48 protein-coding genes and 2 pseudogenes are annotated in these 49,679 nt (G+C 54.0%); 15 read left to right on the top strand and 35 right to left on the bottom strand.

What is annotated here, in order from left to right; all coding sequences use genetic code 11:
* The first annotated feature begins 470 nt into the window (after positions 1–470).
* The 3 genes from AC2FJB_RS20760 (at position 471) to AC2FJB_RS20750 (ending at position 3,656) form a co-directional block, all read left to right on the top strand.
* Complete coding sequence (locus AC2FJB_RS20760) at positions 471–1,175, top strand: SDR family NAD(P)-dependent oxidoreductase (protein WP_282121521.1); 705 nt, start codon at positions 471–473, stop codon at positions 1,173–1,175.
* Between the two features lie 343 nt (positions 1,176–1,518).
* Complete coding sequence (locus AC2FJB_RS20755) at positions 1,519–2,532, top strand: GlxA family transcriptional regulator (RefSeq protein ID WP_496720894.1); 1,014 nt, start codon at positions 1,519–1,521, stop codon at positions 2,530–2,532.
* A gap of 197 nt (positions 2,533–2,729) precedes the next feature.
* Entirely contained in the window at positions 2,730–3,656 is a 927-nt protein-coding gene (locus AC2FJB_RS20750) for a DMT family transporter (protein ID WP_496720892.1), read from the top strand.
* 204 nt (positions 3,657–3,860) lie between these two features.
* Here the strand turns inward: AC2FJB_RS20750 and AC2FJB_RS20745 are convergent, their stop codons facing one another.
* Positions 3,861–4,451 (bottom strand): isochorismatase family protein, encoded by a 591-nt coding sequence (locus AC2FJB_RS20745; protein ID WP_481669237.1) that lies wholly within the window; start codon positions 4,449–4,451, stop codon positions 3,861–3,863.
* 18 nt (positions 4,452–4,469) lie between these two features.
* Complete coding sequence (locus tag AC2FJB_RS20740) at positions 4,470–5,198, bottom strand: pirin family protein (protein ID WP_481669236.1); 729 nt, start codon at positions 5,196–5,198, stop codon at positions 4,470–4,472.
* A gap of 90 nt (positions 5,199–5,288) precedes the next feature.
* Between AC2FJB_RS20740 and AC2FJB_RS20735 the strand changes: the two genes are divergently transcribed.
* A complete protein-coding gene (locus AC2FJB_RS20735) occupies positions 5,289–6,191 on the top strand; it encodes a LysR family transcriptional regulator (RefSeq protein WP_481669235.1) in 903 nt (300 codons plus the stop codon).
* Between the two features lie 225 nt (positions 6,192–6,416).
* Here the strand turns inward: AC2FJB_RS20735 and AC2FJB_RS20730 are convergent, their stop codons facing one another.
* Both AC2FJB_RS20730 and AC2FJB_RS20725 read right to left on the bottom strand, forming a co-directional pair.
* Positions 6,417–7,049, bottom strand: a complete 633-nt coding sequence (locus AC2FJB_RS20730; RefSeq protein WP_481669234.1) for an alpha/beta fold hydrolase — start codon at positions 7,047–7,049, stop codon at positions 6,417–6,419.
* Positions 7,028–7,453, bottom strand: coding sequence for an acyl-CoA thioesterase (locus tag AC2FJB_RS20725; protein WP_299902285.1), 426 nt, complete (start codon positions 7,451–7,453; stop codon positions 7,028–7,030). Before AC2FJB_RS20725 ends, AC2FJB_RS20730 begins: the two co-directional genes overlap by 22 nt.
* A gap of 121 nt (positions 7,454–7,574) precedes the next feature.
* On the opposite strand from AC2FJB_RS20725, the gene AC2FJB_RS20720 reads away from it, so the two are divergent.
* Positions 7,575–7,793 (top strand): tautomerase family protein, encoded by a 219-nt coding sequence (locus tag AC2FJB_RS20720; RefSeq protein ID WP_299902282.1) that lies wholly within the window; start codon positions 7,575–7,577, stop codon positions 7,791–7,793.
* Positions 7,794–7,946: 153 nt separating this feature from the next.
* Here AC2FJB_RS20720 and AC2FJB_RS20715 read toward each other — a convergent pair whose 3' ends face one another.
* Complete coding sequence (locus tag AC2FJB_RS20715; RefSeq protein ID WP_481667875.1) at positions 7,947–8,969, bottom strand: helix-turn-helix domain-containing protein; 1,023 nt, start codon at positions 8,967–8,969, stop codon at positions 7,947–7,949.
* A 96-nt stretch (positions 8,970–9,065) separates the two neighbouring features.
* Here AC2FJB_RS20715 and AC2FJB_RS20710 point away from each other — a divergent pair, with 96 nt between their 5' ends.
* From AC2FJB_RS20710 to mgrA, 5 genes are all read left to right on the top strand, one after another.
* Positions 9,066–10,577, top strand: coding sequence for a DUF1214 domain-containing protein (locus AC2FJB_RS20710; RefSeq protein ID WP_299902276.1), 1,512 nt, complete (start codon positions 9,066–9,068; stop codon positions 10,575–10,577).
* Between the two features lie 34 nt (positions 10,578–10,611).
* On the top strand, positions 10,612–12,105 hold the full coding sequence (locus AC2FJB_RS20705; RefSeq protein WP_299902273.1) for a DUF1254 domain-containing protein: 1,494 nt from the start codon (positions 10,612–10,614) through the stop codon (positions 12,103–12,105).
* Between the two features lie 296 nt (positions 12,106–12,401).
* The gene (locus tag AC2FJB_RS20700; RefSeq protein ID WP_481667877.1) at positions 12,402–12,671 is read left to right on the top strand and encodes an HlyU family transcriptional regulator; all 270 of its coding nucleotides are present in this window, start codon (positions 12,402–12,404) and stop codon (positions 12,669–12,671) included.
* A 225-nt stretch (positions 12,672–12,896) separates the two neighbouring features.
* Positions 12,897–13,421 carry a cysteine dioxygenase family protein gene (locus AC2FJB_RS20695; protein WP_496720888.1) on the top strand — a complete coding sequence of 175 codons (525 nt, stop codon included), beginning with the start codon at positions 12,897–12,899 and terminating at the stop codon, positions 13,419–13,421.
* A 125-nt stretch (positions 13,422–13,546) separates the two neighbouring features.
* Positions 13,547–14,614: an L-glyceraldehyde 3-phosphate reductase gene (gene mgrA, locus AC2FJB_RS20690; RefSeq protein ID WP_496720897.1), complete on the top strand. Its 1,068-nt coding sequence runs from the start codon at positions 13,547–13,549 to the stop codon at positions 14,612–14,614.
* Positions 14,615–14,836: 222 nt separating this feature from the next.
* Here mgrA and AC2FJB_RS20685 read toward each other — a convergent pair whose 3' ends face one another.
* The 10 genes and pseudogenes from AC2FJB_RS20685 to AC2FJB_RS20640 form a co-directional block, all read right to left on the bottom strand.
* Positions 14,837–15,280, bottom strand: coding sequence for a lipocalin-like domain-containing protein (locus AC2FJB_RS20685; RefSeq protein ID WP_481669231.1), 444 nt, complete (start codon positions 15,278–15,280; stop codon positions 14,837–14,839).
* Positions 15,281–15,951: 671 nt separating this feature from the next.
* Positions 15,952–16,254 (bottom strand): hypothetical protein, encoded by a 303-nt coding sequence (locus AC2FJB_RS20680; RefSeq protein ID WP_481669230.1) that lies wholly within the window; start codon positions 16,252–16,254, stop codon positions 15,952–15,954.
* 28 nt (positions 16,255–16,282) lie between these two features.
* Positions 16,283–16,912, bottom strand: coding sequence for a hypothetical protein (locus AC2FJB_RS20675; RefSeq protein ID WP_496686221.1), 630 nt, complete (start codon positions 16,910–16,912; stop codon positions 16,283–16,285).
* 15 nt (positions 16,913–16,927) lie between these two features.
* Complete coding sequence (locus AC2FJB_RS20670; RefSeq protein ID WP_496720887.1) at positions 16,928–17,182, bottom strand: hypothetical protein; 255 nt, start codon at positions 17,180–17,182, stop codon at positions 16,928–16,930.
* Between the two features lie 162 nt (positions 17,183–17,344).
* The gene (locus AC2FJB_RS20665) at positions 17,345–17,638 is read right to left on the bottom strand and encodes a hypothetical protein (RefSeq protein WP_481669227.1); all 294 of its coding nucleotides are present in this window, start codon (positions 17,636–17,638) and stop codon (positions 17,345–17,347) included.
* A 342-nt stretch (positions 17,639–17,980) separates the two neighbouring features.
* Positions 17,981–19,369 (bottom strand): annotated as a pseudogene (locus tag AC2FJB_RS20660) (IS1182 family transposase).
* 170 nt (positions 19,370–19,539) lie between these two features.
* Positions 19,540–21,267: an adenylate/guanylate cyclase domain-containing protein gene (locus tag AC2FJB_RS20655; RefSeq protein WP_282022466.1), complete on the bottom strand. Its 1,728-nt coding sequence runs from the start codon at positions 21,265–21,267 to the stop codon at positions 19,540–19,542.
* 149 nt (positions 21,268–21,416) lie between these two features.
* Positions 21,417–21,773, bottom strand: coding sequence for a cupin domain-containing protein (locus tag AC2FJB_RS20650; RefSeq protein ID WP_282022465.1), 357 nt, complete (start codon positions 21,771–21,773; stop codon positions 21,417–21,419).
* Positions 21,774–22,149: 376 nt separating this feature from the next.
* A complete protein-coding gene (locus tag AC2FJB_RS20645) occupies positions 22,150–24,066 on the bottom strand; it encodes an adenylate/guanylate cyclase domain-containing protein (RefSeq protein WP_496720883.1) in 1,917 nt (638 codons plus the stop codon).
* Between the two features lie 639 nt (positions 24,067–24,705).
* Positions 24,706–25,179 (bottom strand): acyl-CoA thioesterase, encoded by a 474-nt coding sequence (locus tag AC2FJB_RS20640; protein WP_282022463.1) that lies wholly within the window; start codon positions 25,177–25,179, stop codon positions 24,706–24,708.
* A gap of 74 nt (positions 25,180–25,253) precedes the next feature.
* Here AC2FJB_RS20640 and AC2FJB_RS20635 point away from each other — a divergent pair, with 74 nt between their 5' ends.
* Positions 25,254–25,472 (top strand): tautomerase family protein, encoded by a 219-nt coding sequence (locus tag AC2FJB_RS20635; RefSeq protein WP_282022462.1) that lies wholly within the window; start codon positions 25,254–25,256, stop codon positions 25,470–25,472.
* A gap of 204 nt (positions 25,473–25,676) precedes the next feature.
* Here AC2FJB_RS20635 and AC2FJB_RS20630 read toward each other — a convergent pair whose 3' ends face one another.
* A complete protein-coding gene (locus tag AC2FJB_RS20630) occupies positions 25,677–26,957 on the bottom strand; it encodes a tetratricopeptide repeat protein (protein ID WP_496818991.1) in 1,281 nt (426 codons plus the stop codon).
* A gap of 266 nt (positions 26,958–27,223) precedes the next feature.
* Between AC2FJB_RS20630 and AC2FJB_RS20625 the strand changes: the two genes are divergently transcribed.
* Entirely contained in the window at positions 27,224–28,144 is a 921-nt protein-coding gene (locus AC2FJB_RS20625; protein ID WP_496818990.1) for a sulfurtransferase, read from the top strand.
* Positions 28,145–28,266: 122 nt separating this feature from the next.
* Here the strand turns inward: AC2FJB_RS20625 and AC2FJB_RS20620 are convergent, their stop codons facing one another.
* The 8 genes from AC2FJB_RS20620 to AC2FJB_RS20585 all read right to left on the bottom strand — a co-directional run bounded on the left by AC2FJB_RS20620 (position 28,267) and on the right by AC2FJB_RS20585 (position 37,520).
* Positions 28,267–29,118, bottom strand: a complete 852-nt coding sequence (locus tag AC2FJB_RS20620; RefSeq protein WP_496818988.1) for a LysR family transcriptional regulator — start codon at positions 29,116–29,118, stop codon at positions 28,267–28,269.
* Positions 29,119–29,801: 683 nt separating this feature from the next.
* Positions 29,802–30,581 (bottom strand): methyltransferase domain-containing protein, encoded by a 780-nt coding sequence (locus tag AC2FJB_RS20615; protein WP_282121514.1) that lies wholly within the window; start codon positions 30,579–30,581, stop codon positions 29,802–29,804.
* 221 nt (positions 30,582–30,802) lie between these two features.
* On the bottom strand, positions 30,803–31,375 hold the full coding sequence (locus AC2FJB_RS20610) for a carboxymuconolactone decarboxylase family protein (RefSeq protein WP_481669221.1): 573 nt from the start codon (positions 31,373–31,375) through the stop codon (positions 30,803–30,805).
* Positions 31,376–31,812: 437 nt separating this feature from the next.
* Entirely contained in the window at positions 31,813–32,934 is a 1,122-nt protein-coding gene (locus tag AC2FJB_RS20605) for a HupE/UreJ family protein (protein WP_282121512.1), read from the bottom strand.
* 54 nt (positions 32,935–32,988) lie between these two features.
* Complete coding sequence (locus tag AC2FJB_RS20600) at positions 32,989–34,227, bottom strand: dipeptidase (RefSeq protein WP_282121526.1); 1,239 nt, start codon at positions 34,225–34,227, stop codon at positions 32,989–32,991.
* 59 nt (positions 34,228–34,286) lie between these two features.
* Positions 34,287–34,685, bottom strand: coding sequence for a GYD domain-containing protein (locus AC2FJB_RS20595; RefSeq protein ID WP_282121511.1), 399 nt, complete (start codon positions 34,683–34,685; stop codon positions 34,287–34,289).
* Between the two features lie 58 nt (positions 34,686–34,743).
* Complete coding sequence (locus tag AC2FJB_RS20590; protein ID WP_282121510.1) at positions 34,744–36,096, bottom strand: metal-dependent hydrolase family protein; 1,353 nt, start codon at positions 36,094–36,096, stop codon at positions 34,744–34,746.
* A gap of 68 nt (positions 36,097–36,164) precedes the next feature.
* Entirely contained in the window at positions 36,165–37,520 is a 1,356-nt protein-coding gene (locus tag AC2FJB_RS20585) for a metal-dependent hydrolase family protein (protein WP_496721131.1), read from the bottom strand.
* A gap of 180 nt (positions 37,521–37,700) precedes the next feature.
* Here AC2FJB_RS20585 and AC2FJB_RS20580 point away from each other — a divergent pair, with 180 nt between their 5' ends.
* Together AC2FJB_RS20580 and AC2FJB_RS20575 are read left to right on the top strand one after the other, a co-directional pair.
* Positions 37,701–38,726, top strand: a complete 1,026-nt coding sequence (locus AC2FJB_RS20580; protein ID WP_496818984.1) for a helix-turn-helix domain-containing protein — start codon at positions 37,701–37,703, stop codon at positions 38,724–38,726.
* On the top strand, positions 38,675–39,094 hold the full coding sequence (locus tag AC2FJB_RS20575; RefSeq protein ID WP_496721127.1) for a DoxX family protein: 420 nt from the start codon (positions 38,675–38,677) through the stop codon (positions 39,092–39,094). The genes AC2FJB_RS20580 and AC2FJB_RS20575 overlap by 52 nt, the downstream gene beginning before the upstream one ends.
* A gap of 187 nt (positions 39,095–39,281) precedes the next feature.
* Here AC2FJB_RS20575 and AC2FJB_RS20570 read toward each other — a convergent pair whose 3' ends face one another.
* The 5 genes from AC2FJB_RS20570 to AC2FJB_RS20550 all read right to left on the bottom strand — a co-directional run bounded on the left by AC2FJB_RS20570 (position 39,282) and on the right by AC2FJB_RS20550 (position 42,883).
* Complete coding sequence (locus AC2FJB_RS20570) at positions 39,282–39,920, bottom strand: class I SAM-dependent methyltransferase (protein ID WP_496721125.1); 639 nt, start codon at positions 39,918–39,920, stop codon at positions 39,282–39,284.
* A 37-nt stretch (positions 39,921–39,957) separates the two neighbouring features.
* Positions 39,958–40,176, bottom strand: coding sequence for a helix-turn-helix transcriptional regulator (locus tag AC2FJB_RS20565; RefSeq protein WP_142639124.1), 219 nt, complete (start codon positions 40,174–40,176; stop codon positions 39,958–39,960).
* A 3-nt stretch (positions 40,177–40,179) separates the two neighbouring features.
* Positions 40,180–40,629: a hypothetical protein gene (locus AC2FJB_RS20560; protein WP_496721123.1), complete on the bottom strand. Its 450-nt coding sequence runs from the start codon at positions 40,627–40,629 to the stop codon at positions 40,180–40,182.
* A gap of 147 nt (positions 40,630–40,776) precedes the next feature.
* Positions 40,777–42,681, bottom strand: coding sequence for a type IV secretory system conjugative DNA transfer family protein (locus tag AC2FJB_RS20555; RefSeq protein WP_496721121.1), 1,905 nt, complete (start codon positions 42,679–42,681; stop codon positions 40,777–40,779).
* Positions 42,674–42,883 carry a hypothetical protein gene (locus tag AC2FJB_RS20550; protein WP_496721119.1) on the bottom strand — a complete coding sequence of 70 codons (210 nt, stop codon included), beginning with the start codon at positions 42,881–42,883 and terminating at the stop codon, positions 42,674–42,676. The genes AC2FJB_RS20555 and AC2FJB_RS20550 overlap by 8 nt, the downstream gene beginning before the upstream one ends.
* 17 nt (positions 42,884–42,900) lie before the next feature.
* On the opposite strand from AC2FJB_RS20550, the gene AC2FJB_RS20545 reads away from it, so the two are divergent.
* Positions 42,901–43,581, top strand: coding sequence for an IS6 family transposase (locus AC2FJB_RS20545; protein ID WP_496686182.1), 681 nt, complete (start codon positions 42,901–42,903; stop codon positions 43,579–43,581).
* 260 nt (positions 43,582–43,841) lie between these two features.
* Here the strand turns inward: AC2FJB_RS20545 and AC2FJB_RS20540 are convergent, their stop codons facing one another.
* The 6 genes and pseudogenes from AC2FJB_RS20540 to AC2FJB_RS20515 form a co-directional block, all read right to left on the bottom strand.
* Positions 43,842–44,927, bottom strand: coding sequence for a hypothetical protein (locus AC2FJB_RS20540; RefSeq protein ID WP_496721117.1), 1,086 nt, complete (start codon positions 44,925–44,927; stop codon positions 43,842–43,844).
* A gap of 27 nt (positions 44,928–44,954) precedes the next feature.
* Complete coding sequence (locus tag AC2FJB_RS20535; RefSeq protein WP_496686172.1) at positions 44,955–45,188, bottom strand: hypothetical protein; 234 nt, start codon at positions 45,186–45,188, stop codon at positions 44,955–44,957.
* On the bottom strand, positions 45,185–45,475 hold the full coding sequence (locus tag AC2FJB_RS20530; protein WP_170342835.1) for a hypothetical protein: 291 nt from the start codon (positions 45,473–45,475) through the stop codon (positions 45,185–45,187). Before AC2FJB_RS20530 ends, AC2FJB_RS20535 begins: the two co-directional genes overlap by 4 nt.
* Before the next feature lie 129 nt (positions 45,476–45,604).
* Positions 45,605–47,992, bottom strand: a complete 2,388-nt coding sequence (locus AC2FJB_RS20525; RefSeq protein WP_496686175.1) for a zinc-dependent metalloprotease — start codon at positions 47,990–47,992, stop codon at positions 45,605–45,607.
* Positions 47,993–48,518: 526 nt separating this feature from the next.
* Positions 48,519–48,872 carry an alpha/beta fold hydrolase gene (locus tag AC2FJB_RS20520; protein WP_299902214.1) on the bottom strand — a complete coding sequence of 118 codons (354 nt, stop codon included), beginning with the start codon at positions 48,870–48,872 and terminating at the stop codon, positions 48,519–48,521.
* Positions 48,873–48,886: 14 nt separating this feature from the next.
* Positions 48,887–49,503: pseudogene (locus tag AC2FJB_RS20515) on the bottom strand (IS3 family transposase); the annotation flags it as partial.
* Between the last annotated feature and the right edge of the window lie 176 nt (positions 49,504–49,679).

The raw sequence follows: 49,679 nt of genomic DNA, 5'->3' as shown, positions 1-49,679 counted from the left end.
CGAGCGCGCCGAGGCCGTTGTCGGTGAGCTGCATCAAGTTTCATCCAGCAAGATTGCCGCCGTGGTGCAAGAGATTGCCCATACCCGCGAACAGGCCACCCACGTCCATGAAGATGATGGTCACAGCCTTTAACCACGGAAGACATTATAGATTATTGTTCGCGCTGGTGAATGTGTTGCCGTGAACAGCGAGACCACCGGGTTGGAGTAATGTGGGGTCTGTTCCGATTGGGACGGACTCTTATCGTTGGACATTCCGGGCTTTCGCTGCACCACGTTTGAATAGGCAAGAAGCGGACAAATTTGCCGTTGGCTCAATCGTTTCTGAGGACCGATCTCAGCCCAAACCCGACATTCAAAACAAGCCTTTGCAATTCTGGCTTTGCGAACTTTGCTGTCCCTCATCAAACGAACCAAAAGAGTTTTGTGCTACGATTGCAGAGAGACGAAAGCTGTAAGGAGAAGAGGTCATGGATGGCAAGGTTTGCGTCATCATCGGTTTTGGCCCTGGATTGGGCGCCGCATACGCTGAGATTTTCAAGCATGCCGGTTACTCTCTCGCACTGCTGAGCCGTTCGGGCGCCACAATCGGTGACGAGGGTTCAACTGATACGTCAGTTCGATTCTACAGATGCGACGCCGGAGACCCGGATAGCTTGAAAAAAGCGCTTACCGCAGTCCAGAGCGACCTAGGGGAAATTGATGTCGTTATTTACAACGCAGACCTCGCACAGTTTGGAACGCTTGAAGACGTTTCGGAGATCGAGTTCGAGCAGAGCTGGCGCGTAGGGGCTCTTGGTCTTTTTGCCACCGCAAAGCTTCTAGGACCTCAGATGTCCGAACGTGGTTCCGGTGTGATCATCGTTTCGGGCGCGACCGCTGCACTTCGTGGGAACGTTTGGACGACGGTATTTGCTCCTTCAAAGTCTGCCCAACGTACGCTGGCAAATGCACTGGCCAAGCAGCTCGGCCCGCGGGGCATACATGTGGCGTATCTCGTTATCGACGGTGTGATCGACACCGAGGACACACGGACGAACTTTGCTCCAGATGAACCCGACGACTTCTTTATCAAGCCAGAGCGGATTGCGGAGACGGCTCTGATGTTGGCCCGACAAGACAAGTCGGCTTGGACATTCGAGCTCGACATTCGACCCTTCGGAGAAAAGTGGTAGCTCTCTGACAACCCGAAGTTGACATCGAAATTGCTCAAACTAACGGTCTCTCACCAGTGAACAGCCTGGTCCAATATAGATCACCGATTTCCACATCTCTTCCGTCACTTTGCAGTTGTCGGTTCCTCTTCCTTGGTCATCTGTTCGGCTAAGTTTTCCGAGCGCTAGTCTCCTCAAAAAGATCGGCTTTTCACGGTCAAAAAATAATCTCCAAACTGCGTTCATCATCGCTAACACCTCCAGCGAACTTCGTGCCTTTGAAGACTGCACGACATTTTTCGTTTTGCGTGAGTGGCGGAACGGCTAATAAGGGGGCAAATTCACCACTTTGGGAATTTTACCGATGCCATATTCGGTTCAGATCGTTGCCACCCCAGAAACCAGCGCCTCCAGCGTGTTTGGCCTGTACGACACTTTGGTGGCCGCGGGGCGGGACTGGGAACATCTGGTGAGCGGCGAGAAGCCTGCGCCGGTGTTTGACGTCAGCCTCGTTGGCCCGGACATCGAAGGATTTCGTTGCGGAAGTGGCGTGTGGATCGCGCCAGACCAGACATTTGAGAACGCAGACGACGCTGATATTATTGTCGTACCTGGACTGACACTTTCACCGCACGACCGGCTCGACCCCGAACAACATCCTTGTTTAGCGTGGCTTGCTAAGCGCGACTTGGCCAAGACGCGTATCGTGTCAGCCTGTACAGGGGCGGTCTATCTGGCGGAAATAGGTATTTTGGATGGGGTTGAAGCAACCACACATTGGGCTTGGGAAGGCCTTTTTCGGAGGTTTTATCCGAATGTGCGGCTTCGCATCGACCGTGGTCTTTGCTTTGCTGATGCGTCTCGCGGCCCCGTAACGTCAGGTGGGACAACCGGGTGGCAGGAACTCGCTACGTTCCTGATCGCGCATTACGGCGGCACGCAAAGGGCGGTGCGGGCAGCAAAAGTCTGGCTTATGGCCAACCGCGGAGAACTTCAGTCACCATTCAGTTCAATGATCACTACGGCACCACATGTTGACGCCATAATCTCACAGGCTCAGCTATGGATTTCCGACAATTACGCCATCGATAACCCAGTCGCAGAAATGGCTAAACGTTCCGGGTTGCCGCCAACTACGTTTGCACGACGCTTTCGCAAAGCCACGAGTAAGTCACCGCAAGATTACGTTTTGGTGCTGCGAATAGAAGAGGCCCGTCAGTTGCTTGAAACTACCGACTGCTCCGTCGCGGAGGTTGGAGAAGCAGTCGGTTATACCGATACGCCGTCGTTTAGGAGGTTGTTCAAGCGAAAGACAGGACTGACCCCTGTCGAGCACCGCAAAATGTTCGGCCTGTCTCGGTTCTCAAACTACTCCTGATGGACGGTGTTTAAGATTGGCAATCCTATTGATCGCTTAGGGCTCGGTGTCGCCTTTCACGGCCTTACACATAAGTGACTGCTCGCAGCCCGAAGCGGGCATTCTCAACTAGGCTTTGCATTCTCTTAGATGCGGACAAAGCTGTCGTTCTTCGAATCTCTAAAGACGAAATAGAAAATGCGTGATAACTCCAGATTATGGCAACGACATCTGCGCGAAATCGAACGCCCATACCTTACGCACTTGCAGTTTTTGGTGTTCTTTTTGCTTCAATCTGTTTCGGACTGGTTCCCTATTTCAGCCGCAGCCTGACCGAACAGGGCGTCGCACCCTATGCAGTCGCATTCTACCGCTACATTGTTGCGGCGATTCTTCTGCTTCCTGTTCTCATTTTGCACCGAAAAGAATGGCGAGTGATCACTTGGGGCCTTTCAGCTGGAGCCGTAATGGGGCTTGGATGGATCGGGTATGTTACGGCGCTGGAGAAGTTGCCCGCATCGACAGTGGGTGTGCTTTACATGACCTATCCAGTATTCACTCTGATCATTGCTTGGGCCGTGTTCGCTGATGCACCAACGAGGCGCGCATTGTTGGCCTCTGGTCTGATTGTGGTGGCAGCCGTCATTGCTGGCTCGCCCGCATCAGTGCATGCGGAGCACCTACCAACTCTGCTGCTATCCCTTGCTGCTCCATTTGGGTTTGGCTTCGGAATCTGCGTCCTCGTACACAGGTTGTCACGGATTGCGCCATTGGCACGCATCGCGTCAGTTTCTCTGGGGTCTGTACTGGGCCTTGCGCCGCTCATCCTTGGCGCTCAAGTTGGAGAGCTGCTCCCGGGGGAACAATCCGATTGGCTTCTCATTGTTGGTATTGGATTTGTCACCGCGTTCGTGCCCCAACTTATCTATACGATTTGCTCACCCGTAATTGGGGCTTCTCAAACTGCGGTGGTCGGAAGCATAGAGTTACCCACGATGTTTGCTGTTGGATTTCTAGCCTTTGGCGAAACCATTACTTTACCTCAAGCCTTGGCATGTGCGTTAGTTCTGGGTGCAATCGCGATCACTAGAAGCCGCAAGACGCACACAGTATCTGCCGTTCTCGCGAAATCGCCGAAGCAGTAGTACCGGGCTCAGATTTACCATTTTCTACAGTCAGTTTGATAGACTGGTGGCAGCCCAATCCGGACCTTCGCAACTAGACTTTGCAGTTTCCTGCGCAAAGAAAAGGTCATTTGCTACTTCATTCTGAACGGCATTCGAACGCGAATAGCTGCCGCCCTGTGATAGGGCGGCAGCTCCCGTATCGTTTGTGACGGATCGGAGAGTTTATCCGCGGCTCAGGATTTCCTCACCAAGGATCTGCATGATTTTCTGGCCGGTCTCGCTAGCCCAATTGACCGCAAGCTCTGCCAGCAGCGCGCTGGTTGTGGTGAGGTCGACACCGCCGCGCTCCATCTTCCGGAACGCCATCTCATCCGTCAGCGCAGTCGGGGAACCGGAGGCATCGACCACAGCGGTCACAGCAAAGCCTTCGTCGGCGGCGCTGATTGCGGGCGGGGCAAGGCACACGTCGGTGGTGATGCCTGCCATGATGAAATGCTTGCGTCCGGTGTTGCGGCAGGCATCTGCAAAGGCGCTGTCATACCAGCAGTTCACTACGCCGGGGCGTTTGATACGCGCGGCGAAGGCATCTGGCGCGATCTCTTCCAGTGTGGGCATCAGCGGCCCCTGCATGTTGTCTTCCATGCTGGAGGTCAACACCAGCGGCATGCCAAGCTCGGTCGCCGTCCGCGCGAGGGCGCGGGTGTTAGCTTCGATCAGATCGCGGTCAACGGATTTTGCCCAATTCATTGTGCCGACCTGATGGTCGATCAGAACGATGGCTGCGTTGTCGGGGGTCGTTTTCGGGGAGGTCATGTTGATGTCCTTTTCTGGTTAAGAGATTTCGGAAGCGGGCAGATCGAAGATCAGGAGTTCGGCTTCGGCTGAGACCGTAATCTCCAGGTTTCCGGAGCGGAGCAGTCCCAGCCCATCTCCTTTGCCAAGGGGGAAGCCAGTAACAGTTGCCTCGCCTTCGATCATAAAGATGTAGAGGCTGCGATCAGGGCTGTGCGGATTGAAACTCAGCACGCCGTGGCGGTCCATTTTGCCGTAACTGAGACGCACTTCCTGCTGTACAACAAGGGAGCCTTCGGCACCGTCGGGCGACAGCACCAGCTGGAACCGATTGGTGTGGTCCGCGGTTTCCAGCTCTTTGCTGGAATAAGCCGGCGCCAACCCTTCGAATTGCGGCTCGAACCAGATTTGCAGAGCTCGCATCGGCATTGTCCGCGAGTTGTTCACTTCGTTGTGGAGGATACCGGTGCCAGCGGAGATCACCTGAAGGCCCTTCGCTTTTACAGTGCCGTTGTGAACGGGCACCACCGGATCGATATGTGACACCTCTCCGTCTACCATGAAGGTAACCACCTCGACATCCTGATGCGGATGCAGGCCAAATCCCTTGGCGCCGGGGGACAGCGTGCCGTCATCGATTGTGATCAGCGGGCCGAACCTGCGCCGCCCTGCTTCCAGATGCGGCTTAAACGACATATACGCTTGCATGAAGCCGAAGTCCTTGAACTCTCGTGTCGCGGCGGGGTGGTAGACCGTATCTGTCTGCATTTCTCATATCCTGGCCTGTTCGCTGGGACAGAATTTAGGGACTCCATTCGTTCTGGAAAATGATCCCTTTGTTAACTACTGTTCGTAATTATGAACGATAGATTCTATTCCTGCGCCAAGGCCCTGGTGGCTACTGTTCGTGCTGGCTCGATGAGTGCAGCAGCGGCAGAGCTGAACACCACGAAATCATCGATCAGTCAGAAGCTTGCGCTGTTCGAAGCTGAATTGGGGCTGGTATTGCTGGACCGGTCAGGTCGGGCGGTGACCCCGACCTCAGCCGGGCGCAGAATATTCGAGATCTGCACGGTGCCTGTTGACGCAGCGCTTGAGGCAGAGGCAGAGCTTGGCTTCGCCAGAGGCGGGAAGATTGCTGGTCGAGTGTCGGTCTCGGGCCCCAATAGCCTGCTTGGCACCGTATTTGTCCCGCTCCTGACTGGGCTTCAATCCCGCTATCCAAATGTCGAACTTGAGCTTCATGCAGACGATTCCAGGTCGGATTTTGCGACAGAAGACATCGATCTGGCATTCAGGACCGGCCCCGCCGATAAAGGACGGTTCATCTCGGCAGCCTTACCGCCAGCGCAGCGGGCACCTTACGCGAGCCCGCTGCTATTGGAGCGGATGAGAACCGTCAACCAGCCTGCTGATTTACTCTCGGTGTCATGCGTTTTGCGCACACAAGAATCAGGCAAATGGCTATTCAAGAACGAAGCAGGTCAAAGTGAGGCCGTTGCGCCGCCCGTCGGCTTGCGAGTCAATACGATGGAGCTCGCAATTACAGCAGTTTTAACGGGGCATGCAGTTGCCATGCTGCCCACATTGCTGGCGCAACAGGATGAACGCGCTGGCAACCTCGTGCGCCTTCTTCCTGAATGGTCTACCGAACCAGTTCCCCTGAATTTACTTTGCCGCCTTGAACGCTTGGCCGCTCCGCAGGTCGCTGCGGTTCGGCAATACGTTATGGAGGCACTAAAATCCGCACATCTGTTGTAGCCAGTCAATCTCGACTGAGCTGTATGACGGTACGTGGAATCCACTTAGCTCAAATCAACAAGCCGCTAAAAATTTAATGGTGCGAGACCTCCTGGTTGACGTATTGATGTGCAACATCTTCCCCGAAGCGGTGGTTGAAGTAGGACAATCGGGAAGGAAGCAATAACCATTCTTATACGGGCGATTTCGCTGTCTGCCCACTCGTGCAAGAATCGACGGCCACGTTCAAATTGCGGACATTAGAATTCGGACCAAGTCTTCAGGCCTATCGATCATCACGTAGTGCCCGAATGGCACCGAAATTGCTGTCCACCCCGACTGATGCTGGTATCGCTCAAAAAACGGTTGGCCAAGCCCTGGGACCCAGCCGGTGGCATAGATGTAGGTCCGCTTTAACACCTTGGCTCCGCCGCTCACCAGTTGAATCGGTTGCTCAAATGTCTTGATTGGTTGGGCGACATTTCGGCGGTCCACCCACGCACAGTCTGCTCCATTCACCGAAAAAGCCTCCGCTGGGCCCGGCGCGACTTTGCCATCGACGTCGCTATCACGAAGCCCTGCCGCGATATCCGCAGGCAAAACGTCCAAGGCCGCCTGCCCATCGTCCGGCACGAGCGCATCGAGGTACACAAGTGAGCGAATGTGGTCGGGCGCTCTATCCGCAACTCCGGTGACAACCATGCCGCCATAGCTATGACCGCACAAAACAATGTCGGAGAGTTCTTCGCACGTGATCACTCCCAGGACATCCTCGATATGCATGGCCAGATCGGTTTCGTCACTCACGAGGTGCGCACGTTCACCCAACCCTGTCAGTGTCGGGACTTTCTGGTCATTCAGGTTGGGTTCTCCAACCATTTGGTTGCACGTTCGCGAACATCGTCGGGTATCTCTGTAGCTTGGCGGGTTTCGAGGCTTAGCAGTACGCACTTGAATTCGGTTTCAAACGCCATTTTGTTGCCGTCAGCTCGAAAAAGCCGATGTCTAAAGGTCATGGATTTAGAGCCAATCGCTAAAACTTCCGTCTCCAGCCGTATCGAGTCGCCAGCGGTAAGCTCTGCGCGGAAATCGCTTTGTGCGTTGACTACAGCGAATGAAACCCGGCGTCCCGTTCGCATATCGTTTGCGGTTAACCCCATTTCAGATTGAATGGCTAGTACACCGTCGGAACATGCGGCGAAGTACCTCGAAACATTCATATGTCCAAGAAAATCGCAATCCGTTGGATCAACGACCGAGCGAAATGAAACCATTGCTGACATGTGGATGCTCCTCTCGAACTGCGTTGGTTTCTTACTAGAATGGGCATTGCATGTCATCTTGTGGAACAATCGGCCGAGTATAGATCAGCATTTTGGTAAGTCTTGTGAAATGGAGTGTGCGATGCCCTCAATTGAAATTCAGGTGCTTGAAGGCGTGTTTTCGGCAGAAGAAAAAGGCAGGATAATACAAAATGTCACCAAGGCCTTTGGAGAAGTCGCCGGGCAAACAATACAAAATGGAACGTCTGTCCGGTTGCTAGAAGTGAGCAGCGGCTCATGGGGTTACGCGGGAAACATTCTAACAACAAAAGACGCTTTGGAGATGCGCGCCCGTGGTTGACAAAGCATCTTAGGACCGGGTCAGTTTTCGGCAGCTTTGGGCTCACAGTGGTCATCTGACAGTTTTTGTTGGGCATATGAGCTGTCCCGACCTGGTCAACGGCGGCAGTGCGGACTTAGCAGGCATTCGAAGACTGGTCTCGCGACCCACAAGTCAACTATGGTCGGAGTTCATCTTGCGATAGTCAGAGGGCGCCAGTCCCGTCAACTTCCTAAATGCGCGGCTGAAATTGTTTGCGGTTTCATATCCTAGCATGGAGGAGATACTGGAGACTGTCTCGCGCGTATCCGTTAGGAGTTCCTCGGCCCTTGCTACCCTAACATCGTTGACGATTTCGCGAAAACGAACCCCTTCGCTTGCTAACTTCCGTTGTAGTGTGCGAACGCCAAGATCGAGCGAACGCGCGGTGGCATCAATCGACATTTCCTCCCGATGAAGTTGTTGCCAAACCACCTCTTCGACTTGTCCTCGAAGTGTTCGGGGGGGGCCGCCCAATCGTTCACGAGAAATATCTCCGACAGTTGTCGAGCCGCCGCTAAGTTTTTTGGGCGTGGCTTCGGCTCGCAAAGTCGATGCATCAAACTCAACCCCAAGCCGGGTGGCGTTCCAGATTACAGGACAAGCGTAGGTGTCTTCTGCCTCGACAAATCCAGGAACCTTCGGGAAGTCCAAGAGCACGGCCGATGGCTTCCAGTCGTTTCCTAAATACGCGCGGAATATGCTCAGAAAAACCCCAACGGCCGAGAAACCGATGTCCGGATACGCGAAATGCGAGCGAAGTCCAAAACGATAACAGTAACGCGCGCTAGTACCCGAAGTTTCAAGCCACGCGCGATCCGCGGACGAATGAAATGGCATGACGGCAGAAGCTCGTATTAGCGCTGCCCCCAGCGTTGGAGCAGAAAGAACGTAGCTCCCCCAGGCGCCGTAATCAGCGACAGTGAGATACGGTGACCACAACAATCCGATGTTTTGTTGTCCCGCGGATCGTGCGGCTTCGTGCACAAAGGTCGCCAAGGCATGCTCCGAGATGTAACCGCCTCTTTCCTCAATGAAGTGAACAGGAAGATCGGCCGAGTCAAAAGCACGCAACAGGCGCCTTTCCCCTGCGGCCTCAAGCACAAACTGGGGCATCGCGCCCAAGGCCTTGGCCGAAATCATCGGTGGTAGGTTCAATCCGTCAACCCGCTTGTTCGCCCGCGTGTCGTGAAATGATACGCATCGGCTGAACGGATGTGCAAGCTTTCCCTAAACAGCAGGGAGCATTGCAATATGAAAATACTTCGGCCATTACACGGCGGTTTTTCGATGCATTTTTGGGGAATGGTGCTCGGCGCAGGTATTTCTGCTTCACCAGTTTTCTCCCAGTCCTTCAACGACACGGGCGACATCCTTGCACGATCAGCCGAGGTCGAGGACATCGAGTACAAGATCATGGTGCAGCGTGCCACTCAGACGGCCATCTGGGGAATGCCCGCCGCTGGTATGATCGATTTTCTGAAGGGCATTCGCCGCGACCTCGGTGGCGACTACAACGACATCATTTATCTCAACAAGCCGTTCGATTCCAAACATGGGTTTCTTACGGCTAACGATGTTACGGCCTATGCTTGGGCTTCAATGACCTCCGAACCCGGTCCCCTCGTCATTGAAGTGCCCGCAGCTACCGACAAGGTGAACTACTTCGGTACAATCGTGAATGCTTGGGATGTTCCTATCGTGGACGTTGGTCCCGATGGTTTCGATGAAGGTGCCGGCGGCAAGTACCTCATGCTACCTCCAGGCTACGAATGGGATATGTCCCTGGAGGAATTAACTGAAGCAGGATACCTTCCCTTTGAAACAGATACCTACGAATATGGGTTTTCGTTCCGGCCAAAACTGAAGAATGGCGGAACGGACACCGATGCGGCCGACTACGCTCAGACGATCAAAGTGTACTACCTGTCTGAGGCTGACAATCCACCACCCAACAACTATCTGGAAGCGTCAGAAGTGCCGTACGACTCGCTTCCTTACTACAACGAGACCTTCTTTCAGGATTTGAACGATTACGTTCAAAACAACCCCGTCAGACCACAAGACAAGGTCATGGTAAATTTCCTGAAGGATCTCGGGGTCGAAAAGGGAAAACCTTTCGAGCCATCGGAAATTCAGATGCAAGCAATGAATGAGGGTTTGTTGTTGGCGTATGCCTCAATGCAGAACTACTTTGTAACGCCCGGCAAAGCCATGATTCCGCTCTGGGTCGACGATAGCGGCGAGATGAAAAGCCAGTGGCTGATATGGGACTTTGCCGAAGGTCAACCCGAGGCAGGTTTCCCGTATGAGACTGAGACCGAAGTCCTTGTGGATGTGCGTGCGGGCGGCAGCTACTTCTGGATCACGTACCTGCCGAAACAACTCGGTGGCGGTACCTTTTATCTGACGGGCCTTCGCGACAGCGACGGCGAAATGTACGACCACAATCAGACTTACAGACTTAACGTGCCAGCAGACACACCTGCTGACGATTTCTGGTCCGTGATTGTTTATTCGATGGAGACCAAGAGCTTCATCCGGAACGTTGATCCAGTGGGCCTGTCCGAGCGCGACACTGATGCGATGCAAGCCAATGAAGACGGTTCTTACGACATCTTTTTTGGACCAGAGGCACCGGAAGGGATGGAAAGCAACTGGATACCAACCACAGAGCCGTACTTCCTTTTGTTCCGTCTATATGGGCCGCAAGACGGATGGCTGGAGAGTGGCTGGATGCTGGGCGATCTAGAAAAAGTAAACTGATCAAAAAAAACAGAAATTCCCAATGGAGCGAACAATGAAAACAAAGTCGTTAGCTGTGCTGACTGCCCTGGTACTCGCATCGCATTCTTCAGCCCAAGAATTCAAAGCCGACGTGCCTGAGAATGTTCTTACACCAGACAAGGTCGAGACCCAGACGCTTGGTGATCTGGAATTCTTCGATGGCATGCCATCACCTGAGACGGTGGCGAAAGTCTTCGACAACCTTGATCTGATCAGAGCAACGACGGCTTTCCTGGACGGCATGAAGATCGCTTCGCTTCGGGCTATGTTTCAGGGATACGAAGACTTGGGCGTCAATCCTAATGACGTCGTGATTGCAGAAGACCTGCTGGATGCGCGGTCCATCTGGCTGACGCCCAATACAACCACAATCTACATTGGTTCGAATGTCGATATCTCGGATGGCCCGATGGTGATTGAGGTTCCGGCAGGCCTGCTTGGGTTGCTTGATGACGCCGCGTTTGACTATGTGACGGATATCGGGGCGCTCGGCGCGGATAAGGGAGAAGGTGGCAAGTATCTACTTTTGCACAACGACGATGAAACGCCGGTGCCCGAGGGCTACTTCGAACTACGCACAAAGACATATGAGCACTGGTTGTTGCTGAGACGCTCGCCAGACGCAGACGGAGATACGGCTGGCCCTGTTGCCGAGATCAAGGCGGGTCTGAATATCTATCCGCTTAGTGAAGCGGACAATCCTCCAGCGGAAACTTTCCTGAATATCTCCGGTGTTCAACACAACACTGTTCACGCGAACAACGAAGACTTTTTTGAAGAGATCCACGTCGCGCTCGAAAACAATCCAATTGGTGCGTTCAGTCCGGAAATTGTAGGAACGTTTGCTTCCATAGGGATCAGGAAGGGCGAGCCCTTCGAACCCGATGCCCGTATGCAGGCCATTTTCAAGGAGGCAGCAGCGATAGCAAATGCCACGGCGCGAGCGATTACGTATGCCTCGCGCGATCCGGGAGTTTTCTTTTATGAAGACCGGCAATGGAACTCACCGTTTCAACGTCAGAGCTATCTGTTTCTTGAGGACGGTGCACGCATACTCGATGACCGTTCATACTTTTTCTATATGGCGACGGGCATAACGCCTGCGATGACCTCGCCACCGGTCGGTACGGGGTCTGTCTATGCGATGACGGCGCGAGACAACAACGGACAGTACCTGGATGGCTCAAAAACCTACAAGGTAACGCTCCCGGCACCCGTTCCCGCGAAAAACTTTGCGTCGTTTATGTTGTATAGCGGACAGACACGGTCGATCCTTGAAACTGACCAGCAATCCGGTGGTATCGACTCTAATCGACCGGGGATAAAGCCGAATGAGGATGGGAGTACCAGCATCTATTTTGGCCCGGAAGCCCCAGAAGGTTGGGAGAACAACTGGGCGCAAACCATGCCCGGGCAAAGCTTCAACGTGATGATGCGCCTCTACGGACCGCTCGAGCCTTGGTTCGACAAGACCTGGCGTCCTGGTGATCTGGAACTGGTAGAATAAAGCGACAGCCGCGACTATCGGGCGACGCTACTTTTTGGCGTCGTCTGGCATTTTCTTCGGTGTCGGTTTTGGGCTCAAAGCGGTCGTCGTCGGCGGCGTGTCAGAATGGCGGTCTGGACAGTCTTACAAGGGAGCGTGGTGTGGGGAATGGACTTCTACCGCGGATCTGGACGTACTAGGCAACGCAAGGAGCGTGCCAACGGATCGAAGGCAAATGTTGTGATAGCCGACATGCTTCACGCCTGTCCTAAGCGGCGCTAGTCTCCCGTCATAGCAACGCTGAAAGGAGCCGCCCAATGTCCCTCTTCTGTAAACTCTTCGGTGGTGGTGAAAAGTCGGAGCCGGAGCCAGTCTCTTACAGAGGGTTCGAAATCTTTCCGGACCTGATGCCCGAAGGTGGCAAGTACCGCCTTCTAGCCCGTATCGAAAAGACCATCGGCGGAAATCGCAAGACCCATACAGTGATCCGGGCGGATGTTTTTGAGACCCGAGATCAGGGCGAAAGCTTCAGCATCGCAAAGGCGAAACAGGTGATCGACGAGCAGGGCGAACGCATTTTCGATTAAGCAAACAGACAGCCTAATTTATGCGATGCAATCGACGGATGGTTCCGCAAATTAGACATCCGCCCCGATCTGGCGAAAGAACGCTAAGCAAGCCAAGCAGTCATTGGAAGTCTTAGATGCCCGATACATGCAGCTGCAATCTGGGTCCCAATTTCGTCTATTTTACAGCATGTGCTACCCTGTTGCATTTATCGTATGCAATTGGGGGCTGAAGATATGTGGAACATGGAACAGTTTGTAGCGGACTGCCGGACCGCAGTAGATCAGGACGCGTCTCACAAATCGGTGGCTGAGGTGGTGGACCGGGCGATGCGCGATCCCGCGGGCGTGACGCAAGCCTTGGGAGAGCCGACCGAAAGCAGTATCTTTCCCATTTACAAGTCAGGTGATCTGACAATCGTCAACGTCGTATGGAAGCCAGGAATGACCATAATGCCCCACAATCACGAAATGTGGGCCGTGATCGGTATTTATGGTGGTCGAGAAGATAACATTTTTTGGCGGCGCGTCGCAGATGACCCTAACGGACGCATTGAAGCGGCGGGGGCTCGAGCATTGTCGACGGGTGAATATGCTCCGCTTGGTAAGGACCTCATTCACTCGGTTATAAACCCTATCCCCAAGTTGACCGGAGCAATCCACGTATACGGCGGGGATTTTTTTGAAGCTGAGCGAAGCGAATGGGATCCTGAAAACCTGACGGAACATGCCTATGACATGTCGAAGGTTCGCGCGTTATTCGAGGACTAGTTTGCAGTTTGACAATTTGCGCTGGCAATGCCTGAGGCATGTTCCGTCTATACGGCAGGCTTCGCTGATTGCTGATTACTATCTCGTTGAATTGACACGGGGTGATGATCTCGGATTATGGACAGATGAGCAAATTACAACGCCCCTCGAAGCCTCGGCCACGCCCATTTCTTCCTAATCCGGACCGCTACGAGCAAATGGTCTATCGCCGTTGTGGGCAGTCTGGCATAAAGCTACCCGCGATAAGCCTTGGGCTATGGCACAACTTTGGTGGGGATACCCCGCACCAGACAAAGCGCGATCTCTGCCGCACTGCTTTTGACTTGGGTATAACGCACTTTGATTTAGCAAATAACTATGGCCCGCCGCCGGGATCGGCGGAAGAAGCATTCGGTGAAATTTTAAAAACTAATTTCGCAGGCTATCGGGACGAACTCATCATATCTACCAAGGCAGGGTATGATATGTGGCCGGGCCCCTATGGGGAGTGGGGATCACGAAAGTATCTTGTGGCCTCTTGTGATCAGTCGCTCAAGCGGATGGGGTTAGAATACGCAGATATCTTTTATTCCCACCGTTTCGATCCAGATACCCCTCTGGAAGAAACTATGGGGGCCTTAGACTATATAGTGCGCTCTGGGCGCGCACTTTACGTCGGAATTTCAAGCTACAACTCGCAACGAACGCGCGAAGCGCTGGCCATCTTGAAAGACCTTGGCACGCCGTGCCTGATTCATCAGCCGTCGTATAACCTACTCAACCGTTGGGTTGAGCGGGACGGGCTGTTGGATACGCTTGACGAATTGAACGTGGGATCGATTGCGTTCACGCCACTTGCCCAGGGTATTTTGACATCGAAGTATCTGAACGGCATTCCCGAAGACAGTCGTGCGACCCAAGGCAAGTCTCTATTGGACGGCATGATCAACGAACGTTCATTGACGAGTGTCAGGGCTCTAAACGATATAGCGGCGTCACGCGGTCAATCATTAGCTCAGATGGCGCTTGCTTGGGTGCTGAGAGGTGACCGGATTACGACAGCCCTTATCGGCGCTTCGCGTCCTGAGCAGATCGTGGATTGCGTAGGTGCGGTCCAGAATTTGGAATTTACCGAAGCGGAACTCGCTAAGATTGACGAGGTAAGCTCGGAAGAGGAAATCAATCTCTGGGCGCGATCCTCGGAAATTGAGTAAGATTGTTGACCACTGATTTTTGGTGCTAGCAGGTTCTTCTGCTTAATCGCATGGCGTTTCTGCTTTGGGCTCAAAGCGGTCATCTGACAACATCTGTCAGCCATCAAAGGCCTCCCAGTGCGCCGGAGGTCGGCAGTGCAGACCAAAGCAGACATTTGTGTTAGGCCACATGTATCCAGAAACCGATACGGGCCGACCTTTGGCTATTCTATCGTGAGAGCGCTATACCTTCGTAAATTCCATCCGATAAACGACTTCTTCGCCTGTCTTGGGGTCGATACCGGGAGCTCCACTAATCACCAATCTATCACCTTCGAGCACAAATGGACGTGAAAGGTCGCCGTGCCAGTTTGGGTTCCAAGACCCATCAACATGATGAACGACGCGGTCTTCTTCGAGCGAATAAGACGCGACGTAGGCAAGCATGTCGTCGAAAAGCTGGGCTTTTTCGCTCTCAGTCCAGCCATTTCGGCCTGAGTTCGGGCGATCTCGTCTGAAAACAGTGGCCATCATTCGCCCGTCTGCGTGGTATGCAATATAGCCAATTGGCTCGGGCCCCAGTGCATCGGTAATTTCACCCGTTGTCACCGACTGCCGCGTCCATGCATGCATTTTCCATGACCCAATCAAAGCGCTTCTGTCCAAAATCAAGCCCCTTGTATCCATCAGCGTTTAGACAGTATTCCACCAAACCTAGCCGAATTCCACCAAACCTAGCCGAACTTCCGTTGGTGTTAAGTAGGAAGTTCCTGGGTCAGCCAAGTTTGGTCACTCTGGGCTCGAAGCGATCATTCGCGGCAGTTGGTACGAACGACCACTCTGCGGGGTGATTTCAACGGACGAAACCGCCATTCGCCGCACCAGCAACGTTGTCAGATCCGAATTTCTGGAATGCGCAGATAGCAGACTTTGCAAAGTCGCGCAGAACGTCCCTTATCAAGCTTTTCGATATCGATCTCGGTTCCGCGCTAGTGATGTGCGTTTCGACCAGAGTATGGGTCGGCTCTCGCGCTGTCGTTGCCGCATGCGCAAGTTTGGTCGCAATGGTTTGGGTAGTAGAACGGGCAGAGTTCTTTCTCTGATCCTTGCGTTTGTCGACACTAATCACGTTAGCCATTTGACGTTTGATACACGGTCATAGGTCGCTCTATTCAAAGCCTGCCGCGTTCAACTGGAAGGCCATATCAAGTTCAGGATAAACACCAAAACGAAAATGACCGGAATGAATATTAACGCCTGCTGTAACTTCGAGCGGTTCTCGAACCATCCCATGCTTCTTATGGCCCAATACGCACCGCCACACAAAAGCCCCGTGACTATGGCGTGTACCCAATCCATTAGCAGTCTTGCGATGGTAGCATGGTGACATCAGAGTAGCGGCCCTCAGCAGTCGTTATACGTGCGCAGGCACCCGTATCACGATTGAACCAATATGAGGTGAGACCTTCGGAGCGGATCAATTCATAGCCGAGGTTCTGAATGCCCATTTCCGCTTGCCCCGCGCGGGCACCCTCGAACGCAGATAGATCGGACGCACTGCCGACAGCAGGTTGACCTGGTGCTGCGGATGGGCTGGGCTCATCACAGGCCGCGAGGCCCAGGGCAGCAAATCCAATGGTTAGAGGAGCAAAAGATTTCATGGTCATTTCCCTTTTCAAAGTCGTGGGATTACTCAATTCCGATGCCAATATCGAAGGTAACTGGTTGCGCCCCGGCGTTGACGACCTCAACCACATGATCGCCGGATTGCCAGAGTTGGCCATAATAGGGCGTGTCTGAAGAGATCAGATCCAGCAGAAGCGAACCGTCAGGATTAAAAATCTCGTAGTCCAGCGCACCTCCGCGTGAGCTAACGTCCACCCTTAAAAACTGGCCATTTGCAGCGCCAAGCACATATCGGACTGATGTGTTTGCGTTCAGCGTGCCAGACAAAGCCGCTCCGCTGGTGCCTTTTGCGAACTGGACACGTTGTGTTCCCGAAACGACCGGTGGTACACCGTCTGAACCGGCCATTGCGCCTTGGCCGTCATCTGCGGCCTGTGCGACACTGAGTTCAGCGACTTGGCCATCGTTGGCGACGAGGCATCGCCAGACCGTCTCGCCGCGATCTTTCAGCATTACAAGCGAATTTGCTTCGGAAAACTCCGTTGAGAGCACCGTACCACCTTGCCCGTCGGGCCCGCCGACAGCACGTAATTGATCGATACAGCCGTCAATCGCCTCCTGTCCAACTTCCGCTGCGTAGCCGACTACGGGCGAGACGCAGAGGGACAAAGTTAAAACTATGAATCGCATCATTCTAAACTCCCTAATTTAATTGGATTTGGCAGCATCCCGTAAACCTTGCAGTACGCCGTCGCATTCGCTTGCTGCACCGACAATTGCCTCACCGCTGCCCTCAGTGTCCGGTGTTAATTCCCGCAGATTGCTAACTGCGCGGTTGAAGACTTGGTTCACTTCCTCTTTAGTCAGTAGATCCTCCTGCTGGGCAGCGCTGGCGATACCACAACCACCTGCTGACAAGCTCGTCACAACACCTACGCCTGCGCCAGTTCCGATGCCCAACATACCCACCGCCGATACCTCCAACGATCAGCCCAATATCAGTTTACCCACGCGTTCTCTCCCCAATGTTCGGAGTTGTCCATTAATTGTCACTGGCAAATGACACTGCGCCGTCTTCTGTACTGTGTCTCAGGGTTTGAAGTGTTTTGAGCGAACTTGGCGAGGCTAGAGAGTGCCTTCGTCCGATAACGACATGATGCCATCTGTTGCACCGTCACTATAGGCGATGCACTGCCAAGGAGCGCGGTCAGGCCCAACGCCGACGCGCACAAGGGTTCCGGCTTCAGAAAACTCTGAACCGAGCAGTGCAACATCAGGATTGTTGGTAGTTGCTGCGACATCACGAAGGCATGCCTGTTCCGCGGCAGTCGGCGTCGCTGAAGTGCCGCTAGTTGTGCTGCTGTCTTCGCAGGCGGCAAGAATTGTAGCTATTGGAACGACCAAAAGTATTTTTTTCATAGTACCCCTCAATCCTATTGTCACAGAATTGGTTCCAGGTGCCTTACGGCGGAAGCCTATTGTTTTCTATATTCAACAATACGATTTCGATACTATTGGTCAACAATTGTGTTTTGTTCGCGTTGGTTGACTTATTGTGCTTCGCGTCCAGTGATTGCAGCAGCCTCCGTTGATCAATTTTGTATTTTTTGTACTTCTTGGGATATGCAAGGCTTGGTCTTGAATGCCCGGTTTGGGCTGTGAGCGACCGCTTTGGCTCGCCGTACTGAAGGTCTGCTCCCAGCCTATTCCGTTGAAAAACTCTTGGGTTTGTCGTTTATATCTGCACAGCCGAGATCTTGGTCAGATAGCGGGTATCTTTTGGGTAGCCGGGATGAGCCTTGTGAGTTTCTGAGGTTTTGGGCGGTGGCGGCGAGGTGGAATTCGTCCCGAGCGCCGCATGGGCCACGTAATCGAAGGCGCCCGAGACCGAGGATGCGCTTGAGATGGGCAAACAGCATCTCGACCTTCTTTCTGAGCTTGCACGAAATTACATATTGGGTGGTCTGGGAGATGGCACGAGCCACGTCTCGGGATGGTTCATGGATGGAGCGCGTCACCTTGCGCTGTGGCTCTTTCGGGCAGCATCGGCTCTTCAGGATGCAGGCGGCGCAGTCGGGTTTGCTGGCGCGGTAGCGCAGGATCCCATCCTTGTCCGGCCTGGGCTTTCTCGGTTTTGTGTAGGCGCGGCGATATTGTTTGAGTTCCTTGCCAGCAGGGCAGATATAGGCATCGTTTTCAACGTCAAAGGTGAAGTCGGTGCGCTCGAAGGTTCCATCGTTGCGGCCGGATTTGTCGATAACCGGGATATGTGGGGCGATGCCTTGATCGACGAGCCAACTCAGCATCGGTCCAGAGCCATAGGCGGTGTCTGCGATCAGCCTCTCAGGGTTCAGATCGTGGCGTTCGCGCACCCGGTCGACCATGGTTCGGGTCGCGCCAACCTCAGCTTGGCGGATCGACCGGGTTGCTTCCACGTCCAGGATCACTCCGTTGTCCGTGTCGATCAGATAGTTGGCTGAATAGGCAAAATAGGCGGGCCCACCCCGCGCGCCAGCCCATTGAGAGGCCGGATCGGAGTGCGAGGTGAACTTCGGTTTCACCGCACTTGCTGCACCGAAGGCGGCGTCATCCAACGTATCCAGGTATTCCCTAACGGCGCGGGGGTGCTTCTTCAGGGATGATTTTCTCAGGTGCCCAATCCCGCTGCGGTGAGGAATTCTGCCGGTTGGCATCAACTTGGATCAGGCTGGTGTCAGCTGCGAAGCGCTGCCCACTGGCCAACCCTTCCTCGATACAACGCGCTACAACCGTCTCGAACAAATGCCGCAAAAGATCACTGTCTCGGAAACGACCGTGCCGGTTTTTCGAGAAGGTCGACTGGTCCGGCACCGGATCAGTGAGATCTAGGCGACAAAACCAGCGGTAAGCGAGGTTGAGATGCACCTCGTCGCAGAGCCGTCGCTCGGACCTGATGCCCATCACGTAGCCTATCAGCAGCATCCGGATCATCAGTTCCGGATCAACGGACGGTCTGCCAGTCGAACTATAGAACGCAGCAAGGTGCCGGCGGATATCAGACAGTTCAACGAACCGATCTATACCTCGAAGAATATGGTCTTGCGGGACATGATCCTCAACCGAGAACTCGTAGAACAGTGACCCTTGTGCTTGCTGCCTTGGCCCCATCATCGCTCATTCTCCTGTTCAGTACAGGAATTGAATCAGCGACTTGCACGTCGATCAAGGAAGATTTTTTCAACAAGATAAGCCCAAACCCGACATTCAAACCCGAGCTTTGCAGTTACCAAGATGCGCGATCAATCTGCCGGATTTGTCAGCGCGACTTGGTTCCGGCACCGCTATTCTGGCAACCCTGCCCGGCGAAGTGCCTCAAAGTAGCGTTTAGCGCCTTCAGAGCCGCCATAGTCCACGTTGCTACGCCACTTCGAAATCGTTTCACTAGGTTCCATTTGCAGCATTTGCGCCAAAGCCACGGACGCTTTCTCAGGTTCCCCAAGCATTGCGTGAGCAGCGGCCCTCGTGCTGTGGAGCGCGGCATAGTTTTTTGAGAAGCGCAGACCTGCTTCTGCAAAGGCGATAGCATCATGATCTCGACCAAGCATTACGCAAGAGGTGGCGGCACCTCCGGAAGCACCCACGAAAACGGCTCCATATCGGCCCAACCGAAGCGCCGTCTGAAAGCAACTCAATGCCATTTTAGGAAACCCGGCCCAGTTGTATCCCCAACCCATAAACAAATGCAGGCGGGCATCTAATGGCGCTCGTTGCCGGATTTGCTCAAGCGCCACGGAAAGTCGATCCGCATCCCCATCCACATTGTAGTCAGCCACTGCAACACTCAGATCAAGCGTTGGGCTTTGCCCTGCCATCTGCCGTCCGGCCTCGATCCAGCGTGGCAATTTCTCATAGTAAGATGACAGCTCGCGACGAAGATCATAAGTTCTTGCGCCATTCATTGTCCAAATGGCTTCGGCATAGGCGGCAGCGAGGGTTGGTTTAGCCTCAATGGCCCTGGCGTGATATGCCAACGTCTCTTCGTAGCTGTCGATACCGGCATCCGACCAAGCGATCATGCCCATCAGGACGCACTGCTCGGCGGTCAGTTCGACTTCTGGCAATGCGGAGAGTTTTGCGGTCTCAGACTGAATCAAGATCCCACTAACCGCATCCAACAGCTTTTCTACGACCTCGTCCTGCCAATCGAAGATAGCTTCGACCAAACCGTCGAACTTCTGAGTCCAGATTTCAGAACCAGAAGGGTCATTTAAGCGGGCTTCCAAACGCAATCGGTCACCGTGTCTACGCAGCATGCCGCGAAGCGTATATCCCTCTGGTGGCTCCGTGGAGGATATCGCCGCGTTTAACCAGTTGATCGTTCGAAAATAAGAACCGAAATCTGAAGTGAGAGCTGCGGCCATTTCCTTTAGTTCAGTGCGTTGGTCGCTGCACGTCACAGGATGGATGGAGAGCTTTGGCAAGCTCGTCTCTGTGAAAGAATGCGAGCTTTGCGATGCGCCCTGGTGCGGTCCATCGTGAATCCACACATCCAGGCTGCGCTCGATGTTCTTGAGCTTCTTCTTCCCTACAGCTTTAAACGCGTCTGCCAGAGTGTGTTCAATGTTCAAGTGTACGGGTTCAGAAATAGCGATGCCACCGGTTGGCGCAATTCTCTCAAGGCGCGCGGCAATGTTTACACCGTCACCCAAGATGTCGTCACCTTTTTCTGTGATGTCTCCCACATGAACACCGATCCGCATGTTCATTAACGAGTGTTCAGCCAACTGCTCTTGTAGCTGCATTGCTGCGGTCACAGCTTGCGCCGCGCTGTCAAATCGCGCCAGCCAACCATCACCCATGCTCTTCACGACCCGACCTGATTGGCCCGCTATTGTTGGGGTGACGATGTCACTTTCCAGGTGATCAAGCATTAGAAGTGTAGCGTGCTCATCTTTGTGCATGAGCGCCGAATACCCAACGACATCCGCGGCCAGTATTGCCGCCAATTTTCGTTGCAATTGTTGTCCCTTGCTCGACATGCTTTGACAATAGTAGATGCGGCTCTTCACTCCAACTGGCTGATTACGAAGCCCGCTCAGGGCTCTAGGACACCGTTCGCAACCCATAGCTACCATTCGTGCAGCAACCGGAGAATGTATGTTTCGAGTCTGTTTTTATCATAGGTTGATCGCAGGGATCGCTTCGCAATACGAACTTCCTAAGAGACGATCATGTAGTACTTCCGCAATTTTTCTGTGATCTCCCAGATCAACCTGCTCCCTTTTTTGATGAAAAACGTATCGCCAGCCGTGAAGGTCTCGGCGTCTCCGTCAGGATGCGTCAGTGTTACGGACCCAGAAATCACGGTCATCATTTCATGTACCGGATAAGCATCGATCTCTTCACGACAGGGTGGGCATTCCCAAACGCCCGAGAGAATAGTCTCGTCTTCGTTTGCAAACTTGAACCAGTTTCTTTCGTTCGTATCACTGGTCGTGAAGGAGCCAGGATCGGTGAAATCCGAGGCCACCATGTCGTTTGGGTTGGGTATCAGCCTGAAAGACATCGTTTTCATTGAAACTCCCTTGGTGCGAGGTGATCAATCGATGACTCGGCTTTTGATTCCCTCAGCTGTGATCATAGCACAAATCGGCTCGCGCCTGCATGGACGGCTTTGGCACAACCCGCTGCTAGGCATAGATATTGAAGACACGCTCGCCATCGCTGAAGCTACTGAGGTATAATTTTTTTAGGCCGCTTCCCAGCGGCCTTTATTGAAAAAATCTCGCAAGTACGACTATCAGTCCAGAGCAGGCTTTTTCACCCTGCCTTTCAGTTTCCGAAGTGCGGGACCAAGCGGCCACCGGAATAACGCCGTTGTAGGTCCATTTTATCAGACCAAAATATAGTCAATCTAGAGCGCGCAATCTGCTTCCGGGACCGACAACGATTTAGCCTCGGTCGTTCAAATCCAATGCTCGATAAGTGCCCTCCGGCAATCCTGCCTTCCGGAAGGCATCAACGTAGGGCGCTATGAGAGCGTCCGGACGCTGGTAACGGCGATACACCCAAACAATGTCGGCGATTTTCACGCCGGGGCGCGTGGCTTCAAGCCGGTTTCGGGCGCGCTCAAGTTCGTCAGCGCGTCCAAGCCTGGCGAGAACCGTGACTTCGGGGATCATCGACCACCAATAATCCAGCAGCACGCCCTTGCGCGCTTCGACAAGCGCAAGTTCGTATTCACCCTTGTGAAAGTGGTACTCCGAGAGCGCTTGATGCCAATCCTTGATGGTCGACCCTGGGTCGAGGTCGATAGCCCGCCGTACAAGCGCCGCGCCCAGATCGAAACGCCCGGTCCAGACCAGCCAGTAGCCGAATTCCGCCTCCACGCTGCGGTCGCCTCCAATAGCGAGCGCGTCCTCCGCCTCGGCGAAAAAGCCGTCGCGATCCCCATTCATGAGCAGAAGAATACCCAAGATAAGTCGGACACGGGCCGAGTTTGGGTTGAGTGCCTTGGCTTCGTTGGCGGCAGCCAAAGCTCGGTTGAGTTTTTCCTCATATGTGCCAGCATAGCGATCCCCAAAAAAGCTTAGATCTACACGCAATGCCTCGGCCAGCTGCGCCCAGGCGCGCCAATAATCCGGCTCTTCCTTGATTACCCTTTCAATGCAACCATGGACCCGCTTCTGCACATCCGGTCTATCATACAGATCGTCATAAAACATGGTGCATTCATACGACGACAATCGTTCCGGCGGTTTTGCCCGTGCCCGCCTTTCGTCTGTTCGCCTGATGGCGCCGCGCGTGTCACCAATCGCAACTGCAACGCGCTCGGTGATCTGAGATTGCACATCAAAGAGATTGGCGGTCGTAAGGTTCTCATCGAACGCCTCGGACCAGACCTGCGCTCTGCTCTGGGTGTCGATCAGGCGTGCCGTAACTCGCAGACGATCACCCGCTTGTCGTACCGTACCTTCAAGCACCAAATCGGCACCCAAGGCTTCACCGATACCGCGCACATCCTGATGTTGCCCGCGGTAGGAGAAAGTGGTGTGCCGCGATAAGACGTTGAGGTCGCGATAGCGTCCGAGTTCGATAATCACATCCTCGCTGATGCCATCGGACAAGTAATCTTTCGACGGGTTTCCACTTAGGTTCTCGAACGCCAAAACCGCTATCGTAGGACCTGTAGGCCGGGTCAGAGCCGTAGCCTCGTCAAAAGGAACGGCTTCATTGGCACCCCAGCGATGCATGCCTTGCCAAACCACAAATGCCGCAGTGATCAGAAGCGCTCCGCCTATTGCCGCCTGAACGCCACGGCTCCTAACCCAGCTGCGGCGGCTGATTGCTCGGCTCTGAGGATTTACATGATAAATTCGCACCGGCTCAGAAATGTTCTTCAGGCGGGTTTCGCCCAAGTATTCGAAACCAACGTTAGCTTTGCCGGCTGCCTGAGTTGCAACAACTTCAGACACGCAAACGCTACCAGGCTCCGCCAACTCCTCAATCCGTGCCGCGACATTGACACCTTCACCATAAAGGTCATCGCCATCGATCATCACGTCGCCAAGATTTATGCCGATCCTCAATTCAAGCTGCTCTTCAGGAGACAGGTCCTCGTTTCTCTTCGCCAGTTTCGCTTGGATTTCAGCCGCGCAATTCACTGCATCAACGACCGAAGCAAACTCCACGAGCGTTCCGTCACCCATTAGTTTGACGATGCGACCATGATGTTTCTCAACCTGCGGATCGAACAGCTCCGAACGAAGTGCTTTGAGAGCGTTCAAAACGCCGATCTCATTCGCGCCCATCAAGCGTGAATAACCAACCACATCAGCGGCCAAGATCGCGGCAAGTCGACGTTCCATTGGTGAAGTTTACGTCAGAAAGGTTCGTCATTCCAAGAAACGCCTAAACTCAATCCGGTATGCACGCTTGATCGGTGGACGCCACGGTAAAAAACGAAAAGAACCTAACTGCTGAAACACTGAACCTGAACGAATACTCCCAGCGGATTGTGTTGAAAAAATCCAAGTTCGCGCAAATTCGAATGCAAAATTGCCCTTACAGGCCCGATTGAAATTTTTAGCCGAAAGGTCGGCCTAAATCAGTCGCTGGCCGCCAGCGAGTGTCTCAACGCTCGTCATCGATATCGGTGGTGATCTATTGCGATTGATCGAGGTTCGCAGAAAATTTAGGCTTTCCAGTTTTTTGAGTATTTCAACACAATCAGCCCGAACCGGACCTTCAAAACCAAGCTTTGGTATTCTAGCGATGCGGAGAGGCTATATGAAAACCCCGGCCCATGAGCTCTCTCGTCGCGCTCGATTTCAGCGCCTGTGCAAAAGCTCTCATAGAAGTGCGAGAGAACACACATAGAGGCTGTTTTCGGCGTATTTCGCCGGACAGTCAGAGTTTTTACACAGTCTCCGGACAAAGCCGCCGTTTGATATACGGCACTAAGATTGGTCGGAGTGGACCACGGTATTTCGGGACTTTCTGGTCATTCAGTTTGGGTTCTCCAACCATTTGGTTGCACTTTCGCGAACGTCATCGGGAATCTCTGTGGCCTGGCGGGTTTCAAGGCTTAGCAGCACGCATTTGAATTCGGTTTCGAACGCCATCTTGTTGCCGTCAACTCGAAAAAGCCGATGCCTAAAGGTCATGGATTTAGAGCCAATCGCTACAACTTCTGTCTCCAGCCGTATCGAGTCACCTGCTGTAAGCTCTGCGCGGAAATCGCTTTGGGCGTTGACAACGGCGAATGAAACCCGGCGTCCCGTACGCATATCGTTTGCGGTTAACCCCATTTCAGATTGAATGGCTAGTACACCGTCGGAACATGCGGCGAAGTACCTCGAAACATTCATATGTCCAAGAAAATCGCAATCCGTTGGATCAACGACCGAGCGAAATGAAACCATTGCTGACATGTGGTTGCTCCTCTCGAAATTGCATAGAATTCTTACAAGAATGGGCATTGCATGTCATCTTGTGGAACAATCGGCCAAGTATAGACCAGCATTTTGGTAAGTCTTAAGAAATGGAGTGTGCGATGCCCTCAATTGAAATTCAGGTGCTTGAAGGTGTGTTTTCGACAGAAGAAAAAGGCAGGATAATACAAAATGTCACCAAGGCCTTCGGCGAAGTCGCCGGGCAAACAATACAAAATGGAACGTCTGTCCGGTTGCTAGAAGTAAGCAGCGGTTCATGGGGTTACGCGGGAAACTTTCTAACTACACAAGACGCTTTGGAGATGCGCGCCCGCGGTTGACAAAACATCTTAGGACCGGGTCAGTTTTCGGCAGCTTTGGCCCACAGCAGTCATTTCTGCGGGTTGCATACTTGGCTTGTCGCAGCCCGAAACGGACCTTCACCAGCGAGCTTTCTAGAGCCCGAGAAGCAGACACATCGGTTGATCAACATCGAACCTGAAGCGGACAAGCGCTCATAGCGGACATCAAAGAACATAGGCATCCTACCTCGCCAAACCAGCTACCGCGTGGTCGTGAGAGGTATGCGGTCGATGCATGTTGAGAATGCGTCGAGCTTCATTCGATTGTCCCGAAATTGCCAGCGCATGCGCCAATGAAAACTCAATTAAGTCGCGTTGCGCCCGGCTGCCGCCTAGGCGTTCGTGCTCAGACATGACACCTACAAATTTCTCAATCGCTTCATCCGCATTTCCATCCGCCAACGCACGGAATGCGCCTGCGACCGAAGCAACGGTGGGGCCTGCGGGGCCCTTTGCGCCGTCAATGGTTGTTTCCAGACGCTCTCTGTTTCCAGCCGTCGCATGCGCAAGAGCAGCGTGAACATCCGCAAAAGCCAAGCCAGGTGAAGGAAAGAACTGAACAGCATAGTCGCTGAGTTGTTGCCAACGCTCCTGAGGAATTTGCTCACCAGCCAAAAAGGCGCGGTGAACAATTGCCACACTATCAGTCAGAACGTTCAGTGGTGGTGCAGGAGGTCGGTCGGGGGAAACATATTCATCGAACAGCTTCCACATACCCGCCACATCGCCGCTCTCAAGCGCCCACAGAGCAACGTGCCAACTGAGATGGCAGTGCAGATACGCCGTGAAGGGATAGTCTTGCCAGAACTCGCGCAGATAAGCGTAGCCAGCGTCCGTCTCCCCGTTCTCATAGTAGAGATGGGCCCTGACATGTGCACTGTGCGCGCTGTCTGGCTTCAATTCAAGCGCGCGCTCAATGTTTTCAGCGGCCAGGCCAATCTGTCCGGCCTCCATCTGGGCAAATGCATGCTGGCAGAGAAACCACCAGTCGTCGCCATAGTGTGGCTTTAACATGGTTGTGTACGCAAGCTGCTCCGCCTCGCGTCCAGCCTGACCTGAAAACCCTATTAAGCCAAATACGCTGGTACATGTCTGTGCCAGCAAAATATCTCGTGGATGGTCTGCGACGTGATCTCGGATGCGCCTGTAGGCCTGCGGTGCGCGCCCCTCAATGAGATCGCTGATAATGTCGATCTGGGCGGCTTCGCGCGGGCTGACGCCATGCGAAAGTTCCTTTGCGACGGCTATTTCACGCTTTGCATCTTGTCCACGCCCGACAGTAACAAGGTAGCGTGCAAGCCCAACATGAGGCATAGCAAAACTATCATCTGCCCGCATTGCAGAACGGTAAGCGTCTTCAACATCATCAAAAGCGCCTAGAAAACGGTCGATGCCTTCAACGTAGGCGTCTCGCGCAGCTTGTGATGTGGTCGTTAGCGGGCTTCCGTATCGATCTTCAAGCATCCAAACCTTCCACTATCTGTACCAAACCTGTCCGTCAGCGAGCTATATGAGCATGCCTAGCCATAAACGAGTCAAAGGAAATCGACGTTACGAGGCACCATGATTTCAGCATCCGTTTCTTTCAGAAGTCTCATGAAATCAGCGAAATGCGGTTCAAACCATAGTTGCTTCATCAAATCCCGATTTCCTAAAATTGGACTCCGAAAGCAATTTTGGGGATTATTCCATACGGCCCGACCCGCGTCCGGTTAGAGGAGAACGTAGGTATGACAACCCAAACTCGCCCGCTTATTGATACGGCTTGGTTGGCAGATAACCTGACTGACCCGAAACTACGCATCATTGATGTTCGCTGGAAGTTTAGGGAGGAAAACGGCAAGGGCTTGGCCTATGACGATAGGAGCGAGTTCCAAGCCGAGCACATTCCCGGCGCCGTGTATGTTGGCATGTCGACAGAGCTTGCAGACAGCAATCAGAACGTTCCCGATATGATGCTCGGGCCAGAGGATTTTGGGAAAAATATGCGCGAGTTGGGTGTTTCCAACGACAGTCATGTCTTGGTCTACGATGATTCCGGGCTTCCGTTGGCTTCAGCGCGTCTTTGGTGGGCACTTTCGCACTATGGCCATAAAAACGTGCAGGTCTTGGACGGCGGCTTGCAGCAATGGAAACTCGAAGGTCGACCCACTGAAACTGGCGATCCATCCGTTGAGCCTGGCGACTTCGCTCCCAAGGTGCAGAGCAATTGGATTGCCCACAAAGCTGATGTTCTGCACGCGATAGGTAAGCCCGGAGTCAGAATTGTGGACTTTCTGCCAAACGACCTCTTCCGAGGCGACGGCCTTCACACATGGGGAGGTCGCTCGGGACATATCCCCAGTGCCGTCAACATACCGGCGATATCGAACATCGATCCGGATTTGGCACACACACCCATTGCCGAACGGGCTGCGAAACTAAAGGAACGTGGTTCATTTAAGTTGGCGGATCATTCCAAGCTCCTCAAGCACTATCAGGACAAGGGAATTCAAATTGACGATGAGGTCATCGCCTATTGCGGTCGCGGTATTGCCGCCTCTTGCGGTCTCCTTGCGCTTCGCCACATGGGGTTCGACAAGTCGCGCCTCTATGATGGTTCCTGGGCTGAGTGGAGCGCCGATCAAAGCCTTCCGATTGAAACGTCCTGAAACCCCTGTGCGGAGAGGAATGGTTTAAACCGGCGCTCTCTTTGTCCGCTGAACTCGTTTAAATGCAAAAGAGCTTGTCCGCGTTTCACAAAGTATAGCATCAGTTCTTTTTTACTCGATCACTACTTGTAGATTGCAGCGTATCGAGGTGCGAAGAACTTAACGAAGCCTCTAACCTCTGGCCGACGATAGGCTTCCGGCGAAATGAGCATTAGGTGCGGCACCGCAAGTTCGGGGATTTCGTCGAAGCATCGGAGAAAAGACATGTCTGCTTCAACCAGCTTGACATTACTGATCCCAAGACCTTGCCCTGATCTGATCGCCGCATGCATTAGCTCCAGTTCAGTGAAAGACATGACGATCTGTTCCGGTGCCACGTGATTGGTCAACCATTCGTGGAAAACATTCGGTACATCGTCCCGCTGAAAGGTAACAAACTGATGCCCGGCCAGATCATTTGTTGACCCCGGCAGGCCAAATTTGTCCGCGTAGTTTTTGCTGCCGAACAAAGACCAGCGTGCCGTGCTAATCTTCCGGCAGATCAGGTCAGGATCAGGATCGGTTCTCGCAAGGCGCAACGCTATGTCTGCCTCCCCGGCCATCAGGTCCAGCGCCCGAACGCTGGACAAAAACTCGAATGCGACATCCTGATTGTCGGCGGAAAACGCGTTTACGATTTCGATCATGCGTGCTGAGAAGTTTGCCGAATAAGCGGTGATACGGATGGGTTGTGTCGACGTCAATTCTTTCGCGCAGTCGGTAAATTCGAGGACTGAAGCCTCAATTGCTTCGGCGAGGGGAACAAGGCGCAGCGCTTCTCGCGTCGGCTTGAACCCGTGCGTACCGCGCTCAAACAGCGTCAACCCCGTTTCTTTTTCGAGAACATCAATGCGCCGGGCAACCGTTGGTTGGGAGACCTGTAGCTTTTTGGAGGCCGCAAGCGTCGATCCTTCTCTGAAAACAGAGAGGAACACGCGAATATCCGACCAGTTTCGGAACCCGTTCTTCATTTTTTTAGAACAGCACAATTTTGTGCTGGATACCAGAAAACCGGGTGAACAGTTACTCTTGTTGCGACAGCGCAAGTAAGTCGGAAAGGACCACGAGATGGCTTCCCATACAATGTCACCCAGCATCTGGACCGTATTTGGTGGACTGTTTGGTTGGACCAAGAGAGGCCTCCCCGAAAACCGGGAATCACGGCCTACAGCCGACGATCTTCACTCAGAACGCGACTATATTAACGACGTGATCTGGAGTAATCCGGACGCATTTTTGAGTGAACTGGACGTGCAGAACATGATGAATCTGTATCCGGGAAGGTTCTGACGACATTTGGTGACAATCGGCCGGGTATGGCGATTGGATCACACCAAAGGCAGCTGCAAGCTGGAAGTGACAGCCACGTACCTGTGTTGTAGCCATAGAGTTAGCACCAACACGAGACCTTCTGTGCATTACGTCTTTCGCTGCGGTCGTTCGAACGCCTGATCAATGGCTGCACGTCTGGCCCTTCATTGGGGCTTCAACGGCGACAATTAAGTTCGGACAAAAGATTGCAGCACCAATCACGACGACAACGATACCTGAGGGGGGCTCTTGAACCGTGCCTTTCAGCGAGCCCGCGGAGGAACCGAGGCCAAGTCATTTCGGTCTATCAATCCCTTTTACGCGCCATGACGATAAATTGGGTCATCGAAAAAAAGAAGCGTCCAACTTTTGCAAGGCTGAGCTGCTCGTCAAACCACGATTGCGCAACAGCGGGATCAACATGGCCATTTGCAACAGCGTATTGCTTCATGAGGTGCATCATCATGATTGCGAGACCATCAGGCTTTAACTGGTGATCTGTCATTGTGAACGACAAGACATCTTCCACGCGGTCACCACGAGCCTTTATCAGTGCGGGCAGTCTTTCCGGGACGGAACCACTCACAAAGTGCAGGTTCCAGGATGTCAGCATCTTTTGCATTCTGTCGGGCTCGTCGCTGAACCAAATCAAGCTGCCAAAGTGTAGATCGCTGATGACAAGGCGCCCACCGGGTTTGACGCACCGCAGCGTGTCAGCCAATGCACCGTCTACGTCTTCGATGTACTCAAAGACCTGTACCGAGACGGCCTTGTCAGCACGTTCATCCTCAATGGGCAAGTGATTTGCGGAACCTGCACGAAACTCCACGTTTGCGTAGTCGCTGCATCGTTCTTTTGCGGCTGCTGTCATGTCCTCGCTTGGGTCGATCCCGATGACATAACCATCCGAGCCAACTGCGCGAGCCAACTCTGCCGTTAACAGACCGTTGCCACAACCAATGTCCAAAATAGTTTCACCGGGAGCAGGGCACAGCGCATCAAATGAAGCCTGTCTTCGCCGTGTCAACTCAGCTCCCTGATAGGCAATTTCAAGTAATCTCGTTGTCTCAGCGTCAAACTTAAGCAACTCTCCCCCCTTACAAAGCCCACAAGTCTCCAAACCTTATCAGAAAATGGGTTATCTACGAAAAGCCGGACGGATCATCGAGGCTTGAACATAGATCCACCAATATAACTAACGGCGCCGACTTGATCCAACGAATGGGACAACCCCGAGAGCGAAGGACGCTTCTGACTTCTTGTTGGACCAGTTTTTCGTCACTGTTCGAAAGTTAAAACAACATCAATTCAAGGAATGTCGAGGCCATTCTCCCGTCCAAAATCGGTGTAGAAGGTGTCACTGCGGTATCGGATTAATGTGGCCTCATCCGCTTGCCTTGGATCGTTGCCAGGACTTTGGACACCTGTTCCTTCTATGAAGCGGTTCACGAGACTAAAGACACCACAGACCTGTATAGCATCGAACAACGCACTCTCCGACCAGCCTGCCGCGTAGACCGCATTTGCGTCGGCTTCCGTCATTCGTGATGGCGAGACAGTAAGCTTTTCAATGTATGCCAGTAACGGTTTGAGATGATCCTCGACGGGTGCCGTATCGCGATCTTCCATCAGTGCCTCGATTGTCTCGACCTCAATTCCGTAGGCTTTGGCGAAAACGATGTGTGCTCCATGGCAATACGCACAAGCATTCAAACCCGAGACATAGGCTGCAATTAATTCACGTTCGGCAACCGAGAGGTCGCTCTCGCCCCTCATCACAAGACTTTCGTACGCACAAAGCGGAGAAAGTTTGTCTGGAAAGGCTTGATAGACACTTCCAAGTGTCGCGTTCTCCGGCAGAGATGGAAACAGGCGTTTCATTCTATTTTCTTTCAATATTGCTTTGGATGATTTCGTCTCAAAGTGAGGAACCAACGTTGTTTACGCAACTTTAACGCAATTCCGGGTTCCGCACAGAGATTCTGTTGGAATACTGCGAACGGTTAGTTTGCCTGACGACACCCCAGAATGTTCGCCGTTTGGTGAAAGGCAATTTCTTTTGAGCCGTTCTCGTAAATTTGCAAAGTCTGGTTTTGCGCGTCGCCGTCATTGGGGCACCGCGCAGCATCGATCAAAGTGGGCTTCCTGACACCTTCGCCGTGATTGGCACGAAAGGCTGGTTCGGGAAACATCAACCTTCGCTGCACCATGTCGGAACTCAACAGACGCGGACAATGCAGCCTTTGGTTCGCATTGGCTCGGAGACGGCTTCTGACAAATAGCGGACAATCAAAAACCATAGACTTGATGCTCACGTATTATGTCAACGCTGCAAGAGCCCGCTCGACAGTCCAGAAGGCGCCCACCAAAGCGATGACAAAACTCACGGGTACCACGATGAGCGATCTGTACCACGGTTCCTTGCGCCAAAGTCCAACAGCCAGAAAGGCCGCCGCTATGACAACCAACTGGCCAATCTCAACGCCTACATTGAATCCAATTAGCCGGGTCAACCAATGGCCGCCTGATGGGCTAATCTCCTCTAGAACTGACGCAAAACCGAACCCATGGAGCAAACCAAAGAAGAAAATTAGAGTGAAGCGGGCACCGCCTGGTTTGTTGCGCAATATGTTTTCAACAGCGGCATATACAATGGACAAGGCAATTAAAGGTTCAAAGAACCCTGTTGGCAAATCAACGAAGCCTAGCCAGCCGAGGGTCAGTGTCACCGAGTGCGCGACGGTAAAAGCCGTGACCTGCCAGATCAGGTCGCGGACCGTTTGCGCAAATAGGAACAGGCAGAGTACGAACAAGATGTGATCCAGCCCGTAAGGGACGATGTGAATGATCCCCTGCCATGTGAAATACAAGAAGTCGGCCACTGCTGAGCTCAGTGTTGTTTCTTGGGACCCAATAAGGTTCAGTGTCTGGCTGGTTCGTCCAGCCTGCAGCAGCGTGACACTTGGGACCGACACTTCAAGCCGCATATCCCCAAGTAAAGGCGACATTTTGATACTTACTGCGCTGGCACCTTGCGGAGCGTCACCATAACCGACGAAAACCAAGCGGTATTCAGTGCTGTCCGGTGGTCTGTCGAGAACAGCACGGATATCGCGCGGAGATGGAAAGGACAATGCCCGCAATTCGGCCGTATTGCCGTCGAACCATATGAGCGTCTCTTCGGAGACTTCTGCACGTATTTCTGACAGCGTGGTTTCGATTGTGCCGAGATCCAGCCCGCGCACCTGCTCAACAAGAAATCGGTCGGATCCGTTCAAGCCTAAGTGCCGCTCGAAAGCCTCGATCAAGTCGGCGCTTACGGCAATCTGATAGCTTTCGCCTTCAATGGACAACCGTGCATCGCCCAACTCGAACTTATGTGCGAGAGCGGACTGCGCAAAGAGCACAAGCAAAAACGCAAGGGCTAGTCGGGTGAGCAATAACCCGACCACCTTATCAAGCGATGGGAAGTCATGTCTCGCTTTTCTTATCGACTACCCCCAAACCTGCTCGAAGATGCGCGTGAAGTTGCCTCCCATCACTTTCTTGACGTCCTCGTCAGAGTACCCGCGCAACCACATTTCATCGATAATGGCCGCATAGATTTTCGCGGCTTCCCCGATGCCAGTTGTGGCCAATTTGTTTACCGCTGCACTGAGTCCGCCGTCGTCGAATTGTTCTGGATTTGACTTCCCAAACTCATAAATCTTAGACCAGTCAAAACCGTCGTCGGAGCTGAGTCCAACGTTGTCGATGCTTGTCAAATCCCGCATGTAGTCAATTCGGTCGACAACGTCCTGAGGACGAGTGAGCTCTGTCTGTGGGCTGATCATTATGAAAGGCAACATACAAAGGCTAACCACACCTCCGGTATCTGCAACCGCTTGAATCCGCTCATCGGAACTTGTCCGCAGGCGGATTTCTCCCTCAGGATAGCCAGAGTAGAGAGCGTGCACGGAAGAGTGCGTTTCGATTACAGGTAAGTCGGGACGCATTTGTTTTGCATATTCGATGGTACTAAGTGCGGTGGGTTCGCTGGCATGTGACGTGTCGACGAGCACTCCATGCCTTTGCATCGCGTCGACGACTGTCTTGCCATAGGCCGAGATTGGCCCTGGGTTCAGGACAAAATTCCCATCACCCGCACGCTGACGCTCGTTGTAGGCCAAGCCCATTGTGCCAAGTCCCATCGACTTTGCCACGGGCATGTAGATGTCCGGCTGATTGTTAAGAATTTCCGCTGACTGCGAGTTCCAGAAAAAGCCATACTTTCCCGCGTCCTGGGCTCGCTGGATGTCGCCTGCTGTACGCACTACCATGAATCGATCATCCGCAGCGATTTTGCGTAGATTGTAGCTTGTTTCACGCGCAAAAGTGTCAAAGTCGTTGATGCCTTGCGCGGTCGTAACACCCGTTGCCGTTATGCCTGCGTCGAGTGCTCTGGTGTAATATTCGTCCCACATTTCTGGGCGTGTGGCGGTTTGCTCAAAGTTCGCGTTCAGCGAGTCGATGGCAACAATGTCCCTTAGGAATTGGGCTGCCTTGTCACTGGACTCCCAAACTGGACTAAATTCACTGGCCCATGTCATTTTTCCGCAGGTAGCTGACAGGGCAGCTGCTGCGCCAGCAGTTTTCAAAAATGCGCGTCTGTTTTGCATGGTGAAGTTCTCCCAGTTTCGATTGTTTCGATTTTCTAAAGACTTACCTTGTGGCGAGGTGTATTCCCGCCGCACGACACTCAATCGAGTTTGTTCCTATCGATCACGCCGTCTTTCATGATCAGAGGCCAACATTACTCCGCCGGTGTCGTAAACTCCGGCACCCGTTTCAGCGCCTCAACCATGTCGGCGCTCGTCATCAATTCAATGAAGGTGTAGTTCTTCAGAACGCCCTGGCTGAGGCGGGCCGCGTACATTGCCTGCACCATACTAGGATCGTCCGGCACCCGCACGGTGACGTAGTTCCGGCCGTCGGCCATGCCCCAGAAATAGCTGATCATCTCACCGCCCATTGCCTCGAGCGCGGCCCCCATGCCCTCGCCCCGGTCGGTGGGGTTTTCGATCATGATCTGCCAAGCTTCGGGAGACGGCTCTCCGATCCCCAGATAGTATCGGCTGCGAGTTTCTTCGGCGCTCACGGCGGTCGCGACTACCAGCGCACTTGCAAATGCGGACAATAGAAGTCGTTTCATAGGCTCATCCTTTTCGTTCAACAGCCGACAAAGGGAGGCACCTCCGCCGGTCCAAGAGTCATTCCAGCGTGTTCTTGTAGATCACGCCGTCTTTCATGATCAGATCGAAGTTGTTCTCGTAGTCGGTCATGATCATCGCGTCTTCGACCGGGTTGCCATCGACCAGTAGAATGTCGGCATACGCACCTTCTGCAATCACACCGAGCTGGCCTTCGGGATAGGGGTTGAGTTTGCCTGACAGGGCCAACAACTCACCGGCTTTAGACGTTGCTTGCATAAGAACTTCGTAGGACGACCATTGTTCGAGACGGTACTTGAACTCATCGTTCTGTTTTGTGAGAGCGACAGGATCCCCAATAATGTCGGTTGAAAAGGCGACTTTTTCGATCCCGAATTCTTTCAGCAACCGCATCTGGTTTCTCGCCCCGCCCTGAACCTCGAGGAACTTGGGCGCAGCCAACGGACCAAGCGCTTTGGTGACTGTTTCGGCATCCAGCCCCAGCAGCGAGAAGAATGGCACAACCCAAACATCCGCGTCCTTGATCGCCTGCGCCGACACCTCGGTCATCAATTGTGCATGATCGATGCTCTGCACACCTGCCTCGATGGACCGCAGAATGCCCTCGTCATTGTAGACGTGCACAAGAACGTAAGTATCCCAATCTGCCGCAGCCTTGACTGCAGCTTCCAGTTCTTCCGGTAAGAATTGAACCGTGTGCAATGGGTCTACGCTGGAAGACACACCTCCGCCGGCCATGATCTTGATTTGCGATGCGCCCAGACGCAGCGCTTCCCGCGTCGCCCGCAGAACTTCTGGAACACCGTCAGCAAGAAACTCTACGTGCTGGTTGAAGAATGAGGGCGAGGCACCTTCGAAGTTTGGGTGCGGTTCCGTGTAGTGCCGATGCTCGCCATGCCCGGAGGTTTGAGAGATCACAGGGCCGGACGGATAGATTCGCGGGCCGACAGCCTTGCCCCGGTCGATGGCTTTCTGAAGCCCAATCGCCGGTCCACCCGCATCGCGCACGGACGTGAAGCCGCGCAACAGCATCTTTTCCGCCTCGATCGTGGAAACGGCGCCCCAGTACATCCAATCAAAATTGTCCCTGAGGTCCGCAACCGGCTCCGTGATCGCCATGTGCACATGCGCATCAATCAAACCCGGCATTAGGGTGCGACCCCCACCGTCGATGACCTCGGCACTTGCAACCGAAAGAGGTTCGGGTGAGACTTTTGCGATCAGGTTATCGACAACCAGAACATTGGCGTTTTCTATTCGGGCCTCATTTATTCCGTCAAAGACATGCACGTTGGTGAACAGGGTTTGAACAGGTCCATCCTGCGCAAATGACGCGGACGCCGAGAAGGCAACCACACTTGCGGCCGCCAATAACCGTTTTGATGCATTCATGTTCCTCTCTCCCTTAGACAAATTAGTTTGTGCGCGGGGTGCCGAGGTAAGTTCACCCCACGCGACACTCAGTCGAGTGTGTTCTTGTAGATCACGCCATCCTTCATGATCAGATCGATGTTATTTGTGTAGTCGACCAGTAGTCCGGCATCTTCCACCGGATTGCCTTCAACCAGAAGTAAGTCTGCATAAGCACCGGCTTCGATCACGCCCAGCGGTCCGTCCGTGTAAGGATTTCGAGGACCTGACATTGCCACCAGTTTCGCGGTGTTTGACGTGGCCTGGACCAGGATCTCATGCGACGTGAACCATTGCTTTCTGAGTTCAAATTCTTCGTTCTGCCGGGCCAACGCTTCGGGCGAGCCGAAGACGTCCGTTCCGAAGGTGATCGTCACGCCGCTTTCTTTTGCCAGACGCATTGACCTGTCGAGCCCTTCGACGACCGGGCGTGATTTTTCAACGGTTTCGGGCGGGAGCGACGCCACGCTCTCGGGAGTTGGCGTAAAGGCCACGGCCTGAGGGTTGTAGATCACACCCGCGTCCCGCATCGCGATCATGGTGTCCAGTTCCGAGATCAACGTCCCATGGTCGATACTGCGAACGCCGGCCTCCACAGCGCGCAGAACGGAGCGGTCCGTATAGGCGTGCGCCAAGACGTAGGTGTTCCAGTCCTCGGCCGCATCGACGGCGGCTCTGATTTCATCGAAGGTGAATTGCGCCGTGTCCAGAGGATCAAAGGCGGAGGCGACCCCGCCACCTACGCTGATCTTGATCTGCGTCGCCCCCCGGCGCAACGTTTCTCGGGTGTATGCGAGAACTTCGCTCCGGCCGTCTGCCATGAAACCAAACTCACTTTCAAAGGCATTGCGGCTGCTTCTGTCACGCGTATGGCTTTCGTTGAACGAGCGGAAATCCGTGTGGCCGGAAGTCTGACTGATGAAGTGACCGCTGGGATAGACCCGCGGACCCGGCAGAATACCCTCGTCAATTGCTCTGGCGATGCCGTAGGCTGGGCCCCCTGTATCTCGCAGCGTGGTGAAACCGCGCAGGAGCATTTTCTCCGCCTCGCGGCCCACGACAGCACTGAGATATCCCCAGTGCCAGCCGTTCACCGCCTGATTGGGGGCCGCTGGCATCATGATATGGTTGTGGCCATCGATCAGTCCGGGCATCAGCGTGCGCGCACCGCCGTCGATGATTTGCGCATTGGCGACGGCAAGCGGCTTAGTCGAGACCTCGGCGATCAGGTTATCAACGACCAGAACATTTGCGTTCTCGATCCGCGCCTCGTTCACCCCGTCAAAGACATGAACATTTGTGAAAAGGATCGGGAAACTTTCTTCCTGTGAAGCGGCATGAGTTGGAAACAGATGGCTCGCAGCCAGTACTGCGGGCACAAGTATGCGCATCAGGCATCCGTTCATTAGGGCTCCTATCTTCAAGAATCGCAAAAGGCGCAATTAGGAGTCATTATAGAATTCGAATAACTTAATGCCTGACAGATTACCGGTTCGAGAAAAATAGTTTTGGGAAGCTGCAAGATTTCATAATTTTATTGTGGGAATTTCCTGCACTCGGGAATATTGCGAATTTCTGGAGAAGAGATGACAAGAAGACTTGGTAATAACACGGATCAGTCGCTGCCTCTCGTCAGGGCTTCAGTTGCGGGTCCGGTTGTCGCAGCGCTTCGCAGCGTGGGGGTCGAACCCGCGTTTGTTCTTGATCCTCTGGGGTTGAACGAAGCGCAGGTAATGGACCCGAAGAATTTCCTGCGCCACGATACCGTCTACCAGATCTATCAGGCCGTGGCAGAAGCCACTTCACCGGATTTTTGCGCACGGGTCGGGCAATCCGTTGACCTTGTCAAATTTCTCCCGCTCGGCGATATGCTGGCAGAAGCCCTAACATTGGGAGACTTTTTTACCAGATTCACACAAGCGGTTTCCAAGGAATCCAATGCCGTTACGCAATCCCTCTTTGTCGAAGGAGAGCACGCGTATTTCAGTGCCAAAAGGAACTTCCAGATTTCGGTTTCTCCAAGCCAAATCGATGCGTTTCTGACGAGCATATGGATATCCCTGTTGCACCGTGCCCTGGATTTCAGGTGGGATCCCAACCAGGTCATTCTTCGCGTCAGTGACCCGGATGCGCTGCCCGGTCAGTTTCACGGCGTTCGGGCAATCAAGTGCAATCCTCAAGGTTTTTCGATCAGGTTTCCCTCCAACTGGTTAAGTTACAGATTACGACCAGAGGCACTGGAAAACCCCCCAGACTACAGGGTTATGGATGAGGATCTGGCCGCCCCGCAGGATTTCCTTGCGGGACTGGAAGGCCTGATCAGGGTCCATCTTGCCGATTCAGGATTTGGTGTAGAAAAGCTTGCGGACCTTTGCGGCTTTCATCAGGAAACACTGAACAACCGGCTGGAACCTTACGGTCAAACGGCGTCCCAAGTGATCGCGCGCATCAAGCAGGAAGAAGCCGAACGCCTGCTGGCAAATGACAATAAATCCGTTGGTGAGACAGCGCAAAGGCTCGGCTATGCCGACCCAACAGCTTTCTCCAGAGCTTTCCGTAAATGGACGGGCCTATCTCCAGCAGCCTACAAGAAATCAAACCGGAAGGATTAGCAGTGCTCCTGAACATCGTCATCGGTCTTCTATCTGCATTTTTTCTCTTTGCTTCATCCATCAAGATTTTTGGGTGGCAAAAGAAGGTCTTTGAGATCCAGTTGGGCATGTTCGAAAGCTACGGCCTCAACAGGCAGATCATGTTCCTCGTCGGATGCGGGGAACTTTTCGGGGCAATTGCCATCTGGTTTCAATCGTCGTGGATCGGGCCGTTAGGAGCAGTTGCGTTGCTCTGCACATCTGTTGGAGCGATATTCTGCCATCTAGTGTTCGATACTTGGAAGCAGGGTATACCGGCGACGATAACAGGGACACTGTCAGCCTTTGTGCTGAGGATCGAGTATACGAAGCTTCTGGACGTTCTTTGATTTTGCCCACCGACTGATCTGGGGTTTACTAAGTCAGCGATTGAACAGCCTTAGCTGGCTCCAGTTATCGGCTCTGCAAGGCCCGCTTTCTGCACAATGCTGTCCTTCGTGCCTGGTGCAGCATCAGTTGCTCTGGGCTCTCTCCAGCAGTTCTCGGCGGCGAGCATGAACGGCTGGGTCAGTGTTGTCAGAAGTCGAACGAGCAACCGCTGTTCCTTGCGATGATGAAAGCAGTCGAACCCGTTTCGGGGCGCCACTTTTGTTCAATTTCGAACCCATGAGCTTGCATACGCTCTACAAGGATTTCTTGCGTCAGGACGCGGATCTTGGGCAATAGGCCGATGGTCCCGAGAGCTGGTATGACGAACTTCTCGAGACCTTCCAGGCAGACTGCCGAGCTGAAGAACAGGCCACCTTCCTTCAAGGAACTGCGAACACGATCCAGTGTCGCGTCAAGATCCAGTACCAAGTGCAGGATCGACATAGCCAGTACGGCATCATAATGTTGACCCTTCGCCGGAATAGGCCAGCACTCGAACGCGCTGACTTCAAAGTTGATGTTCTTGCTGCCCTGCGCGTCGGCTTTTTCCCGGGCGATTGAGATCATTTCGGATGAATAGTCGATGGCGTCGATATGGGCGACTTTTGGGGCGTGAATGAGCGCCGTCGTACCTGTGCCACAACCAAATTCCAGGACACGATCTTGGGGGGACAGGTGTCTTGCAGTGATGTCCAGTTTGTATTCATACGCGGCTTGGTTTTGGACCGGACGGCGGGCATAGGATCTCGCCATCAGATTCCAGAACCGGGTGGGTTTGATGAACATATCTAATCCTTTGGTAGGGTGCAGCAGACGCGATGATTTAGCTGGCGTCTTGGATGTCGAAGACTTTTTCGAGGGGCTTGTCGAATACACGAGAAATCAAGATGGCCAGTTCGAGCGTTGGTGAATATTTGGCGTTTTCAATGGCAACGATGGTTTGTCGGGTGACTCCAACCTTTTCGGCGAGTTCCTTTTGCGTCATTTCATCAGCGTCAAAGCGTAGACGTCTAATGTTGTTGGTGATCCTGAGCTTGCCCATGGATCAATACCCCCGCCGATAGCTAGCAAATTTGACAATATCTGCTGACAGGGATCCGAAAGCCATTCCGAAATAGATGATGTTGAAGCCGGTGAGCGCTGATGCGTTGAGAGCCATCGCGACGACGGCTGAGACAAAACCCGCACCCGCGAAGATAATGGTGGCGTAGCTGCCACGGCGCTCGAACATCTTATCACGTTCATCAACGACGAAGCTGGGTTTGGGTTCGTGTGTAACAATCGCAAATCCAATGTTGAACAGTATGGTGCCGATGATGGTGGCAACGACGCCCAGGGGGATCAGCCAGATCACCATGCGGGCCCAGTTGTTCACAGCGTCTGGGCCATCAAACGATCCAGAGGCATTCATATCCAGAAGCCGTGAAACAACAAATGCACTAACGGCGAGGTTCACGAAGATCGAGACGACGGTATTGCGATCTTGGTAGGTCATTTCTGAAATCCCTTTTGGACAGGACACTTCTGGTGAGTCGATTATTGTTTACGCTTTGTATGAAATATTATACACAGTGTCAAAAATAATATACTTCACTATCGAAGCATGGTTGCAGCTCGTGCTCGATGATTGGCATCTACGCCTTCAACTGGAGTGCTGCGCGTTTGCGACTGGGCGCGACGGTTGCGCCGCCAACTTCTCCACCGCCAATTGTTTGGCTGACCTGCTCTTTCTTTTGGCTACCGTGCGCTGCGCATCAAATGCCGCCTGAAGTTCCTGATCTTTTTCCGAAACCTCTTTCACCGGGGCAGGGGCCGGTTTCGCATCAGCCAGCGCCTTTGCCGTGTCCCTGGCTTGCTCTACGGCCAGATCGAGGTGTGTGCCTTTGATCTTCGGAGTTTTGCCACCCAAGAACTGCATGAAATAAGGATCTTCGAAATATCGAATCTTGTTTGCAATCACGGGCATCTTGCCTTCGCGGATCAGCACAACCTCGTTTTCCGGCAATCGGCCAACGTGTTCTGGCCGGAGCAGCCGAATGCCTTCTTCACGCTCTGATATGCTGCCCATTTCCATTTTACCCAGCGCCCGTGACTTTGATTTGCTCATGACCGTTTTGTCCCCGATGGACCTGGACACATGTTCACGCACCTCAGAGTCCTCTGAGGCGGCAAACATCTGGGTTCCAGCGTTTGCCAGCATCGCCCGTACACCTTCATGCCCATAGATGTCCTGCAGGCGTGACAGCGTTTGAGAAATCACCACGAGCCTGCCGCCGAACGATCGCATGGTGTCATAGGCTTCGACCACACGCTCCAGATGGCCGAGGCGTTGGAACTCATCGAGCAGGATCAAAACCTTGAACGGTTCATCGTCGCCCGGCTCAACGGTTTCGATGGTGTTCACCAGATCGAGGAAAAACAGACGAATGAGTGTCCGGAACTCTTTGACCTTCTTCCCCGGTACAGAAAAATAGATCGAGGTGGGGCGCCGACGCAGATCCTCGTAGTTGATGTCATTGCCCTGTGTAGCTCTTGCCACAGACGGGTTGCGCCAGAGCTGAAGGCCGGAGTTCAGCATAACCGAAATCGTTGACCGGAGGATTTTGGATTCTTCGGCAGCAAGATTCAGGAACTCATCTGCTGCCCGGGCATAGCCTACTTCTTCGGCCATCTTTTCATAATCCTTTTGCTTGGTCGTTTTGACCAGGCGCAGGATCTCGGAAATGTACGGACGGTTCCGCTTGATCGCCAACATCGCCATTGCGCAGAACATGCCTTCGACGCCGCCCAAAAAGCCCTGAGCGGACGAGCTGAGCGTGTCGAACATCTGAGTTGCGACCTGAATCACTTCTTCCCAACGACGGTCCAGATTGTCTGCGCGAGCTGCGCGCCGCAGAGGGTTATAGCTGTGGCTTTTCTCCGGATTCTCAGGGTCGAACACAAAGACCTCATCGCCCATTGTCGCCCGCCGTGCGCCGGTCGCTTGGAATATCTCACCCTTGATGTCCAGGACAACGCAGGAGCCGTTGAAACGCAGAATGTTGGGGATCACAAAGCCGCTTGTTTTACCCGAGCCAGACGGAGCAATGAACATCGCATGTGGTTTCTGTACGCCTGGACCGGGCTTATAGAAAATCGCGTTTTTCTCTTTTGGTGGCCCGAACTTGGCAAAGACGATTTCACTGTCCAGCTTAGATTTCAGTTTCAGAGGTGCCGCGTATCCTTCTGTGACGAGCTGAGGCGCTTTCGCAAAAACCGCATCCCCGTATTTGGTCGACGGGCCGCGCAGAGCGGCGGCCACAAACGCAAATGTCAGAACGCAGACCGCCACAACAGCCACAAGCCCGATGACCTGTTGTTCTTCTGCAGGCCGTGCCATGAACTTTTCCGGGATCGCCCAGATGTCCAGCCCCCGGAAGCCTTTCGTGTTGAGGTATTCGATAACCAGACCGACTACCAACACCGCACAGGCCGAAGTAGCGATAAAGCCCATTGTGCCCGCTATCGCTACCTTCTTGCCTATTGGGAGATCCTGAAACTCAGCCATCCGTCAGCTCACGCTTGAAAAAGCACACGATGCCAAACTCGGCAGGCACGACGCCGACCATTTCCCAACCGTCTTGTCCGAGCTTCGCAAACTTCTCGCCTGCATTTTCCTCTACCCGCATCAAGACATTACGAGGTTCTGTTGCAAACTTTTGACCATTGGAGCTGGGCAGGTTAGGCGGTGGCTGGCCAACCGTATTCACCAGTTGAAAGCCAGCTCATGATCTTCTTCAAAGGCGCACAATATCCGAAGGATGTTATCCTCTTTGCGGTGTTCTTCTACGTTCGATACGGCGTCTCGTACCGTGATCTGGAAGAAATCATGGCCGAGCGTGGCGTTTCGGTTGACCACACCACGCTGAACCGTTGGGTGACACGATACTCCGGTGCCATTGCCGATGCAGCTCGCAGACGGAAGGGATTGTGTGACCGGTCCTGGCGAATGGATGAAACTTATATCAAGGTGAAAGGTTCGTGGGTTTATCTCTATCGAGCGGTCGACAAATACGGCAAAACGCTTGATTTCATGCTTTCCCCACGCCGAAACAAACCTGCTGCGACAAAGTTCTTCGCCAGGATGCTAGAGGTCAACGGCCTTCCCAGAAAGATCGTCATCGACAAAAGTGGCGCCAATACTGCTGGCGTAAAGGCGATCAACAAGATGCTCAAAGGCTTTGGTTGTCCGATTCCAATCGAGATGGTGAGGCGGAAATACTTGAACAATGTCGTTGAACAGGACCACCGTTTCATCAAGAGGCGCACGCGACCGATGCTGGGGTTCAAGGCCTTTGCTTCAGCATCGGCGACGCTAGCAGGCATCGAGGTTTCGCACATGATCCGCAAGGGGCAATTCACACCCGGACTCTGCCCATTTCAGCAGTTCGCTGAGCTCGCAGCCTGACTCCCGAGCAATTGCTGAAACTGCTCGGCGGGCTCAAAACTTTGCAACAGAACCACTGAGCTTTGCCGGCCTTCTCGCATTGTGACGGCTACGCAAGTGCAACATAACTCCGCGTGTAGCGAACGACGCAGTGCGGCCGTTAGTCAAAACTCAAAGCGGACGACCGCTAAGGGCACCTTGTTCGGCAAAATGTGCTGGTCACAGGTGGGTTTCATAAACCGTTTTTTGCGAGCTGCAGTTATTACTGGCGATTGAATCAATTAGCGCTCATGCAGTTGCTCACGCAGCGCAGCAACTGCCGACGGAAGATCGTCCTCGAAACCGGGAATGAACTCCTGCTGGATCGCAGCATTCAACGCGTCGTCGGCAGCTGCCTCGGCTGCGGTGGCCGATCCGGAAAGGGTCTCGAACTCCTCGAAGGCCTCAAGGACCAGAAGCGGCTCTCGCAGGATGCCCTGAACCGTCATGCTGATCGACATATGTTCGACCTGGTTGTTGTTCTCCGGCGGGCCAACGAATTCGGGTGCGAAGCCGGAAACGCCCCAGATCGATGAGTTGTCCAGTGCGATCCCGGTTTCGTATTGCCAGATCGTTCCGACATGGAACCGCGTGGTGAATCCGTGGTTGAACAGCTTGATATGTGTGAGTGGGTTGCGGCGCGAGGACCCCACAATCAATTGCTGCCAGAGGTAGAGCGCAGCCTGCTCCCTTCCGCGAATGTATTCCGAAGTCTCCAGCATGTGCTCCGGCGGAACTATCTCAATCAGTTTGATTGCTGCCTGGAACAGGTCAAGCGCCGTGTCGAGCGCCGTGTCATCAGTGCCGCCCCCTGACATCTCGGCCAGCTTGAAGGCGTGAAACCGGGTGTAGGCGCCGCCGAGCGCTTCAAGGTATGGTTCGCCCTCTACTGACGCAAGCGCGTCGACAACGCGATAAGAATCCCAACCATCTGCGCGCAACTGGTCGGTATCCACGTCCCAGAAGGTCGATGGAATCTGGCGGCCGAAATCACCGGTTCGAAGAGCGAGCGCCCTAAGCCCCTCGGCATATTCCATCAGTTGCTGGGATGTGACCACACCGTCATCGAGGCGGGCGAGATGACCGGAGATAGAAATGTCGCCCAGAAGTGGCTTTTCGCTCAGGCCCGCATCTCGCAACGCCTGTTCCACTTGAACTCGGGTCGCCTCGGCAACAGGCGCCGATCCTGTTTCGGCTTTGGAAACTGCGCTACCTTCCAGCCGTTGCTCCGGAAGCCCGAAGAACAGAAACCGAACCTGTGGAACGGCCAGAACGACGACGGCAAGCGCCAGACAGCACAAGGTCCCAGTCCATACCAACCATTTCATAACTCATCCGGCCCATGTACAACGCGATTATTTCGTGAGCGCATCGAAATCGGATGTATCCACATCGGAGACAGCTTCCTGTGCGATGGCATCGTAATCGGTCGCTTTGTTGGTTTCCTCAGCGACCTCGGCTGCAAGCGCAGCCGAGGCCCCGATGGTCGCGGCAGTCCGCACCTCGTCTTCACTGGCGTCGCAGGCGGCTAGCACACTCAGACAGATGACGATTGCCGGTGCCAGAGCTCGTCTATTTTGCGATGTCACTTGGTGTAATCCTCGAACCCTTCGACATTGCCGCCAATGACCGTGCAGTTACCTGCGGCTTGAATTGTCGGCTGGTCCCAGTTGACATTCCAGTTCACGACGATGGTGTCGCCGTTTTCCGAAGCGGGGAACACCGAAATCGCAGCATTGGGCAGATCTGCGAACTCGGGAACTTGCCACAGGTAGTCGTGACAGGTCTTGAGGGCGTTGGTTATCTGCCTGTCAAAGGCTTGGGCAGCATTGGCTGCAACCATCAATGTAAGGCACGCGCCGATAGTTTTTAGCATTGAAAATGTCCTTTCAGATTTCCATGTCAGCCAACTTAGACCCAAGCCTAGTGCGCCATCAGACTTCGTCAAACAGAATGGGTTCTTTTTGGCCTTCAATCCTTGCGCTGGACCGACGAGCCAGCACCGCTACTGCTCCTCTTCGCCTTGTTCGGAAAGACCCTTACCCAGCATAGCGTTCACACGGTCGAGTTCCGCGCTCGCTATCTCCCCGATGGAGGTTCCCTTCAGTCCGCCAACTGCGACCATGGCAACCTCCAACGGGTACTCGGCATCGACCAGTGCGACAAGATCCTCGGCATTGCCATCCTCGGTGGTTAGGTCGGTCAGGATGTCGATATAGGCTATTATTGCACCGTTCTGCGCTGGCGAAACCAGTTCCTTTGACGGCAGATCGCTCAATAGTGTTTCGGTGACCAGCGAGACGTATTCCTGCAGCGACATGGCTGTGTCGCCCAGGAGACGACGTTGCATGTAAACCATCCTGACGCTCTTCCGGTTCAGGACTTCGTCCATGATCTGCGCCGCTGCGTTTTCGACCGAAATCAACCCTCCGACGGGCCGAAAACGTCCGAGCAAGTCCGGGTCTGCAAAAGCACTGAGGCCATGGATGGCTTCACCGGTAAGAAACTCTACGGCTCTCCTCTGCTCTTCAGGGTCTACATAGGCGAACGGTCGGTCGTCGCCGGAGGTCTGTGTGACACCGCCGATCAGCTTGCCGACGCTTCCAGCGATACCGACATAGCGATTGAGCGCGTCTCCGTAGGTCTCCTCTAGCATGGCTTGTGGATTGCGCGCGTCCTCTACTGCCAGGGGCAACGCCGCAAGGCTCGCGTGCAGCGCGGCGATCCCCGCACGCGTTGCCAAGATCCTGTCTGCCCCAATGTTCTCAGTCTGAACACGGTGATCGAACTGGGCAAGATACTCCTCGCCACGTTCGCCTGCTCCCCAAATGAGTTCCGGACGCTCCTCGGCTTCCGCCGCGATGGAATCAAGCTCCTCTGCGTCGACATCGGAGGAATACCCCCATCGGATGGCGTGCCGATCGTAGGAGCCAATGATAGGAATGAGTTGCGTGACGCCATCATCCGGCTCCGCCACGTAGTTGAACCGCCCATAGGCCATGATGGAGGACGTGCTGCCGTTCTCCGCAGTGAATAACGGGTCCCTGAGCTGTGCCGTCGACCAGGCCGTCGAGGCGCGGTGGTTGTGCCGCAACCCGAGCGTATGGCCCACCTCATGTGACACGACGTACCGCAGGATGCGCCCCTGCAATTCCTCCGGCAGCGGCAGTTTGGCCGCGGCGGGATCGGTCCGGTGCATCAGCAAATAGTAGTAGCGGCTGAAAAGGTTCAAGACGTCCGGCCAAACCAGAATATGGGCGGAGAGAATTTCGCCGGACCGGGGGTCGTGGATGTTTGGCCCCATCGCGTTCTGCACCGGCTGTGCAACCCAGCGGATGACACTGTGGCGAACATCTTCCGGGGACCAGCCCGGGACTTCATCCCGGCTTGGCGCGTCACGGGCTATGATTGCATTGGTAAAGCCCGCGGCCTCGAAGGCGGTCTTCCAGTCCTCAACCGCCTGGCGAATGTAGGGACGCCAACGATCAGGGATTTCACGGGATAGATAGAAAACGATCGGTTCAACCGGGTCCGACGGGCGTGGTGCATCCGGGTCGGCGTGTTCCAGGCGGAAGCGAAGGGCGGCACGGTCGCGTGATTGCACGTCGCCGAACGCGCTTTCAAAAACCAGATATTCGGTGAAGAAAAACCCAACCCGGTCGTCATAGGGGCGACGCTCCATCGGGGTTTCTGGCAACACGGCAATCGAATGCGCCGTTTCCAACGAAATCGGCTGTGCCAGCCCGACCTGATCGGTCGCTTCGAAGGTCAGTTGTGAGCGGACAAAGAGGTTGTCGGGATAAACTGATGCTTCAGCAACGTAGGATCGGTCGGGGTCGTTTGACCCGGGAGCGAGGCCGGTAGATGCCAATTGGGCGGCGACCGAATAACCGGCGATATCGCCCCCAAACACCTCCTGCAAATCCACAAGTACGGCGCCAGTGTCGCTTTCCGCGAGGATCGGGAAATCGACGATGATGGGACCAAGGTTGGCGCGTTCCACAGCGAGGTTCACAGGGCGAAGCTTGTCACGCCCGCCAGTGTAATAGGGATCGCCCGAAACCTTTTCGAACGAGGTCCCTGAAAGGGACCGCACCATGATCCGATCGGGCCGCCGTTCCAACTGGATCAGGCGGGCCCCCAAGGCGTTTCCGCCGAATGCCACTGCGTCGGTGGGATATCTGGAAACTTCGGCGTACCAGATGAGGCTGCGTTCGAACATGTCGCGCGGTATCGCAAGCAACAGATCGCCGTCTTTTTGGTAGAGGTCGAAGACTCCAGATCGAACCTCGGCACCGGCTATACGCTCCTGAAAGCTCGCCGATTGCGCCCTGGCATTGGCGGGCATCAGCGGGACAGCAAAGGCAATGCAAAGTGCGAATGCCAAGCGCATCATGGGTCTCCTCGTCGACGATTTTTCAAGCGCGCTCACGATTCCAGAGATCGGACGTTCCAGTCTGGTAGTTTTGCAAGTGTCCGACATTCGAAAATGCTAACACTGAAGTATAAGTTTGAGAACTCACAAAGCTGCCATAGGCCGTATCCGCGGCCAAGCTCCGGAAACCGCCCACCTGAACCGCTTCTGCTTCCATGCCCGCAGGGACTTTGCGCTAGCGGCGAAAGTCCGCACGATCGGCATGGCCGCCGCTGGTGCGGCACGCAGCATCGGGGAAGTATGGGCTCCCCTTCATCTTTCGCGGCGCGTTGCCCGAACGCTGGCTGCCGAAGCGCGAATGTCGGCGCATCAAACAAACACAGATAAGTATCAGAGGTATAGTCCGCAAAGCCAACGGCGGGTTTCAAACTGCCCTCACCTTCGATCACGCAGCACCGACATCGGACGGCAGTGAGCCCGAAACTGACGCTGGATAATTCGGTGCTGCCATGCTGCTCCTAATCTTGACAGCCACGCGAGCAATTCAACTGTGAGCGAACAAAAATGCAGTTACGTCGCGTTCAAGACGTGGCCACTCCGGGTCATTCCGGGTCATCAGATGATTGTTGCTTTCATATGTAATGAGACGCGCATTCGGCAGGCCTTTGGCGAATATCTGCCCCTGTTCGACAGGTTGCATTCGATCTCCCGTCGAATGGCACAGGAGGCATGGAACCTCGACGGAAGGCAACAAATGTCGGATATCTATGTAATCAATGACATCGCGATACCGGCCCATGTTTTTCGGTGAAATCATCTCGCGCATATCACGAGCGGTTTGACGCCGTTCTTCGTCGCTTGCACCCGGTGTGATGATCTGAGCCATCAGATCACGCATCGATGGGTAGTCATCAGCCGAACACACGACCCATCGTTCAGCCAGAGCAGTCCTTTCTTCGGTTGTTTCACTGGCACTTTCAGCCCCTCTCGCCGCCAAAGCCGTTCAATCCGCCCATCGCTGACAGACCAGCCAGCCTCTCTCAGCAGTGCAGCGATCCTGCGATAGCCATATCGGCCATATTGACGGGTCAGCTCGATCATGTCGGCCACCAGCCGGTCTTCGTCTGCGCGACCTTGTGGGACGCGCCGTTGCGTGGACCGGTGTTGTCCAAGCACGCGGCAGGCGCGTCGCTCAGATACTTTGAGCTGGCTGCGGACATGATCGATGCAGGCACGACGACGAGCGGGGCTCAGAAGTTTCCCTTTGTGGCTTCCGTCAGGATCAGTTTGTCCAGCGTCAGATCTGAAACTGCGCGTCTCAGCCGCTCGTTCTCTTCCTGAAGCCGTTTCAGTTCCTTCAATTGATCAGCACCCATTTCACCGTACTTCTTCCGCCAGCGGTAATAGGTTTGCTCAACAACTCCGATCTGTCTGATCGCATCAAGACGGGACATGCCTTGACCCATCAGAACTTCAACCTGCCGTAACTTCGAGACAATCTCTTCAGGCTTCGGTCGCTTGTTTGCCATTCTTGGTCCTCCGTTTCCTAAACATAGGGGTGGACCAGTTCAGTTGGGGAGGCTCAGCTCAGGAGAACACACTCGCCCCTATGGATGCTCCCACTTACTTTTTTGTTTGAAAGTAGAAGCCTATCGCATGAGAGCGTAAAGAATTTTACGCGCGGAAAAAATATTGATTTATGAAA

This window comes from Ruegeria sp. CDSC085 (genome assembly GCF_059610465.1).
The sequence above is the reverse complement of the archived record's forward strand: the minus strand, read 5'-3'. Positions and strand labels throughout refer to the sequence as shown.

What these genes read in the sequence shown, in the direction of transcription:
- AC2FJB_RS20760 (WP_282121521.1), top strand. Translation starts at nt 471, where the DNA reads ATGGATGGCAAGGTTTGCGTCATCATCGGTTTTGGCCCTGGATTGGGC.
- AC2FJB_RS20755 (WP_496720894.1), top strand. Translation starts at nt 1,519, where the DNA reads ATGCCATATTCGGTTCAGATCGTTGCCACCCCAGAAACCAGCGCCTCC.
- AC2FJB_RS20750 (WP_496720892.1), top strand. Translation starts at nt 2,730, where the DNA reads ATGGCAACGACATCTGCGCGAAATCGAACGCCCATACCTTACGCACTT.
- AC2FJB_RS20745 (WP_481669237.1), bottom strand. Translation starts at nt 4,451, where the DNA reads ATGACCTCCCCGAAAACGACCCCCGACAACGCAGCCATCGTTCTGATC.
- AC2FJB_RS20740 (WP_481669236.1), bottom strand. Translation starts at nt 5,198, where the DNA reads ATGCAGACAGATACGGTCTACCACCCCGCCGCGACACGAGAGTTCAAG.
- AC2FJB_RS20735 (WP_481669235.1), top strand. Translation starts at nt 5,289, where the DNA reads ATGAACGATAGATTCTATTCCTGCGCCAAGGCCCTGGTGGCTACTGTT.
- AC2FJB_RS20730 (WP_481669234.1), bottom strand. Translation starts at nt 7,049, where the DNA reads ATGGTTGGAGAACCCAACCTGAATGACCAGAAAGTCCCGACACTGACA.
- AC2FJB_RS20725 (WP_299902285.1), bottom strand. Translation starts at nt 7,453, where the DNA reads ATGTCAGCAATGGTTTCATTTCGCTCGGTCGTTGATCCAACGGATTGC.
- AC2FJB_RS20720 (WP_299902282.1), top strand. Translation starts at nt 7,575, where the DNA reads ATGCCCTCAATTGAAATTCAGGTGCTTGAAGGCGTGTTTTCGGCAGAA.
- AC2FJB_RS20710 (WP_299902276.1), top strand. Translation starts at nt 9,066, where the DNA reads ATGAAAATACTTCGGCCATTACACGGCGGTTTTTCGATGCATTTTTGG.
- AC2FJB_RS20705 (WP_299902273.1), top strand. Translation starts at nt 10,612, where the DNA reads ATGAAAACAAAGTCGTTAGCTGTGCTGACTGCCCTGGTACTCGCATCG.
- AC2FJB_RS20700 (WP_481667877.1), top strand. Translation starts at nt 12,402, where the DNA reads ATGTCCCTCTTCTGTAAACTCTTCGGTGGTGGTGAAAAGTCGGAGCCG.
- AC2FJB_RS20695 (WP_496720888.1), top strand. Translation starts at nt 12,897, where the DNA reads ATGGAACAGTTTGTAGCGGACTGCCGGACCGCAGTAGATCAGGACGCG.
- mgrA (WP_496720897.1), top strand. Translation starts at nt 13,547, where the DNA reads ATGAGCAAATTACAACGCCCCTCGAAGCCTCGGCCACGCCCATTTCTT.
- AC2FJB_RS20685 (WP_481669231.1), bottom strand. Translation starts at nt 15,280, where the DNA reads ATGGATACAAGGGGCTTGATTTTGGACAGAAGCGCTTTGATTGGGTCA.
- AC2FJB_RS20680 (WP_481669230.1), bottom strand. Translation starts at nt 16,254, where the DNA reads ATGAAATCTTTTGCTCCTCTAACCATTGGATTTGCTGCCCTGGGCCTC.
- AC2FJB_RS20675 (WP_496686221.1), bottom strand. Translation starts at nt 16,912, where the DNA reads ATGATGCGATTCATAGTTTTAACTTTGTCCCTCTGCGTCTCGCCCGTA.
- AC2FJB_RS20670 (WP_496720887.1), bottom strand. Translation starts at nt 17,182, where the DNA reads ATGTTGGGCATCGGAACTGGCGCAGGCGTAGGTGTTGTGACGAGCTTG.
- AC2FJB_RS20665 (WP_481669227.1), bottom strand. Translation starts at nt 17,638, where the DNA reads ATGAAAAAAATACTTTTGGTCGTTCCAATAGCTACAATTCTTGCCGCC.
- AC2FJB_RS20650 (WP_282022465.1), bottom strand. Translation starts at nt 21,773, where the DNA reads ATGAAAACGATGTCTTTCAGGCTGATACCCAACCCAAACGACATGGTG.
- AC2FJB_RS20645 (WP_496720883.1), bottom strand. Translation starts at nt 24,066, where the DNA reads ATGGAACGTCGACTTGCCGCGATCTTGGCCGCTGATGTGGTTGGTTAT.
- AC2FJB_RS20640 (WP_282022463.1), bottom strand. Translation starts at nt 25,179, where the DNA reads ATGCCCATTCTTGTAAGAATTCTATGCAATTTCGAGAGGAGCAACCAC.
- AC2FJB_RS20635 (WP_282022462.1), top strand. Translation starts at nt 25,254, where the DNA reads ATGCCCTCAATTGAAATTCAGGTGCTTGAAGGTGTGTTTTCGACAGAA.
- AC2FJB_RS20630 (WP_496818991.1), bottom strand. Translation starts at nt 26,957, where the DNA reads ATGCTTGAAGATCGATACGGAAGCCCGCTAACGACCACATCACAAGCT.
- AC2FJB_RS20625 (WP_496818990.1), top strand. Translation starts at nt 27,224, where the DNA reads ATGACAACCCAAACTCGCCCGCTTATTGATACGGCTTGGTTGGCAGAT.
- AC2FJB_RS20610 (WP_481669221.1), bottom strand. Translation starts at nt 31,375, where the DNA reads ATGAAACGCCTGTTTCCATCTCTGCCGGAGAACGCGACACTTGGAAGT.
- AC2FJB_RS20595 (WP_282121511.1), bottom strand. Translation starts at nt 34,685, where the DNA reads ATGAAACGACTTCTATTGTCCGCATTTGCAAGTGCGCTGGTAGTCGCG.
- AC2FJB_RS20590 (WP_282121510.1), bottom strand. Translation starts at nt 36,096, where the DNA reads ATGAATGCATCAAAACGGTTATTGGCGGCCGCAAGTGTGGTTGCCTTC.
- AC2FJB_RS20585 (WP_496721131.1), bottom strand. Translation starts at nt 37,520, where the DNA reads ATGAACGGATGCCTGATGCGCATACTTGTGCCCGCAGTACTGGCTGCG.
- AC2FJB_RS20580 (WP_496818984.1), top strand. Translation starts at nt 37,701, where the DNA reads ATGACAAGAAGACTTGGTAATAACACGGATCAGTCGCTGCCTCTCGTC.
- AC2FJB_RS20575 (WP_496721127.1), top strand. Translation starts at nt 38,675, where the DNA reads ATGGACGGGCCTATCTCCAGCAGCCTACAAGAAATCAAACCGGAAGGA.
- AC2FJB_RS20570 (WP_496721125.1), bottom strand. Translation starts at nt 39,920, where the DNA reads ATGTTCATCAAACCCACCCGGTTCTGGAATCTGATGGCGAGATCCTAT.
- AC2FJB_RS20565 (WP_142639124.1), bottom strand. Translation starts at nt 40,176, where the DNA reads ATGGGCAAGCTCAGGATCACCAACAACATTAGACGTCTACGCTTTGAC.
- AC2FJB_RS20560 (WP_496721123.1), bottom strand. Translation starts at nt 40,629, where the DNA reads ATGACCTACCAAGATCGCAATACCGTCGTCTCGATCTTCGTGAACCTC.
- AC2FJB_RS20555 (WP_496721121.1), bottom strand. Translation starts at nt 42,681, where the DNA reads ATGGCTGAGTTTCAGGATCTCCCAATAGGCAAGAAGGTAGCGATAGCG.
- AC2FJB_RS20545 (WP_496686182.1), top strand. Translation starts at nt 42,901, where the DNA reads ATGATCTTCTTCAAAGGCGCACAATATCCGAAGGATGTTATCCTCTTT.
- AC2FJB_RS20540 (WP_496721117.1), bottom strand. Translation starts at nt 44,927, where the DNA reads ATGAAATGGTTGGTATGGACTGGGACCTTGTGCTGTCTGGCGCTTGCC.
- AC2FJB_RS20530 (WP_170342835.1), bottom strand. Translation starts at nt 45,475, where the DNA reads ATGCTAAAAACTATCGGCGCGTGCCTTACATTGATGGTTGCAGCCAAT.
- AC2FJB_RS20525 (WP_496686175.1), bottom strand. Translation starts at nt 47,992, where the DNA reads ATGCGCTTGGCATTCGCACTTTGCATTGCCTTTGCTGTCCCGCTGATG.
- AC2FJB_RS20520 (WP_299902214.1), bottom strand. Translation starts at nt 48,872, where the DNA reads ATGCGTGATCTGATGGCTCAGATCATCACACCGGGTGCAAGCGACGAA.